At 65.5% G+C, this 55,978-nt stretch carries 56 protein-coding genes and 1 tRNA gene (1 of these 57 cut by a window edge); 37 read left to right on the top strand and 20 right to left on the bottom strand.

Annotation, left to right across the window (positions count from 1 at the left end):
- The 4 genes from QRN11_RS17475 to lplAB form a co-directional block, all read left to right on the top strand.
- Positions 1-316, top strand: the 3' portion of a protein-coding gene (locus QRN11_RS17475) for a sulfite exporter TauE/SafE family protein (protein WP_091418823.1). Its footprint begins 470 nt before the window's first position; only the last 316 of its 786 coding nucleotides appear in the window; its start codon lies off the left edge, out of view; its stop codon occupies positions 314-316.
- 7 nt (positions 317-323) lie between these two features.
- Positions 324-1,145: a TrmH family RNA methyltransferase gene (locus QRN11_RS17470; RefSeq protein WP_285313810.1), complete on the top strand. Its 822-nt coding sequence runs from the start codon at positions 324-326 to the stop codon at positions 1,143-1,145.
- 152 nt (positions 1,146-1,297) lie between these two features.
- The gene (locus tag QRN11_RS17465; RefSeq protein ID WP_009358283.1) at positions 1,298-1,555 is read left to right on the top strand and encodes a type B 50S ribosomal protein L31; all 258 of its coding nucleotides are present in this window, start codon (positions 1,298-1,300) and stop codon (positions 1,553-1,555) included.
- 124 nt (positions 1,556-1,679) lie between these two features.
- The gene (lplAB, locus tag QRN11_RS17460) at positions 1,680-2,771 is read left to right on the top strand and encodes a lipoate-protein ligase LplAB (RefSeq protein ID WP_285313809.1); all 1,092 of its coding nucleotides are present in this window, start codon (positions 1,680-1,682) and stop codon (positions 2,769-2,771) included.
- A 2-nt stretch (positions 2,772-2,773) separates the two neighbouring features.
- Here the strand turns inward: lplAB and pepN are convergent, their stop codons facing one another.
- Together pepN and QRN11_RS17450 are read right to left on the bottom strand one after the other, a co-directional pair.
- The gene (pepN, locus tag QRN11_RS17455) at positions 2,774-5,407 is read right to left on the bottom strand and encodes an aminopeptidase N (protein WP_285313808.1); all 2,634 of its coding nucleotides are present in this window, start codon (positions 5,405-5,407) and stop codon (positions 2,774-2,776) included.
- A 33-nt stretch (positions 5,408-5,440) separates the two neighbouring features.
- Complete coding sequence (locus tag QRN11_RS17450; RefSeq protein WP_285313807.1) at positions 5,441-6,493, bottom strand: YeiH family protein; 1,053 nt, start codon at positions 6,491-6,493, stop codon at positions 5,441-5,443.
- A 113-nt stretch (positions 6,494-6,606) separates the two neighbouring features.
- Between QRN11_RS17450 and QRN11_RS17445 the strand changes: the two genes are divergently transcribed.
- From QRN11_RS17445 to QRN11_RS17435, 3 genes are read left to right on the top strand one after another with little or no spacing between them, the layout of a single operon-like run.
- Complete coding sequence (locus QRN11_RS17445; RefSeq protein WP_091418945.1) at positions 6,607-8,163, top strand: circularly permuted type 2 ATP-grasp protein; 1,557 nt, start codon at positions 6,607-6,609, stop codon at positions 8,161-8,163.
- Between the two features lie 60 nt (positions 8,164-8,223).
- Positions 8,224-9,150: an alpha-E domain-containing protein gene (locus QRN11_RS17440; RefSeq protein WP_013600945.1), complete on the top strand. Its 927-nt coding sequence runs from the start codon at positions 8,224-8,226 to the stop codon at positions 9,148-9,150.
- Complete coding sequence (locus tag QRN11_RS17435; RefSeq protein WP_285313806.1) at positions 9,147-9,998, top strand: transglutaminase family protein; 852 nt, start codon at positions 9,147-9,149, stop codon at positions 9,996-9,998. Before QRN11_RS17440 ends, QRN11_RS17435 begins: the two co-directional genes overlap by 4 nt.
- Before the next feature lie 22 nt (positions 9,999-10,020).
- Here QRN11_RS17435 and QRN11_RS17430 read toward each other — a convergent pair whose 3' ends face one another.
- The 3 genes from QRN11_RS17430 to glgC all read right to left on the bottom strand — a co-directional run bounded on the left by QRN11_RS17430 (position 10,021) and on the right by glgC (position 13,446).
- The gene (locus tag QRN11_RS17430) at positions 10,021-10,488 is read right to left on the bottom strand and encodes a pyridoxamine 5'-phosphate oxidase family protein (RefSeq protein WP_091418946.1); all 468 of its coding nucleotides are present in this window, start codon (positions 10,486-10,488) and stop codon (positions 10,021-10,023) included.
- Between the two features lie 16 nt (positions 10,489-10,504).
- Positions 10,505-11,956, bottom strand: a complete 1,452-nt coding sequence (locus QRN11_RS17425; RefSeq protein WP_142058858.1) for an SDR family NAD(P)-dependent oxidoreductase — start codon at positions 11,954-11,956, stop codon at positions 10,505-10,507.
- 80 nt (positions 11,957-12,036) lie between these two features.
- Positions 12,037-13,446, bottom strand: coding sequence for a glucose-1-phosphate adenylyltransferase (glgC, locus tag QRN11_RS17420; protein WP_285313805.1), 1,410 nt, complete (start codon positions 13,444-13,446; stop codon positions 12,037-12,039).
- A gap of 102 nt (positions 13,447-13,548) precedes the next feature.
- Here glgC and glgA point away from each other — a divergent pair, with 102 nt between their 5' ends.
- Entirely contained in the window at positions 13,549-14,754 is a 1,206-nt protein-coding gene (gene glgA / locus QRN11_RS17415) for a glycogen synthase (RefSeq protein WP_285313804.1), read from the top strand.
- An 84-nt stretch (positions 14,755-14,838) separates the two neighbouring features.
- On the opposite strand, the gene QRN11_RS17410 is transcribed toward glgA, so the two are convergent.
- Together QRN11_RS17410 and QRN11_RS17405 are read right to left on the bottom strand one after the other, a co-directional pair.
- Complete coding sequence (locus QRN11_RS17410; RefSeq protein ID WP_285313803.1) at positions 14,839-16,950, bottom strand: acyl-CoA dehydrogenase family protein; 2,112 nt, start codon at positions 16,948-16,950, stop codon at positions 14,839-14,841.
- Positions 16,951-17,022: 72 nt separating this feature from the next.
- Complete coding sequence (locus tag QRN11_RS17405; protein ID WP_285313802.1) at positions 17,023-17,775, bottom strand: TetR/AcrR family transcriptional regulator; 753 nt, start codon at positions 17,773-17,775, stop codon at positions 17,023-17,025.
- On the opposite strand from QRN11_RS17405, the gene QRN11_RS17400 reads away from it, so the two are divergent.
- Genes QRN11_RS17400 through QRN11_RS17390 form a run of 3 tightly spaced genes read left to right on the top strand, consistent with a single transcriptional unit; the run spans position 17,774 to position 21,392 of the window.
- Positions 17,774-19,135 carry an acetyl-CoA C-acetyltransferase gene (locus tag QRN11_RS17400; RefSeq protein WP_285313801.1) on the top strand — a complete coding sequence of 454 codons (1,362 nt, stop codon included), beginning with the start codon at positions 17,774-17,776 and terminating at the stop codon, positions 19,133-19,135. The two genes, QRN11_RS17405 and QRN11_RS17400, sit on opposite strands and share 2 nt — an antisense overlap.
- Positions 19,136-19,143: 8 nt before the next feature.
- Positions 19,144-20,484, top strand: a complete 1,341-nt coding sequence (locus QRN11_RS17395) for a 3-oxoacyl-ACP reductase (protein ID WP_285313800.1) — start codon at positions 19,144-19,146, stop codon at positions 20,482-20,484.
- Positions 20,481-21,392: a MaoC family dehydratase gene (locus QRN11_RS17390; RefSeq protein ID WP_285313799.1), complete on the top strand. Its 912-nt coding sequence runs from the start codon at positions 20,481-20,483 to the stop codon at positions 21,390-21,392. The genes QRN11_RS17395 and QRN11_RS17390 overlap by 4 nt, the downstream gene beginning before the upstream one ends.
- Positions 21,393-21,401: 9 nt before the next feature.
- On the opposite strand, the gene QRN11_RS17385 is transcribed toward QRN11_RS17390, so the two are convergent.
- The 4 genes from QRN11_RS17385 to QRN11_RS17370 form a co-directional block, all read right to left on the bottom strand.
- Positions 21,402-22,469, bottom strand: a complete 1,068-nt coding sequence (locus tag QRN11_RS17385) for an FUSC family protein (protein WP_285313798.1) — start codon at positions 22,467-22,469, stop codon at positions 21,402-21,404.
- Positions 22,470-22,614: 145 nt separating this feature from the next.
- On the bottom strand, positions 22,615-23,724 hold the full coding sequence (locus QRN11_RS17380) for a serine hydrolase domain-containing protein (RefSeq protein WP_285313797.1): 1,110 nt from the start codon (positions 23,722-23,724) through the stop codon (positions 22,615-22,617).
- Positions 23,725-23,755: 31 nt separating this feature from the next.
- Positions 23,756-24,847: a glutathione S-transferase family protein gene (locus QRN11_RS17375; RefSeq protein WP_285313796.1), complete on the bottom strand. Its 1,092-nt coding sequence runs from the start codon at positions 24,845-24,847 to the stop codon at positions 23,756-23,758.
- Between the two features lie 9 nt (positions 24,848-24,856).
- On the bottom strand, positions 24,857-25,597 hold the full coding sequence (locus tag QRN11_RS17370; protein WP_285313795.1) for a M50 family metallopeptidase: 741 nt from the start codon (positions 25,595-25,597) through the stop codon (positions 24,857-24,859).
- Positions 25,598-25,730: 133 nt separating this feature from the next.
- Between QRN11_RS17370 and QRN11_RS17365 the strand changes: the two genes are divergently transcribed.
- Entirely contained in the window at positions 25,731-26,195 is a 465-nt protein-coding gene (locus QRN11_RS17365; RefSeq protein WP_142058836.1) for a GatB/YqeY domain-containing protein, read from the top strand.
- An 85-nt stretch (positions 26,196-26,280) separates the two neighbouring features.
- Here QRN11_RS17365 and QRN11_RS17360 read toward each other — a convergent pair whose 3' ends face one another.
- Positions 26,281-26,583, bottom strand: coding sequence for a DUF4193 domain-containing protein (locus tag QRN11_RS17360; protein ID WP_009358564.1), 303 nt, complete (start codon positions 26,581-26,583; stop codon positions 26,281-26,283).
- Between the two features lie 208 nt (positions 26,584-26,791).
- Between QRN11_RS17360 and QRN11_RS17355 the strand changes: the two genes are divergently transcribed.
- From QRN11_RS17355 to QRN11_RS17345, 3 genes are all read left to right on the top strand, one after another.
- Positions 26,792-27,934 carry a glycosyltransferase family 9 protein gene (locus QRN11_RS17355; RefSeq protein WP_285313794.1) on the top strand — a complete coding sequence of 381 codons (1,143 nt, stop codon included), beginning with the start codon at positions 26,792-26,794 and terminating at the stop codon, positions 27,932-27,934.
- On the top strand, positions 27,931-28,902 hold the full coding sequence (locus QRN11_RS17350; protein WP_285313793.1) for a glycosyltransferase family 9 protein: 972 nt from the start codon (positions 27,931-27,933) through the stop codon (positions 28,900-28,902). Before QRN11_RS17355 ends, QRN11_RS17350 begins: the two co-directional genes overlap by 4 nt.
- Before the next feature lie 74 nt (positions 28,903-28,976).
- On the top strand, positions 28,977-29,201 hold the full coding sequence (locus QRN11_RS17345) for a hypothetical protein (protein WP_142058832.1): 225 nt from the start codon (positions 28,977-28,979) through the stop codon (positions 29,199-29,201).
- 12 nt (positions 29,202-29,213) lie between these two features.
- On the opposite strand, the gene QRN11_RS17340 is transcribed toward QRN11_RS17345, so the two are convergent.
- The gene (locus tag QRN11_RS17340) at positions 29,214-29,879 is read right to left on the bottom strand and encodes an SGNH/GDSL hydrolase family protein (protein WP_285313792.1); all 666 of its coding nucleotides are present in this window, start codon (positions 29,877-29,879) and stop codon (positions 29,214-29,216) included.
- On the bottom strand, positions 29,863-31,725 hold the full coding sequence (locus QRN11_RS17335) for an AfsR/SARP family transcriptional regulator (RefSeq protein ID WP_285313791.1): 1,863 nt from the start codon (positions 31,723-31,725) through the stop codon (positions 29,863-29,865). Before QRN11_RS17335 ends, QRN11_RS17340 begins: the two co-directional genes overlap by 17 nt.
- Positions 31,726-31,838: 113 nt before the next feature.
- Here QRN11_RS17335 and QRN11_RS17330 point away from each other — a divergent pair, with 113 nt between their 5' ends.
- Positions 31,839-32,000, top strand: a complete 162-nt coding sequence (locus QRN11_RS17330; RefSeq protein ID WP_181762562.1) for a hypothetical protein — start codon at positions 31,839-31,841, stop codon at positions 31,998-32,000.
- A gap of 164 nt (positions 32,001-32,164) precedes the next feature.
- The gene (locus QRN11_RS17325) at positions 32,165-32,437 is read left to right on the top strand and encodes a hypothetical protein (RefSeq protein WP_142058826.1); all 273 of its coding nucleotides are present in this window, start codon (positions 32,165-32,167) and stop codon (positions 32,435-32,437) included.
- A 64-nt stretch (positions 32,438-32,501) separates the two neighbouring features.
- Here the strand turns inward: QRN11_RS17325 and QRN11_RS17320 are convergent, their stop codons facing one another.
- The 3 genes from QRN11_RS17320 to QRN11_RS17310 all read right to left on the bottom strand — a co-directional run bounded on the left by QRN11_RS17320 (position 32,502) and on the right by QRN11_RS17310 (position 33,390).
- Complete coding sequence (locus QRN11_RS17320; RefSeq protein ID WP_161799570.1) at positions 32,502-32,672, bottom strand: hypothetical protein; 171 nt, start codon at positions 32,670-32,672, stop codon at positions 32,502-32,504.
- Complete coding sequence (locus tag QRN11_RS17315) at positions 32,669-33,115, bottom strand: hypothetical protein (RefSeq protein WP_285313790.1); 447 nt, start codon at positions 33,113-33,115, stop codon at positions 32,669-32,671. Before QRN11_RS17315 ends, QRN11_RS17320 begins: the two co-directional genes overlap by 4 nt.
- 192 nt (positions 33,116-33,307) lie before the next feature.
- Positions 33,308-33,390: transfer RNA gene (locus QRN11_RS17310), tRNA-Leu, on the bottom strand.
- A gap of 169 nt (positions 33,391-33,559) precedes the next feature.
- Between QRN11_RS17310 and QRN11_RS17305 the strand changes: the two genes are divergently transcribed.
- Together QRN11_RS17305 and QRN11_RS17300 are read left to right on the top strand one after the other, a co-directional pair.
- Complete coding sequence (locus tag QRN11_RS17305) at positions 33,560-34,864, top strand: M20/M25/M40 family metallo-hydrolase (protein WP_285313789.1); 1,305 nt, start codon at positions 33,560-33,562, stop codon at positions 34,862-34,864.
- Between the two features lie 10 nt (positions 34,865-34,874).
- On the top strand, positions 34,875-36,035 hold the full coding sequence (locus tag QRN11_RS17300) for an acyl-CoA dehydrogenase family protein (protein ID WP_285313788.1): 1,161 nt from the start codon (positions 34,875-34,877) through the stop codon (positions 36,033-36,035).
- Between the two features lie 24 nt (positions 36,036-36,059).
- Here QRN11_RS17300 and QRN11_RS17295 read toward each other — a convergent pair whose 3' ends face one another.
- Positions 36,060-36,293, bottom strand: a complete 234-nt coding sequence (locus QRN11_RS17295; protein WP_091418875.1) for a DUF5703 family protein — start codon at positions 36,291-36,293, stop codon at positions 36,060-36,062.
- A 40-nt stretch (positions 36,294-36,333) separates the two neighbouring features.
- On the opposite strand from QRN11_RS17295, the gene QRN11_RS17290 reads away from it, so the two are divergent.
- A complete protein-coding gene (locus tag QRN11_RS17290; RefSeq protein WP_285313787.1) occupies positions 36,334-36,606 on the top strand; it encodes a hypothetical protein in 273 nt (90 codons plus the stop codon).
- A gap of 32 nt (positions 36,607-36,638) precedes the next feature.
- Here QRN11_RS17290 and QRN11_RS17285 read toward each other — a convergent pair whose 3' ends face one another.
- The gene (locus tag QRN11_RS17285) at positions 36,639-37,574 is read right to left on the bottom strand and encodes an aldo/keto reductase (RefSeq protein ID WP_285313786.1); all 936 of its coding nucleotides are present in this window, start codon (positions 37,572-37,574) and stop codon (positions 36,639-36,641) included.
- A gap of 51 nt (positions 37,575-37,625) precedes the next feature.
- Here QRN11_RS17285 and QRN11_RS17280 point away from each other — a divergent pair, with 51 nt between their 5' ends.
- Positions 37,626-38,459, top strand: a complete 834-nt coding sequence (locus QRN11_RS17280; RefSeq protein WP_142058818.1) for an undecaprenyl-diphosphate phosphatase — start codon at positions 37,626-37,628, stop codon at positions 38,457-38,459.
- 15 nt (positions 38,460-38,474) lie between these two features.
- Positions 38,475-39,752 carry a cysteine--1-D-myo-inosityl 2-amino-2-deoxy-alpha-D-glucopyranoside ligase gene (gene mshC / locus QRN11_RS17275; RefSeq protein WP_285313785.1) on the top strand — a complete coding sequence of 426 codons (1,278 nt, stop codon included), beginning with the start codon at positions 38,475-38,477 and terminating at the stop codon, positions 39,750-39,752.
- A gap of 72 nt (positions 39,753-39,824) precedes the next feature.
- Here the strand turns inward: mshC and QRN11_RS17270 are convergent, their stop codons facing one another.
- Entirely contained in the window at positions 39,825-40,730 is a 906-nt protein-coding gene (locus QRN11_RS17270) for a PAC2 family protein (protein ID WP_285313784.1), read from the bottom strand.
- A 150-nt stretch (positions 40,731-40,880) separates the two neighbouring features.
- On the opposite strand from QRN11_RS17270, the gene QRN11_RS17265 reads away from it, so the two are divergent.
- The 15 genes from QRN11_RS17265 to tatC all read left to right on the top strand — a co-directional run bounded on the left by QRN11_RS17265 (position 40,881) and on the right by tatC (position 55,927).
- Positions 40,881-41,657 (top strand): HAD family hydrolase, encoded by a 777-nt coding sequence (locus QRN11_RS17265; protein ID WP_285313783.1) that lies wholly within the window; start codon positions 40,881-40,883, stop codon positions 41,655-41,657.
- Positions 41,650-42,816 (top strand): site-2 protease family protein, encoded by a 1,167-nt coding sequence (locus QRN11_RS17260; protein WP_285313782.1) that lies wholly within the window; start codon positions 41,650-41,652, stop codon positions 42,814-42,816. Before QRN11_RS17265 ends, QRN11_RS17260 begins: the two co-directional genes overlap by 8 nt.
- A gap of 96 nt (positions 42,817-42,912) precedes the next feature.
- Entirely contained in the window at positions 42,913-43,965 is a 1,053-nt protein-coding gene (locus QRN11_RS17255; RefSeq protein ID WP_285313781.1) for a tRNA (adenine-N1)-methyltransferase, read from the top strand.
- Between the two features lie 94 nt (positions 43,966-44,059).
- On the top strand, positions 44,060-45,811 hold the full coding sequence (gene arc, locus QRN11_RS17250) for a proteasome ATPase (protein WP_091418888.1): 1,752 nt from the start codon (positions 44,060-44,062) through the stop codon (positions 45,809-45,811).
- Positions 45,808-47,481: a depupylase/deamidase Dop gene (dop, locus tag QRN11_RS17245; protein WP_285313780.1), complete on the top strand. Its 1,674-nt coding sequence runs from the start codon at positions 45,808-45,810 to the stop codon at positions 47,479-47,481. Before arc ends, dop begins: the two co-directional genes overlap by 4 nt.
- Before the next feature lie 84 nt (positions 47,482-47,565).
- Positions 47,566-47,769, top strand: a complete 204-nt coding sequence (locus QRN11_RS17240) for a ubiquitin-like protein Pup (RefSeq protein WP_091418892.1) — start codon at positions 47,566-47,568, stop codon at positions 47,767-47,769.
- Between the two features lie 80 nt (positions 47,770-47,849).
- Positions 47,850-48,671, top strand: coding sequence for a proteasome subunit beta (gene prcB, locus QRN11_RS17235; protein ID WP_285313779.1), 822 nt, complete (start codon positions 47,850-47,852; stop codon positions 48,669-48,671).
- A 2-nt stretch (positions 48,672-48,673) separates the two neighbouring features.
- On the top strand, positions 48,674-49,384 hold the full coding sequence (gene prcA, locus QRN11_RS17230) for a proteasome subunit alpha (RefSeq protein ID WP_091418895.1): 711 nt from the start codon (positions 48,674-48,676) through the stop codon (positions 49,382-49,384).
- An 8-nt stretch (positions 49,385-49,392) separates the two neighbouring features.
- The gene (pafA, locus tag QRN11_RS17225) at positions 49,393-50,757 is read left to right on the top strand and encodes a Pup--protein ligase (protein ID WP_091418897.1); all 1,365 of its coding nucleotides are present in this window, start codon (positions 49,393-49,395) and stop codon (positions 50,755-50,757) included.
- Between the two features lie 113 nt (positions 50,758-50,870).
- Complete coding sequence (locus QRN11_RS17220; protein ID WP_091418953.1) at positions 50,871-51,833, top strand: FKBP-type peptidyl-prolyl cis-trans isomerase; 963 nt, start codon at positions 50,871-50,873, stop codon at positions 51,831-51,833.
- Between the two features lie 77 nt (positions 51,834-51,910).
- Entirely contained in the window at positions 51,911-52,306 is a 396-nt protein-coding gene (locus QRN11_RS17215; protein WP_091418899.1) for an FKBP-type peptidyl-prolyl cis-trans isomerase, read from the top strand.
- Between the two features lie 106 nt (positions 52,307-52,412).
- Positions 52,413-54,422, top strand: a complete 2,010-nt coding sequence (locus QRN11_RS17210; protein ID WP_285313778.1) for a helix-turn-helix transcriptional regulator — start codon at positions 52,413-52,415, stop codon at positions 54,420-54,422.
- 10 nt (positions 54,423-54,432) lie between these two features.
- Complete coding sequence (locus QRN11_RS17205; RefSeq protein ID WP_285313777.1) at positions 54,433-54,780, top strand: hypothetical protein; 348 nt, start codon at positions 54,433-54,435, stop codon at positions 54,778-54,780.
- Between the two features lie 32 nt (positions 54,781-54,812).
- Entirely contained in the window at positions 54,813-55,085 is a 273-nt protein-coding gene (tatA, locus tag QRN11_RS17200; protein WP_091420002.1) for a Sec-independent protein translocase subunit TatA, read from the top strand.
- A gap of 47 nt (positions 55,086-55,132) precedes the next feature.
- On the top strand, positions 55,133-55,927 hold the full coding sequence (tatC, locus tag QRN11_RS17195; protein WP_091420000.1) for a twin-arginine translocase subunit TatC: 795 nt from the start codon (positions 55,133-55,135) through the stop codon (positions 55,925-55,927).
- The last annotated feature ends 51 nt before the right edge of the window (positions 55,928-55,978 follow it).

Below are 55,978 nucleotides of genomic sequence, written 5' to 3'. Positions count from 1 at the left end.
CTACTTCGTGGCTGCCCAGGGAATCCTCCTGGTGGGCATTCTTGGCGTCTTCCTCACCGGTACCATCCAGAACGCCAATGCCATGAAGAACATCCTGGTGCTCGGCGTGAACCTGGTGGCCGCCATCTCCTACCTGCTGTTCGCGTTCGACCGGATCAACTGGCTCGTGGTGCTGCTGATTGCCGTCAGCTCCAGCATCGGCGGCCTCCTGGGCGCCAAGGTGGGCCGAAGGCTTTCCCCCACAGTGCTGCGCGGGGTGATCTTCGTCCTGGGGCTGGTGGCCCTCGGATTCATGATCGCCAATCTGCTGAAATAATCTCCCGGTGACAATCCACTATCTCGAGTCCGCCGCGGATCCCCGCGTGACCGACTACACCCAGCTCACGGACGTGCACCTGCGCAAGCTCCGGGAACCCGCCGAGGGCATGTACATTGCAGAATCCTCCCGGGTGCTGCGCCGTGCGCTGGCCGCCGGGCACCAGCCGCGTTCGTTCTTCCTGGCTGAGAAGTGGCTGGACGATCTCCAGGACGTCCTCGGGGCCCACCCGGATGTACCCGCCTTTATCGGCAGCGCCGCCCTGCTGGAGGAGATCACGGGCTTCCATCTCCACCGCGGTGCCATGGCGGCCATGCAGCGGCCTGCGCCGGTGCCCCTGCCCGAACTGCTCGCCGGCGCCCGCCGGGTGGCCGTTCTGGAGGACATCGTGGACCACACCAACGTGGGGGCCATCTTCCGGTCCGCCGCCGCCCTGGACATCGACGCAGTCCTGGTCTCACCCCGCTGCGGAGACCCGCTCTACCGCAGAAGTGTCCGCGTGAGCATGGGCACCGTCTTCCAGGTGCCGTGGGCACGGCTCAACAGCTGGCCGCAGGACCTGCGCCTGCTCAAGGATCACGGCTTCACCGTCGCCGCCCTGGAACTGACTGACGATGCGCAGGACGTGGACAAGGTCGCCGCGCAGAATCCGGAGAAGCTGGCGCTGGTGCTCGGCACCGAAGGCGCAGGCATGAGCGCAGGGACGCTTGCCGCCGTCGACCTCGCCGTCAAAATTCCCATGCGCAACGGGGTGGATTCGCTCAACGTGGCTGCCGCCTCAGCCGTGGCGTTCTGGGAGCTGCGCCCCCGCGACGGGCTCCGGGACTAAGCAACGGCGCGGGGCCTGGCGCGGTTCGCTGGCACCGTGCTTATCCGCTATTATTGATAGCTGGCCGTCCCGAGTCTTTCGGCGCGGAACGCGGCCATCCCATTCATACCTGACAACTGGCAAAATCCAGTTGTGTGAACAAAGGTCCGATTATGAAGTCTGATATCCACCCGAAGTACGAAGCTGTTGTTTTCAACGACCTGGCTTCCGGCGTCAAGTTCCTGACCAAGTCCACCGTGTCTTCATCGAAGACCATCGAGTGGGAAGACGGCAACACCTACCCGGTCATCGACGTCGAAATCTCCTCCGAGTCCCACCCGTTCTACACGGGCAAGCAGCGCATCATGGACTCCGCAGGCCGCGTCGAGCGCTTCAACGCTCGCTTCAAGGGCTTCGGCGGCAAGAAGTAAATTCACTTCGCCCAAGCTTTCCAGGGAAGCCCGCACCGGCAACGGTGCGGGCTTTTCGCGTTAACGGCCGGCTTGGCTGCAGTGGCTTGGCGCCGGGCCGCCCTTCTGGGGCAGGATGGGAGCCATGACCGCTACGCCATCCCCAGCAGCTGATTCCGCTTCCCGCCGCCACGGTGAGTACAAAGTCCCCGGCGGCAAGCTGGTAGTGGTGGACCTGGACGTCGCGGACGGCCTGCTGGCCAACGTTTCCGTCAGCGGTGATTTTTTCCTGGAGCCGGACGAGGCACTCCTGGACATCAACCGCGGCCTCACGGGACTGCCGGAAGGTACGACGGCGTCCGAGCTTGCCGCCGTCGTCACGGCTTCGCTGCCACCCGACGCAGCCCTGTTCGGCTTCTCTGCCGACGCCGTCGCCATCGCAGTCCGCCGCGCACTGGCCAAGGCCACATCCTGGGCCGACCACCACTGGAACCTCATCGCACCCAGTGTCCTGCCCACCGAAATCAATGTCGCCCTGGACGAAGTGCTCACCGAAGAAGTGGGCGCCGGCCGCCGCAACCCCACCCTCCGTTTCTGGGACTGGCAGGAACCCTCAACGGTGATCGGCAGCTTCCAGTCCTACCGCAACGAGGTGGACCCGGACGGAGTGGCCAGGCACGGCATCAAAGTGGTCCGCCGGATCAGCGGCGGGGGAGCGATGTTTATGGAGGCGGGCAACTGCATCACGTACTCGCTGTACCTGCCGCAGACCCTGGTGGACGGCCTGAGCTTCGCCGACTCCTACCCGTTCCTGGACGCCTGGGTGATGGCCGCGCTGGAGAAACTGGGCATCACCGCGTTCTACGTCCCGTTGAACGACATCGCCACGGACCAGGGCAAGATCGGCGGGGCCGCCCAGAAACGCCTCGCCAACGGCTGCATGCTCCACCACGTGACCATGAGCTACGACATCGACGCCGACAAGATGGTGGAAGTGCTCCGCATCGGCAAGGAAAAGCTCTCGGACAAGGGCACCCGCAGCGCCAAGAAACGGGTGGACCCGCTCCGCCGCCAGACCGGTCTTGCCCGTGCCGACATCATCGCGGCCATGATGGAAGTCTTCGCCGAGCGCTACGGCGCCACGCCCTCGGAGCTGACCGAGGTTGAGCTGTCCACTGCCAGCGAGCGGGTGGCTACGAAGTTCGGTACCGACGAGTGGCTCCACCGGGTGCCGTGAGCTTACCGGGCAGATGAACCGGCCGTCTGCGCCTTCAGTGCCCGCAGCAGGTGGCTGCGCTGCTCGATGATGATCCTGCGCAGAGCACGGGGCGCGTCAGCGTTGGATTCCAGCCACGCGTCCGTCCGCCCGATGACCGGATGCTCCACCGGCTCCGTGCCTTCCGCCAGGTCCTGGGCCAGCGGGAAGAGGCCACGGACAATCCGGCTCGCGATCTCGATGCTCCGCCCGTCCCACACGCTGCGCAGGGACTCAAAGTACGGCTCCACGTAGGGTTCCAGCAGGTTTTCCGGTGCTGTGGTGAAGCCGCTGATGGTGGCGGACAACAGCTGGTTGGAGAGTTCGTTCCCGTGCACGGCTGCATTCCATGCCGCAGCTTTGACCTCCGGATCGGGCCGGGCCGCGAGGGCCGTGGCGTGGCCGGCGCGTCCTGATGCCGTAGTATCCCGGGCCAGTTCGGCGTCCAGCTCAGCCGCAGTTGCCTGGCCGTTTGCCGCCAGGGCATGCCAGATGTGCCAGCGCAGTTCAGCATCCACTGACAGGCCTTCCACGGGCGCTGTCCCATCCAACAGGCCCCTGAGCCGGGGCACCATGGAGCGGTCATGCCGGCTGAAGGTAGCGAGCGTCCGGGCCCAGGCCAGCTGCTGGTCCGAGCCCGGCGTTGCCCGGTCCAGTTCATCCTCCACGGTGGCCAGGAAGGACGCCCGCACGGCATCGCGTTCCTGGACCGGGGTGTAGCGTTCGACGGCGGTGCCTGCGTTCTCGAGGATGTTCAGCAGCACCCCGATTCCCGTTTCCGCCGGGCCGAACGCGGCGACCGCGTCCACATACCCTGTAGCGGGGCTCTCGCCGTCGCGGGCCGAGTTCCACAATGCCGTCCAGCACAGGGCCCGGGCCATGGGATCAGCAATCCGGTCCAGCGCTGCACGCACGGTTGCTTCGGATGCCGGGTCCAGCCGGACCTTGGCGTAGGTGAGGTCGTCATCGTTGACAAGCAGGAGGGCGGGCCGCGGCTGGCGGGCCAGCTGGGGGAGTTCCGTCCGTGCGCCGGCCACGTCCGTTTCGAAACTCCCGGTCCGCACCAGCGCGCCGCCGCCGTCGAAATTGTAGGAGCCCACGCGCAGGCGGTGCGGCCGCAACTCTTCGCGTCCCGTCACCGGATCCGCGGCTTCCTGGACGATGGCCACCCGCCCCAGCACGCCGCCGTCGTCCTTTGCCGTGTCAATGGGCGCGAAGTCCAGGGACAGCGTGGAGATGCCGGAGGTCTGCAGCCACTGCTGTGCCCAGCCCGCGAGGTCCCGCCCGGAAGCCGTGCCCAGTGCGGCCAGCAGATCGGCCAGCGACGTGTTCCCGTAGGCGTGCTTGCGGAAGTATTCACGGGAGCCGGCGATAAAGGCTTCGAAGCCCACGTAGGCCACCAGCTGCTTCAGCACCGAGGCGCCCTTGGCGTAGGTGATGCCGTCGAAGTTCTGCTTGGCGGCCTCAAGGTCCGGGATGTCCGCCACGATGGGATGGGTGGTGGGCAGCTGGTCCTGGACGTAGGCCCAGGCCTTGCGCTTGTTGGCGAAGTTGACCCAGGCGGTGTCCCAGCCGGTGGCACGGTCAACACCCAGCGTGCCCATGTAGTCGGCGAACGATTCCTTGAGCCACAGGTCGTCCCACCACTGCATGGTCACCAGGTCGCCGAACCACATGTGTGCCATCTCGTGCAACAGGGTGTTGGCCCGCCCCTGATACTGGGCGTCCGTGGCGCGGGAGGTGAAGACGTAGCTTTCGGTGAAGGTCACCAGGCCGGGGTTCTCCATGGCGCCGAGGTTGTATTCGGGCACAAAGGCCTGATCGTACTTGCCCCAGGGGTACGGGTAGTCGAAGAGCCGGTTGAAGAAGTCCAGGCCGTTTTTGGTGAGCCGGAACAGCTCGCCGGTGTCGAATGACCCCGCCATGGAGGCGCGGCAGTACAGGGCGAGCGGGACGTCCAGGGAGGTCCCGTCGTCGATCGTTGCCTGCCAATGGTCCTCCGCCTTGAAGTACGGCCCGGCCAGCACGGTGGTGATGTAGGTGGACATGGGCTCTGTGGCGGCGAAGTCCCAGCGGGCCGTGCCGGGATCGTCCGTGAGCAGCGTACGGTTGGCCTCCGCCCCATTGGAGGCGACGTGCCAGCCCGCGGGCGCCATGACATGGAAGGTGTAGGTGGCTTTGAGGTCGGGCTGTTCAAAGTTGGCGAAAACCCGGCGGGCGTCGGCCGGCTCGTACTGGGTGTAGAGGTAGCACTGCCCATCAGCCGGGTCCACGAACCGGTGCATTCCCTCGCCGGAGTGGCTGTAGAGGGCCGTTCCGGTCACGGTGACCTGGTTCTCGGCCTGCAGGTTGTCCAGCCTGATCCTGGCGCCGTCCACCACCTCATCCACGCCAAGGCCCTCGCCGTTCAGGACCACGCTGTGCACCTCGCTGCCAATGAAGTCCAGGAACGTTGAAGCACCGGCCTCGGCGGTAAAGGTGATCACACTGCGGGTGGGATAGCCGGCCACGTCCGGGTCCGGCGCCTGCCGCACGTCCAGCGAAACGTCGTAACTGGTGGTGCTGATCAGCGCTGACCGGGCGGCAGCTTCATCGCGCTGCAGATTCTCATGTGACACCCAGCTATCTAATCACGGGGCGGGTGGCCAATATCACGCGGTGATCAGCAGGGCGGCCGCCAACCCCAGGAGGGCAATCAGGAGCCACGATGCAAGGGCTGCCAGGAGCGCGGGTCCGCCGGTGAGCAGGAGGGTGCGGATCCGCACCGCCGAGCCCAGGCCGAACAACGCGGCACCCAACAGGATGTCCTGCAGCGCGGCTCCTGCCTCCAGCCACCCGGCGCCCAGCCACTCTGTGGAACGCAGGCCCACCATGGCGATGAAGCCCAGGACGAACAGTGGGACCACGGGCGGCAGCTTCGCCTGGGCATCGTTGCCCGGGCCGGAACGCATGGCCTGACGGTGGTGCGCTCCGGCTATGGCGGTCACGGGCGCCAGCAGCAGCACCCGGGTGAGTTTAACCACGACGGCGATGCCCAGTGCCGCCGTTCCCGCAGTTTGCGCCGTGGCCACCACCTGGCCAACGTCGTGAACGGACGCGCCCGTCCAGGCTCCAAACGCGGGCGCGGAAAGCTGCAGGGGATGGACCAGCAAGGGCAGGACGCCGATGGCAAGCGTCCCGCACAGCGTCACCAGCGCCACCGGCAGGACGGTGTCCACGTGTCGGATGCGGCGGACTGCAGCCATGGCTCCGATGGCTGAAGCACCGCAGATTGAAAAACCGGTCGCCACCAGGAGCGCGGTCACGGGCGGAAGGCGGAACAGCCGGGAAATCAGGTAGGTGCCGCCAAAACTGGCGGCGACAACCCCGGCAATCAGGACCAGGGCAAGCCAGCCCAGCCCCAGCACGTCCATGACGCTCACTTTCAGCCCCAGCAGGACGATTCCGCCGCGCATCAGGTGTTTTCCGGCGAAGTCCAGCCCGGGGCGGGCCCTTCCGGCGGTCCAGACCCCGGCCGCGGGCAGGTTGGCTGCGAGGACGCCCAAAACCACGGCCAGCGTCATGGCCGGAAGCGCGGGAACCAGGCGGTGCACGAGGAAGGCAACAGCCAGGGCGAGGGCCGCCGTGGCCAGGCCCGGGAGCAGCCGGTCAGTACGTGCGGGGAGGCCCGGGCCCGGGGCTGGGTGGCTTCTGCTGACTGGCACTCACCTACTGTGCCGGAAATGTTCCGGAATCCACGAACCAGGCGGCTTGCGCCAACACGCCAGAATGGATGGCAGTAATGAATTCGAAACAAAAAGATGGTTGGCTTGTGGACATGTCAGACCTATTCCAGGATTACTCCGTGGCCGCCGGCCGGACCGGAGCCTACGATGAGATGTTCGCCCCCGGGCAGCAGGCACGGGGCTCCTACGGGCAAGTAGCGGATGCCCTTCGCAAGCTCTCCCTCGCCGACGTCAGCGCACGCGCCGACTCAATGGCCCGCACCTTCCTGGACCGTGGTGTCACTTTTGATTTCGCCGGCGAAGAGCGCCCGTTCCCGCTGGACATCGTCCCGCGCGTCATCCCGGCGGCGGAATGGGATGTGCTGGAACGCGGCGTCGCGCAGCGCGTGCGGGCGCTCGAGGCCTTCCTCAACGACGTGTACGACAAGATGACAGTTGTCTCCGACGGCGTGATCCCGCGGCAGCTGGTAACCACCAGTGCGCACTTCCACCGCCAGGTGCACGGCTTCGAGCCCGCCGGCGGCGTCCGCGTGCACATCTCGGGCATTGACGTGGTCCGCGACGCCGCCGGCACGTTCCGGGTCCTTGAGGACAACGTGCGTGTACCTTCCGGCGTGAGCTACGTCCTCGAGAACCGGCGCGCCATGGCCAAGGGCCTGCCCGAAGCCTTCGGCCAGCAGCTCATCCGGCCCGTGGAGGAATACCCCCGCCGCCTGCTCTCGGCCCTGCGAAAAACCGCACCCGCAGGGGTGGACGATCCCACCGTCGTGGTCCTCACTCCCGGCGTGTTCAACAGCGCCTACTTCGAGCACACGCTTCTGGCCGGCCTCATGGGTGTGGAACTGGTGGAGGGCCGTGACCTCATCTGCCGCGGCAACCGCGTGTACATGCGCACCACAGCGGGTGAGCAGCGCGTGGACGTCATCTACAAGCGGATCGACGACGACTTCCTGGACCCGCTGCAGTTCCGGGCCGACTCCATGCTCGGTTGCCCCGGCCTCGTCAACGCTGCCCGGGCAGGCGGGGTGACCATCGCCAACGCCGTGGGCAATGGCGTTGCCGACGACAAACTGGTTTACAGTTACGTCCCTGACCTGATCCGCTACTACCTCAGCGAGGAGCCCATTATCGCCAACGTGGACACCTACCGCCTCGAGGAAAAGGAAGCGCGGGAATACACCCTGGACAACCTCTCCGAACTGGTGGTCAAGCCGGTGGACGGGTCAGGTGGCAAGGGCCTGGTGATCGGACCCGATGCCTCCAAGGACGAACTTGACGCCCTGCGCCAGCGGGTCATCGCCGACCCCCGCGGCTGGATTGCGCAGCCGGTCCTGCAGCTGTCCACCGTGCCCACCCTGAGCGGCGACAAGTTCGGGCCGCGCCACGTGGACCTTCGCCCCTTTGCAGTGAACGACGGCGAGAACGTGTGGGTGCTGCCCGGCGGCTTGACCCGCGTGGCGCTGAAGGAAGGGTCGCTGATTGTGAACTCCAGCCAGGGCGGCGGTTCCAAGGACACCTGGGTCCTGGCGGATTCGCCCCAGGTGCCGGTGGAAACCGTGCCGAGGCCCTCCATTTCCGTCCGCGAACGCGTGTCCGTATGGCCCGTGGAGAGCAACTGGCGCGACCGCCAGTCGGAGCAGCAGCAGTGAGCCCGTCCGCCGTCGGGCCAATTTCTTTGACAGTTTCGGGCCCGCAGGAGGTAGCCGCGAATGCTTAGCCGAATTGCCGAGTCCCTTTTCTGGATCGGCCGGTACGTGGAGCGGGCCGATGGCACCGCCCGTATCCTCGATGTCCACCTGGAGCGCCTCAACCACCTTCCCATGGAGGAGCGCAAGAGCGTGGCCCAGGAGCTTCTGGCGGTGATGGGTGCGCGCCCGCAAAGCGAGGACTTCGGCCTGCCGGAGCTGCTCCATGCCCTGGCCTACGACAAGACCAGCGCCACCTCCATCGCAGGCTCCCTCGGCGCTGCCCGGGAGAACGCCCGCCGGGCCCGCGAGACGGTTTCCTCCGGCCTGTGGGAGAGCCTGAACACCACCTATTACGGGCTGAGCCAGCACCGCAAGGACGTGGTGGGAACCTACCGGTTCTGCAACTGGACCCTGGAACGCACGGCCATGGTGAGCGGTCTCGCCGACACCACAGTGAGCCATGACGAGAGTTGGCTGTTCCTCGTTCTGGGACGCTCGCTGGAGCGGGCCGACATGACCGCCCGCATGCTTTCCACCCGCGATGTCCTGTCCGCCGGTATGTCCTGGGTGAACATGCTCCGGTGCGCCGGCGCGTACGAATCCTTCCTGCGCACGCGGCGGGCGGCCTTCGGCGACCAGCACGCGGCCGAGTTCCTGCTCCTGGACCGGCTCTTCCCGCGGTCCATCGTGTATGCCCTGCGCGACGCCGACGAGTGCCTGGCGAAACTTGATCCCTCTGCCCAGCGGGTGGGCTTCATCAATGACGCCCGCCGCATCGTGGGCCAGGCCCGGACCTTCCTCGAGTTCCACCGCACGGACGACCTCATGTCCGAGCTGCCCGAGCACATGGAGCGGGTGCAGAAGGCAGTGTCCCAGGCCTCAGACGCCATTTCCCGTAAGTACTTCAATCAGGCGGACGAACTGGCCTGGGTGGGAGAAGTTTCATGACCCGGCTGAGCATCGTTCACAAGACGGCCTACAAATACAACAAGCGCGTCACCCTGTCCTATAACGAGGCGCGGATGACGCCGCTCACCGACTCCCAGCAGGTGGTGCTGGAATCAGTGGTCAAGGTGTCCCCGTCCCAGGCGGCCGTGAGCACCTACCGCGACTACTGGGGGACCAGGGTCACATCGTTCGACATGCAGATGCCGCACGAGCACCTCGAGGTGGTCTCCAACATCACCGTGGAAGTGCACCGCGCCGGAAAGATCCCCTCCGAGTCCGACATCGCGGGCTGGGACGTCCTGGCCTCACCCGAGACGCTCAACACCTTCAGCGACTGGCTTCCGCAGTCACGGCTGAGCGGGCCCGGGGACGAAGTCCTGGGCATCATTCCCGGGGTGGTCGCCGGCAAGAACCCGCATGAGGCAGCGATGGCCGTGTTCGAGTGGATGCGCGGCGAGATGACATACATGTCCGGCTCCACCGCAGTCACCACCAACGCGGAGGAGGCCTGGGGCCAGCGCAAGGGCGTCTGCCAGGACCTCGCGCACCTGGCCATCGGCGCGCTTCGCAGTTGCGGCATTCCTGCCCGGTACGTCTCCGGGTACCTCCACCCGCGGTCCAGCGCAGGCATCGGCGAAACAGTGGCCGGGCAGTCGCACGCGTGGCTGGAGTGGTGGGACGGCGACTGGCGGAGCTGGGACCCCACCAATCACAAGCCGGCGGGAGACTTCCACGTCACTGTGGCCCGGGGCAGGGACTACCGGGACGTTCCCCCGCTGAAGGGCATCCTGTCCGGTGGCGGAGGATCGGCGTTGAGCGTCAGCGTGGAGATCACGCAGCTCGCTTGACCGGCGCGCCTGCTGCGGCAGGTTACTCCGGTGATGCCTTGGCGGCGCCGCTGAGCTGGGTCCACCAGGTGACCGGTTCGGTGACCCTGAAACGGCGGCCGGTGACGCTGTCCGGGGTGATCCGGACGAACGCGTCCTTCTTCCCCGCCTGCCAGGGGAACAGGTAGAGCTGCGTGGTCTCCATAAGGTGTTCATTGCCGGTGATCACATCGGCACTGCCCTTCACCACAACACTCCACGCCAGCCCGGTCTCCTGATCCACGCCGTCAGCCTCCAGGGCCACGGCAGCACCTTTTGACGAGCCGGCCAGCTTGGTGCCCTCACCTGTGCGGAAGACGAGCGTGCCGCCATCCACGGTGTAGTTGATGGGGAAGATATCCGGCCGCCCGTCGGCCAGGACCGCCAGCCTGCCCACGGATACCATCCGCAGCATGGCCCAGCACTCGTGGTGTTCCAGATTCTGTACGTCAGGGGATGTCTCGTGGCTCATGCCGCCGAGCTTACGCCTACCAGGGGCTGGGCTTGTAGTCCTTCAGGAACACCCCGTACTGGTCCTCGCCGTTCTCGCCCATCACGATCGGATCGTAGACGCGCGCGGCGCCGTCCACGAGGTCCAGGGGCGCGTGGAAGCCCTCTTCCATGAGCCGGACCTTGGTGAAGTGGGGGCGTTCGTCCGTGATCCAGCCGGTGTCCACGGCGGTCATCAGGATGCCGTCGGTTTCCAGCATCTCCTGGGCGCTGGTCCGGGTCATCATGTTCAGGGCAGCCTTGGCCATGTTCGTGTGCGGGTGGCCGGGTCCCTTGTAGGCGCGGGAGAACTGGCCTTCCATGGCGGAGACATTCACGATGTACTTCCGCCGCGCCGTGGACTGTTTCATCGCCGGCCGCAGCCGGCTGACCAGCAGGAACGGGGCTGTGACGTTGCAGAGCTGGACCTCGAGCATCTCCAGCGGATCCACTTCGTCCACCACCTGGGTCCAGCTGTTGATGGTGGCCAGGTCCGGAACCAGGCCCCCGGCGTCGATCGCTGTTCCCGAAGCGATCCGCTCCAGTGAAGCCGACCCCGTGGACAGCGCCAGCGAGGTGATGGCATCCCCGGCGAGCACCGGATGCTCGGTCACGCTGCTGGCCAGGGCCAGGGGGTGCTTGTCGTGTGCGTGGCCGAACGTCACCAGTTCGGGGCCCCCGTTGGCCTGTTCCAGGGCGGCCGGCAGCGGCTCGTCCTCGGCGTCCACCAGGGGCTTGTAGGCGTTGCCGGACCGGCGCACGGTCTGGGCTGCGTTGTTGATGATGATGTCCAGCGGTCCGGCCTCATTCAGTGAGTCCGTCAGGGCCATGACCTGGGCGGGATCGCGGAGGTCGATGCCCACAATCCGGAGCCGGTGCAGCCACTCGCCGCTGTCCTCCATGGCGGCAAACCGGCGGGCGGCGTCCTTGGGAAAGCGGGTGGTGATGGTGGTGTGGGCGCCGTCCCGGAGCAGCCGGAGCGCGATGTACATCCCGATCTTGGCGCGCCCGCCGGTGAGCAGGGCTCTGCGGCCGGTCAGGTCGGTGCGGGCATCACGCTTGGCGTGGTTGAACGCGGCGCACTCCGGGCAAAGCTGGTGGTAGAACGCGTCCACCTGGGTGTAGTGCTGCTTGCAGATATAGCAGGGGCGGGACCTGATGAGGTGCCCGGCCACCTTGCCGGTAGTCGACGGAGCCAGTTTGTTCCCGCGGGTTTCGTCGTCGATCCGGTCCGGCGCGGCGGTGGCCGTCAGGGCGATGACTGCCCGGTCGGCCTCGGAGATGAGGTCCCGCTTGGTGACCCTGCGGTGCCTTTTGACGGCCTTGAACATCTTGCCGGTGGCGCGGCGCACCGAGACGTAGTCCGGGTGCTCCTCGTCATAGGCGTGGATGGTGTTGAGGACCTTGAGGCATGCCTGGATTTCCTCAGGCGTCAGATCGGGGGAGCTCATTGGACTGATTTTACAGCCTGGAACACCCCGCGGCCCCCACTGCACAGGGGGCCGCCGGGGGAGTACCCCTGCGGAGCGGTTCAGGAAATGCGTGCCCCGGGCGCTGCTTCCGCTGCCGCGGCGGCGTGTGTCTCGGCAACCTTGTCCACCGACTCACGGACATCGGGGTATTGCTCGGCGGCGGCTTTCACGGCATTCGGCACGAGGTGCAGGTTGGCGGCTGCCAGCTTCCGCTCCTGTTCACCGGGTTCGGGAACCTCCTGGGCCTTGGACAGCACCGTGATACCGGATTCGGTGACCTTGAATCCGCGGGCACGGTCCAGTTCGGGGTCCAGGCCGATGGCTGCACCCGCGGGCACCTTGACGTTCTTGTCCAGGATGGCCCGGTGGATAACGGCGCCCTCGCCGACATACACCTTGTCCATCAGGACGGAATCGATGACGCGGGCGCTGGTGCCCACAAAGACGTCGTTGGACAGGACCGAGCCTTCCACCACTGCGCCGGAGATCACCACGCCGCTGGAAACGATCGAGTCCAAGGCGGTGCCAACAGTGTTGTTCTGGCCCCGGACAAACTTGGCCGGCGGGGAAATGCTCTGCCGCGTGTAAATGGGCCACTCGGAGTTGTAGAGGTTAAAGACCGGGAGGGGGGAGATGAGGTCCATGTGGGCGTCGTAGAAGGAGTCGATGGTGCCCACGTCGCGCCAGTAGGTGCGGTCCCGTTCTGTGGAGCCGGGAATGTCGTTCAGCGTGAAGTCGTAGACGCCGGCCTCGCCCTGGTTCACGAAGTAGGGGATGATGTCCCCGCCCATGTCGTGCTTGGTGTCCAGGCGCTCGGCGTCCACGTGGAGAGCCGCCACCAGGGCGTCGGCGTCGAAGACGTAGTTGCCCATGGAGGCCAGGAACTGCGACGGGTCCGCCGCCAGGCCGGGAGTGCTGGACGGTTTCTCCACGAACGCTGCGATCTTCTGGGGATCGTTCTGGTCCACTTCGATCACACCGAACTGGTCGGCCATGTGAAGGGGCTGCCGCACTGCGGCGACCGTTGCCTTGGCCCCGCTGTTCACGTGCTGGGCCACCATCTGGGCGAAGTCCATACGGTAGACGTGGTCCGCGCCCACCACCACAACGATGTCCGGGTTGGCATCGTGGATGAGGTTCAGGGACTGGTAGATGGCGTTGGCGCTGCCCAGGAACCAGCTCTTGCCCACACGCTGCTGGGCCGGCACCGAAGCAACGTAGTTGCCGAGCTGCGTGGACATGCGCCAGGTTTCAGAGATGTGGCGGTCAAGGCTGTGCGACTTGTACTGGGTGAGCACAACGATCTGCAGATAGCGGGAATTCACCAGGTTGGACAGGGCGAAGTCGATCAGGCGGTAACTTCCCGCGAAGGGCACCGCCGGCTTCGCGCGGTCTGCCGTCAGTGGCATCAGCCTGTTTCCCTCGCCGCCGGCGAGGACAATGGCCAGGACTCTTTTGTTCAACGGCATAATGGTCGCTCCTGTACGCCTTCGTAACTCCCCAAGACAGTCCGGCATGCCCGGACTCCTTCACACTAGAACAGTTATGCGTGAAGGACTACCTTGGGTCTTGTGCGAATAGACATTGTGACTAAAGAGTTTCCGCCTGAAATCTATGGTGGCGCCGGGGTCCACGTAGCCGAATTGAGCAGGGTGCTTAGTAAGCACGTTGACCTGCAGGTTCGTGCATTTGGGGCTCCGCGCGACGCCGACTATCATGGGGCGGCGGTGACGTCCTACGCCGTGCCGGAGGACCTTGGCTCAGCCAACGCCGCTGTGCAGACGCTGGGGGTGGACCTGCGGATCGTTCCGGACATTGAAGGCGCGGACCTTGTTCATTCGCACACCTGGTACGCCAACATGGCCGGGCACCTCGCGTCCCTTCTGCACGGGATTCCGCACGTGCTCAGCGCGCACAGCCTGGAGCCGCTGCGCCCCTGGAAGGCGGAGCAGCTGGGCGGCGGGTACGCATTGTCTTCCTGGGTGGAAAAGACCGCCTACGAGGCAGCGGCGGCCATCATCGCCGTGTCGGAGGGCATGCGGCAGGACATCCTGCGCAGCTACCCGAACGTTGATCCGGCCAAGGTCCGTGTGGTCCACAACGGCATCGACGTCGAGCTGTGGCAGCGCGACGGGAATGACGACGCCGTCCGGGCCCTGGGCATTGACCCGGACAAGCCCAGCGTGGTCTTTGTGGGCAGGAACACCCGCCAGAAGGGTGTCCCGTACCTCCTGCGGGCGGCAGCAAAGCTTCCCGCCGACGTCCAGCTGGTCCTGTGCCTGGGCGCAGCGGACACCCCGGAGCTTGCCGCAGAGACGGCCCGTTTGATCGAGGACCTGCAGCGCGAACGCACCGGCGTGGTGCTCATCGAGCGCATGCTTCCCCGCCATGAACTGATCCAGGTGCTCAGCCACGCCACCGCCTTCGCCTGCCCGTCCATCTACGAGCCGCTGGGCATCGTGAACCTGGAGGCCATGGCCTGTGGCGCCGCTGTGGTGGCAAGCGCCACCGGCGGCATCCCCGAGGTGGTGGAGCACGGCCAGACCGGCCTGCTCGTGGACCTGGAGCAGGTAACCGACGGCACGGGCACACCCCTTGATCCGGAAAAGTTCGTCACCGAATTTGCTGCCGCCCTCACGGAGGTTGTCTCCGACCCTGACCGCGCCCGCGCCATGGGACAGGCCGGCCGGAAACGCGCCGAGGAACACTTCTCCTGGGAATCCATCACGGAAACCACCCTCGAGGTGTACCGGTCCGTGCTGCCGGCACAGAGCTGACGTTTCCGAACGCATTGACGACGACGGCGCCGCCCACCTCGCAAGGTGGGCGGCGCCGTCGTCGTCGTTACTGTTGCGGGACGCTTAGTTCCGGTGGCCGGCAGTACGCGCCAGCAGGACCTTCTCGTCCACCGGTGCCTTGCCGCTGGCCCGCTGGCCGCGGAGGTAGGCCCGTGCCTGGTCCTGCCGCTCCTTCTCGGCGCCAGTGGCGATGGCGGCGCGCACATGGTCTTCGCCGTAGCCGAAGGCGTCTACCAGGTCCACTGCGTGCGGGCGGATTTTCACCAGCAGACGGTTGATGTACTCACCCACCGTCCGGCCCCGCTGCATGGAGAGCCGGCCGTTCATGAGGTACCAGGAGAGGTTCTTCTCGATCAGGGACAGGCCGAACAGGTCCCGCAACCAGGTCAGGACCGTCCGGGTGCCCGGGTCCTTTACGTCCCTGAGGGCCTCGGTGAAGGCCTCCCACTGGAGCAGCTCGGCATGGGCCTGCGCGGCGTCGATCAGTTCGTTCTGGTGCCGGTTGAACAGCGCGGCGCCTTTCTCCTGCGACATCCGGCCAGTACCCTTGAGCGCGGTTGCGGCCTCAGCCACCATGGCCTGCACCCGGTCGGTAAGCAGCGCCCGCTGGCCTTCCTCATCGCGGAGGGCGATGGCGGCCTTCTGCACTGATCCGGTGTCAGCGACGAACTGGGCCACCTGCCGCAAGCCGGTCCGGTGAATGGCGGCCCCCGTGGCCTGGCCCACCACGTACCGGGCCAGCACGCCGAAGTCGACGCTGCGGAATTCCTTCGCATAGTCGGCCAGGAGCCGTTTGGCCACGAGTTGCAGCAGCACTGTGTTGTCGCCTTCGAAGGTTGCGTAGACGTCCAGGTCCGCCCGCAGCGATGCGAAGCGGTTCTCGATCAGGAAGCCGGCGCCGCCGCAGGCTTCCCGGCATTCCTGCAGCGTGTCCAGCGCATGCCAGGTGCTGAGCGGCTTCAGTGCGGCGGCAAGGGTTTCCAGGTCCTGGCGGTCTTCGTCGGTATCGTGCGCGCCGGAGAAGACGTCGTCGAACTTCTGCAGCAATTGTTCGTGGGCAAAGCCGGCCGCGTAGGTGGTGGCCAGCCTGGTGAACAGGCGTTTCTGGTGGCGCTGGTAGTCGAGGAGTACTTCCTCTTCCGTGTGGGAGGATGCGTTGAACTGGCGTCGCTCGGTGGCGTACCGGATAGCCGCTTTCAGTGCCACCTTGGAGGCGGCCACCGCGGCACCATCGAGGGACACCCGGCCCTGGACCAGGGTTCCCAGCATGGTGAAGAAGCGGCGGCCCGGGCTGGCGATGGGGGAGCTGTAGGTGCCGTCAACGTCCACGTTTCCATAACGGTTCAGCAGGTTGGTCCGGGGGATACGCACGCCGGTGAAGTGCAGGCGGCCGTTATCTATGCCGTTGAGTCCGCCCTTGATGCCGTCATCCTCGCCGCCGATTCCGGGCAGGAACTCCTTGGTTTCCGGGTCCCGGAGGTCCACATAGAACGCATGGACACCGTGGTTGACGCCCCGGGTGACCAACTGGGCGAACACCACCGCGCCCAGGCCGTCAATGGCAGCGTTGCCGATGTAGTCCTTCCACGCGGCGCGGAACGGCGTGTGGACCACGAACTCCTCGGTGGCGGGATCGTACGTGGCGGTGGTGGCAATGCTGGCCACATCCGAGCCATGCCCTGTTTCGGTCATGGCGAAGCAGCCCGGGATCTCCAGGCTCATAATGCCCGGAAGCCATTTAGCGTGGTGCTCTGCAGTCCCCAGGTGCATCACCGCTGAACCGAAGAGCCCCCATTGGACACCGGCCTTGATCTGCAGCGACGGGTCCGCCACCACCAGTTCCTCGAAGCCGGCGATGTTTCCGCCGTGGTCGTCGGATCCGCCCAACGACTCCGGGAAGGCACGATGCACGGCCTCGTTCTCCACCAGGTACTTCAGTTGCCCGGATACCCGGGCGCGGTGCTCGGTGTGCGTCAACCCCTCGATCTTGTGCAGCTCAGGGCGTGCGGCAAGATCCCTGGCCTGGCGCCGGGTTTCGGCCCACTTGCCCAGGAGCTGTTCTCCCAGGCCGGCGACGTCGACGGCGGGCCGGGCATCGGCTGCCCCGTTGGCTGCAGTTGCCCGTGTGGCGGGGCGCTGCCTTCTTCCGGCGGGACGGTCCACTAATTCAGTCATGTCGAGTCCTTCGTTGGTGCTGACAGAGGGTGGTGGTGCTGATTGTTGCTGTGGTGTAGCCGCAGTGAATGCTTATGTCCGTGTGGATGGAATCAGCTCCGGCGCGATACCGACGCAGAGCCAGTCGGTGATCTGCCGCGCCATCGCTTCCTGCCCGGGCTTGGCAGGGGAAGCAGGGGTGGTGAGCCACTGCTCGCCCGCGTTCCGGACCATACCGATGGCCGCTTTGGGCCAGTAGCCGATGACGGCTTCCTTGCCGTCACCCAGATGCGAGCGCATGGGGGCGGCAATCATTTCGGCCACGGAGTCAAAAAAGTGGCCCAGGGCGGCGGATCCCGCTCCCGGGTCCTGTGCGGTGTCCGCGTCGGCGGCCGGACGGGTCACAAAGGTGTAGACGTTGGGACTGGTGCTGGCCATCTGCAGGTAGGCAGAGACCATGGCCAGCAAACCCTCCCTGGGGGTATCAGCGCTCTGCGCCGCCTCCCGGATCCGGCGCTGCATCTGGCTGAGGACAACCTCACCCACGGCCTGCTGCAGTCCCGCCTTGTCGCCAAAATAGCGGTAAAACACTGACTTGGATGTGCCGGCCGCCGCCGCGATGTCCTCCATCGATGCGTCGCTGCCCAGTGCGTGCACTGCCCGCCGCGCTGATTTGATCAGCTCCCGTCGCCGTTCCTCCCGGTGGCTCTGCCAGCGCGATGAGCGGCCGTCACCGGGAGCGGCGGCAGGCGTGGCGGAAGTCGGGGTTTGGTGCAAGTTCACGATACCCAGCGTATCAGGTACGCTGGGTATCGGTAACCGCACGTGACCCGAGGAGATACCCATGTCCATTGACGGACAGACCACTACCGGACCTGAGTCCGGCACTCCCGCCGAAGCCCCCGCACCCCGGATCCGCAGGGCAATCATCGTAGGCGGCAACAGGATCCCGTTCGCCCGGGCCGGCGGCGCTTATGCCAAATCCTCAAACCAGGACATGCTGACGGCGGCGTTGGACGGGCTGATTGCGCGCTTTGGCCTGCAGGACGAGCGGATCGGGGAAGTGGCCGCGGGGGCCGTGCTGAAGCACTCCCGGGACTTCAACCTCACGCGGGAAGCAGTGCTGGGTTCCGCCTTATCGCCCGAAACACCGGCCTACGACCTCCAGCAGGCGTGCGCAACCGGGCTCGAAACCGTGGTGGGCCTTTCCAACAAGATCAAACTGGGCCAGATCGAGTCGGGAATCGCAGGGGGGGTGGACTCCGCATCGGACGCGCCCGTGGTGGTCAGCGAAGGGCTACGCGAAGTTATCCTCGACCTCAGCCGGGCGAAAAGCGTCCCGCAGCGGTTGCAGATCCTCAGCAGGCTCAGGCCCAAGGACCTCGCCCCGCTGGCCCCCGGCACGTCCGAGCCGCGGACAGGTCTTTCCATGGGGGAGCACCAGGCGCTCACCACCTCGCAGTGGAAGATCTCCCGTGAGGCCCAGGACGAGCTGGCACTCAACAGCCACCGGAACCTCGGGTCGGCCTACGATGCCGGATTCTTCGATGACCTCATCACCCCTTACCGGGGCCTGACCCGCGACGGGAACCTGCGTCCTGACACCTCGCTGGACAAGCTCGCCGGACTGAAGCCGGTCTTCGGGAAGAACCTCGGCGCCGACGCGACCATGACGGCAGGCAACTCCACGCCGCTGACCGATGGCGCCTCCACCGTGCTGCTGGCCTCCGAGGAATGGGCTGACGCCCGGGACCTGCCAAAGCTTGCTGCCGTCGTGGATGCCGAAGCGGCCGCCGTCGACTTTGTCCACGGCAAGGACGGCCTGCTGATGGCACCGGTATTCGCCGTGCCAAGGCTGCTCGCCCGGCAGGGACTCAGCCTGGCGGACATCGACTTTTTCGAGATCCATGAAGCTTTCGCTTCCACAGTCCTCAGCATGCTCGCGGCATGGGAGGACGAGGAATTCGGGCGTACCCGGCTGGGCCTGGACGGCGCTTTCGGCAAGATTGACCGGTCACGGTTGAACGTCAATGGTTCCTCGCTCGCCGCCGGCCACCCGTTCGCCGCGACGGGCGGCAGGATTGTCGCTTCCCTTGCCAAGACGCTCCATGCCAAGGCCAACGCCGAGGGCCGCCCCGTCCGGGGCCTGGTCTCGGTATGCGCTGCCGGTGGACTGGGCGTGGCCGCAATTCTGGAATCACTGTAGGGGCACGGATGACTGACACATATGCGCAACTCGTCAACCAGGGCCTGGGCCGGAACGTTGCCAGGAAGCTGGGGCTGCCCCAGCCCGCCGTCCTGCGCCGGTACGAGCCCGGTCAACCCCTGATCACCGGGCCAGTCCTGGTCCAGGGAGACACCCCCGGCGCCGACAAACTGGCCGCCGAACTGCTGGCATGGGACCTCGACGTCCGGAGGCACGCTGTTCCGCGCGAGAAGCTTGGGGCCATCATCCTGGTCCTGGACGAAGTGGCCCGCCCCGAAGACCTTGGGAAACCCATCCTTACCGTCGCCGCGTCCCTCCGGGACCTTGGCCCCGGTGGCAGGGCCATCACCGTATCCCGGCCCGCGTCCGACGCAGCCACACCAGCCCAGGCCGCCGCACGGCAGGGGGTGGACGGCTTCCTGCGCTCCCTTGCGAAGGAACTGCGCGCCGGTGCCACCGGCAATGGCCTGCTCCTGGCGCCGGAGGTGGAGACAACAAGCCCCGGTACGCTGGCGGCAATAAGGTTCTTCCTCTCGGGCCGGTCCGCTTTTGTGGATGGTCAGTTCCTCACGGTATCCACTACGGCGGGAGAACCGCCCCGCAACGTTGAGAAGCCGCTGGAAGGAAGGATCGCCGTCGTCACCGGAGCAGCCCGGGGCATCGGTGCGGCTATCGCCAGGACCCTGCACCGCGATGGCGCCACGTTGGTCCTGGTGGATATCCCCGCGGCCGGGGACCATCTTGCCGAAGTGGCCAACGAGGTCAAGGGCACCGCCCTCCAGCTGGACATCAGCAGGGACGACGCCGGGCAGCGGATCCTTGAGCATGCCTCGCAGCGGCACGGGCGCCTCGACATCATGGTCCACAATGCGGGCATCACCAGGGACAAGCTCCTCGCCAACATGGACGAGTCCCGCTGGAGGTCAGTGATTGAGGTCAATATCGCAGCGCAGCTCCGGATCAACGAGGCCCTGCTCGCGTCAGGAAACTTCCGCTCGTCACCCCGGATAATCTCCGTCGCGTCCACCAGCGGCATTGCCGGCAACCGCGGCCAGACAAACTACGCGGCCTCCAAGGCAGGCGTGGTGGGAATGGTCCGGGCAACTGCGCCAGTGATCGCCGCCCACGGGGGCACCATCAACGCCGTCGCCCCGGGCTTTATCGAAACGGAGATGACGGCCCGGATTCCCTTCGCCCTGCGGGAGATGGGCCGACGCCTCAACTCGCTGCAGCAGGGTGGACAGCCCACTGACGTTGCGGAGACCATCGCGTTCCTGGCCAGCAACGCCGCCGGAGGCATCAACGGCGAGGTGCTTCGGGTCTGCGGACAAAACCTGGTGGGGGCATGATGCCCCCACAGCCGGTCATCCTCGGGGAGATGCCGTCGCTGTCGAAGCTGTACGTCAACGCCGCAGCCCAGGCGGCACGGCGGCGCCTGCTGGGGACCCACGATGGCTCTGACCTGCCGGCCGAAAGCCATGAGGTGCGCGGAGTGCGGGTGGACGTTGGCAACCTCACTGCCTACCAGCACCTCATTGGCGAATCCGCCAGTGACGTCCTGCCGGCCGGCTTTATCCACGCCCTCTCGTTCCCCCTCGCCATAAGTCTGATGAACAGGGACGACTTTCCGCTTCCGCTGTTGGGCATGATCCACCTCCGGAACAGCGTGGAACAACGTTCGCCGCTGCTTTTCACGGACTTGTTGGACATCACCGCCCACGTGGAGAACCTGCGCGGGCACCGTGCCGGCACCCAGGTGGATGTGGTCAGTGAAGTGCGGCGGGCAGGTTCCGCGGACACTTGCTGGCGGGGCGTCTCAACCTACCTCGCCAAGGGGGTCTTCCTGCCCGGAATCGACAAACCCTCGGCGGCGCCCGCGCGTGCTGACTTCAAGGCACCCGATCCCACGGCGCTGTGGCAGCTGGGGGTCGATACCGGCCGGGCGTACGCGGCTGTGTCCGGCGACTTCAACCCCATCCACCTCAGCGTGCTTTCAGCAAAGGCTTTGGGGATGCGCCGCTCCATCGCCCATGGCATGTACCTGGCGTCCAGGGCCCTCGCCGACGTCGGCGCTGTCCGCGGGGATTCCTTTACGTGGGAGGTGGACTTTGAGGCGCCGGTCTTCCTTCCCTGCCGGGTGGCCCTGGATATCACCTCCGTTCAGGGAAGTGCCGGGACATGGGAGCGTTCCGAATTCACCGCCTGGAACCCCCGGTCGGGCCGCCGTCATTTCAGCGGCTCCGTTGCCCTGCTCTAGACCCTGGTCTTAGGACGCCGGGGCGTCAGTTCCCGGACGGACGGAACGCAGGATCCGGTGCAGGCTGAGGAGGATCGATTCGGACGCAGGCACGGCGCCCTGGTCCAGCTCCCTGGCGGCGGTGGTTGCCATGCACGCTTCCACCGCCGACTTGGCAGCCGTGAAACGCTCCGCCTGCCGGTCCTCATCGTCGGTGCTGAAGGAACACAACAGTTCGCCGGTGGCGGTGATGGCGTCGGCGAGCGGAACGTTGTCCTCCAATGGGACGGTGTACGGCACATCGCTTTCCCAGATCACGTCGGACAGCACGTCCGTCATGTCCTGGACGTGGAACGAGACCCTTTCCAGTTGGCGAAGGTTGCGGTAGTCACGGTCGATGTCACGGGGGTGGAGCTTGCGCCGGGGGTTCGCCCTTCGGCTGGCGTCCGCCTCCTTGACGAGGTGCCGGACCGACCGGGTGGCCGATGCCAGCTCGTCGGAACGGCGGGACCATTCTTCGTGCTCGGGCGGCCACTCTTCCTTGAGCGCGGTGCCCATATCCGTCATCTGCCGGCCCAGCGCGAGGCGGAGGTCGTCCAGGCTGGCCGCTGCGGCTTTGAGGTGGAGCGGGGGAAAGACCAGGAAGTTGACGGCAATGCCCACTGCGACGCCGGCACCCATCTGCACCAGGTAGCCGAAGGAAAAGTCGTCGGCATTGCTTCCGCCCACCAGCAGGACCAGCAGGGCCGCCGTCGGAATCCAATCGCTGCCTGAACCGAGGCCCGGCAAGCCGCCCAGCAGCACGCCTATCCCCATAAAAATGGCCACCGTCAGTGGTGACGGGTCCGCAATGTGCACCAGGACCACGGCGAGCCCGATGCCCACGGCCAGTCCGGTGAGGGCCTGCACGCCCTGCCGGACCGAGCCCGCCACGTTGTGGTACATGGCCACCAAGGCGCCCAGGGGCGCGTAGTAGGCATAGTGGGACGCGCTGCCAGGCATCAGCGGGGCGATGAGGAATGCCAGCCCGGCGGCCAATGCCGCTTTTGCTGCCAGTTGCAGGCGCTGCGCAGCGAACGCGGCGGACAGTCCTTCCACCGCCTGCTTTAAGAAACGGGTCCCCCCGGCCCACCGGATTGCCGGTCGTGCTTGAGTTTTGACCATCCGCCCCACACTAGGGCGCCTTGTCCGCAACCACAAAAGCGCAGGTCAGGGCTGCAGAAAACCGGCTGGAGCGGCCCGTTCAGGAGGAAACAGCAGCCGAACGGCGCACAGCAGCTGCCAGCTGGTGCGCCTTTCCGGGCGTCCGCCCGTCCTCCGCGCGGCGGGGAACGTAACCGAAACCGAGGCCGTAGGCGGGGTCGGCGAACCCGAGGGCGGCGTTGGCGCCCTCATGGCCGAAGGCACGGTGGCTGCCGAAGTCCCGGGACGGATGCGGTTTCATAAACACCACGGCGAAGGCGTTGTCCAGGCCGGATGAGCGGTCCAGGCCCCACACCTGCTCCTGGGACATCAGGTCCAGCGTTTGCGGACTAAGGAAAGCGCCGGTGCCGTCAATCCCGGTGGTGGCCGCGGCGTAGAGCCGGGCCAGCCCCTCCGCCGATCCCACCCCGCCGGCCGCAGACATGCCTTCACTCCGGACGCTGCGGATATTGGGCAGTTCCATGATGGTGCTGACCGGCGCGTTGCTGTTCAGTCCTTCCAGGCTGAGCGGATCCACCCATGGCCCTTCCGCCTCGGCGGTATAGAGGACGTCCCGGTACCGGGGCTCCAGCTCCGCGGGCAGGCCAAGGAAGAAGTCGATGCCCAGCCGTGTCCGGATCCGCCGTTCGTAGATGCTTTGCAGGGATTCTCCGGCCGTCCGGCGGCACAGTTCCTCCATGATGATCCCGATGGTCAGGGCATGATAGCCGAATTGCCGGCCAGGCAGCCAGGAGGGCCGCGCAGCCGCCAGCCGGGCAGCAGCATCGGCAGTGGTGAACTCATCCAGGGCGAACCCACCCTCCACACCCATCAGGCCGGCCTGGTGGGACAACGCCTGCCGCACCAGGAGACGGTCCTTGCCGTGGACGCCAAACTCGGGCCAGTACTTGGTCACGGGGGCGTCGAGGTCAAGCAGGCCGTCCTGGACCAGGAGTGCGATCACCATGGCCGCCACTCCCTTGGAGCAGGAGTAGGCGCCCGTGATGGTTTGCTGGTCCATATCCGGGCCACCGGCCAGCCGCACCACCTGCGACCCGTTCCGGTACGCGGCCAGCTGTGCACTGTAGGTCGGGTCCCCGGCCAGGAACGATTCGAACAGCTCCACGACATTTTCGAAACCGGGTGCTACAAAACCCTGAGAAGTTTGCATCCGGCCAGTCTAAGCGAGCAAGCGCTTTCCCTTACAGTGTCGCGCCGTGGCCCGGCGCAACTTCTTCACCCGGTTTCACCGGGCCAGGCGGTGTTCCGTCGCCAAAGGGCCTGCCGCCCAGGGACTCGCGGCCGTGTGGCTCAAGCCACCCGCCAAGGGCAGGACCGGCGGGAACGATCCCGGTGGGATTGATGTCCTCGTGCACGATGTAGTAGTGCTGCTTGATCTGCACAAAGTCGATGGTGTCCCCAAATCCGGGCGTCTGGAAAAGGTCCCGGGCGTATCCCCACAATGCGGGCATCTCGCTGAGTTTTTGACGGTTGCACTTGAAGTGGCCGTGGTAGACGGCGTCGAACCGGGCCAGGGTGGTGAACAGCCGCACGTCCGCTTCGGTGATCGTGTCGCCCACTAGGTAGCGCTGGCCGGACAGGCGGTCCTCCAGCCAGTCCATCGCGGCCCAGAGCCGTTCATACGCCGACTCGTATGCCTGCTGGGAGCCGGCGAAGCCGCAGCGGTAGACACCGTTGTTGACCTCTGTAAACACCCTCTTATTAACCTGGTCGATCTCGTCCCGGAGGTGCTCGGGGTACAGCACAGGTGCGCCGGGACGGTGGAACCTGGTCCATTCGGTGGAGAAGTCCAGCGTGATCTGCGGGAAGTTGTTGGTCACCACTTCACCAGTGGCCACGTCGACGATCGCGGGGACGGTGATACCCCGCGGGTAGCCCGGGAACCGCTTGAAAAAGGCCTCCTGCAGGCGTTCGATGCCCAATACCGGGTCCACTCCGCCGGGGTCAAGGTCAAACGTCCAGGACCGGGCATCGTGCGTGGGACCGGGCTGGCCGAGGGAGATCGCATCCTCCAGTCCCAGGAGGCGGCGGACAATCACGGTTCTGTTGGCCCAGGGGCAGGCCCTCGCGGCGATGAGGCGGTACCGTCCAGCCTCGACCGGCCAGCCAGGTTCCCCGTTGGGTCCCGGCCTGCCGTCCGCGGTGATGCGGTCCTCGATGTAGTTGGTGTCGCGGTTGAACTCGGCTCCGCCCGTGACGTAGGAGCCTCGCGTGCTGTAATCAGTGGTTCTGCCGCCTGCCCTTTGCTGGGCGTTTTCCGTTTCCTGGCTCATAAAACAAGCCTATGCGCCCCGCGGCAGGATTGTTGAGATCGGCTGCCAGGCCGCCAGCCAGGATGCGGCCACAAGGACCACGAACATGAGGATCCAGATGCCGGAAGGCACTACCGTTGCACGGTACAGCAGGTAGGCATCGGACGTGGCAAGCCTGTCCCTCCGGCGCAGGTGGACGTGCGTGAGTTTGCCGAGGTCCCGCACCGCACCAATCAGGAGTACCAGGCCCACGATGACGGCGACATGGCCCACGTACGCTGCCGGAACGAGGACAATCAGCGCGATGCAGCCAAGGATGGCTCCGGTGGTGATGAGGAAGCCCGCAGCGTTGCGAAGGAAGACCAGTGTGGCGGCCAAGGCAACGGCGCTGGCCGCGACGGCGGCCGGCCCCCAGCCATTGAAACCACACCATACGAAGGCAGCACCAATCATGGCAGGCGTGGGGTAGCCCCAGAAGCAGGACCAAACGGTGGCGAGCTTGCTCCGGCTGTAGGTGGTGGTGGTTCCGGAATGGTCAAGCCTGAGCCGGATTCCGGCGAGCCGCTGTCCGCTCGTTACGGCGGCAAAGGCGTGTCCCAGTTCGTGGGTTGCGGTAGCGAGCAGGCCCACATACCTCCAGGACCGGCGGGGGATGGCCAACGCAGTGGCGATGGATACCACCAGCAGCAACTCAGTGCTGGTAATGGTGGGGATATCCGTCTGGCTGAACGCGGTGAGCACCCGGGCCCAAAAGTCATTGGGGAGGCTCACGGGGTGTGGTCCGGGGAGGTGTGGGCTTTTTCGGGCATAAGCCCCTACGGTACTAGGGATGGCTGGGTGCGGCCGCAGTACCCTGCCGCCCCGCGAACAAGGGCCAACATAAAACAAGGAACAGAGGAAAACCGTGTCATCACTGAAAGAACGGCTGCAGGCCGACGTGGTCATCCACATGAAGGAGCGCAACAAGACGGCGCTCACCACCGTCCGGAACGTCCTGGGCGAAATCGAGACCCGGGAGAAATCGGGTAAGACGCCGGTGCAGCTTGATGACCTGCAGGTGACGTCCCTGCTGCAGAAGGAAGCTGCGAAGCGCCGCGAAACGGCGGGAATCTACACGGAAGCCGGCCAGCCGGACCGTGCCGCGGCGGAGATCGCCGAGGCGGAAGTCATAGAGTCCTACCTGCCGCAACCGCTGTCGCAGGAGGAAGTCGAAGCGATCGTGGATGAGGTCATGGCCGGGCTGCGCGACGCGGGCCGTGAACTGACACCGCGGCAGATGGGCGAAGTCATGAAACCTGTGACGGCGGAGGTGGCGGGGCGCTTCGACGGCAAGGAAGTCAGCCAGATCGTGCGGCGGAAGCTCGCTTAAAGCCGAGAGGCACGTCTCCCAATGGGACGTGCCTCTTGCTCAGTTGAGGGAATGGCTGAATCCGCCGCTCCACATGACCGCCTGGTCAGCCCTCGCACTCGGTGCAGTAGCTGTGGCCGTCCTTCTGGCGCGCAATCTGCGAGCGGTGACGGACCAGGAAGCATGAGTAGCAGGTGAATTCGTCGTCCGCCTGCGGAATGACCTGCACCACGAGCTCCTCGGCGACGAATTCGCCGCCGGGTACGCCCGCACCGTCCAGGCCGTCAGCTTCGTCCAGCTCAAGCACAACGCTGCGTGCGTCGGGAGCATTGGCTGACTGGAGCTGCTCGAGTGAGTTGTCCTGCGATTCCTTGACGTCGGAACGCAGTTCATCATAATCGGTTGCCACTTTGGGTGCTTCTCTTTTCTTTGGTTCGTCTGTCGCGTATGAAACGTACAGCATCATCCGGGTATTCCCCAATAGCCGGAGTATATTGACCGCCGCCTGGGTAGGGTCAGAGGAAGGCCGGCGCAGCATCCGCTGTGCTGTTCCGGCCGCAGGAGCAGGGGAGGCCGCAGGAAAAGAAGCGGCCCCGGCTTGAGTCGAAGGGGTTTATGTGGAGCAGCTGACTGCAGAATTCGGTGGTGCCGGGCGGGCCGGTATGGGTGTGGGCCCCGTCCTTGAGAAGTTCGATGAAGTGTACAGGATTGCGGTCCTGCGCGGCGGTGGACTGGGTGACCTGATTTTTGCCATCCCTGCCATGGCCGCCCTGAAAGCGGCGTATCCGGAGGCTTCCATAACGCTTCTTGGCACTCCGGCGCACGAGGCACTGATTGCGGCGACGAAAAGCCCGGTGGACGAAGTCTGTGTCCTGCCCTTTTCCGAAGGCGTCCGGCCAGGCGAGGAAAACGAGGAAGAACTGGACCGTTTCTTCCAGGAGATGCGTGCGCGCCGCTTCGATCTGGCGGTCCAGCTTCACGGCGGGGGACGGTACTCGAATCCCTTCCTGCTGCGCCTCGGAGCCCGGCATACGGTAGGAACCCGCACGGCCGATGCGGCGAGCCTGGAGCGTACGGTCCCTTACCTCTATTACCAGCATGAACCGCTGCGGGCTTTGGAAGTTGCGGGTTTCGCCGGGGCATTTCCCGTTGACCTTGAGGCCCGGCTCGCTCCGGCGGAGGGGCTGCGCGCCCTTTCCGGAACAGCCGACGACGGCACCCAGCCTTTGGTGGTGATACATCCCGGCGCCACCGATCCCCGCCGTCGCTGGCCCGTAGAGCGGTTCGCCGAACTGGCGGCGGCCTGCGCCGCAGACGGATTCCATGTGGTCGTTGTGGGGGACGGCAGTGAGCAGGAGATAGGCGCGCGCATCGTCGAACTGGCCGATTCGGGACAGGTCCGGTCCGTGGCGGGAAAACTGGACATGGCAGGTCTGGTGGCGCTCCTGGCCAGGGCAGCGGTGGTGGTGGGAAATGACAGCGGCCCGCGGCACCTGGCGCAGGCCCTTGGTGTGCCCACCGTGGGAATCTTCTGGGCTGGCAATGTCATCAACGCCGGGGCGCTGGGCAGGAGCCTCCATCGCCTCCACGCCTCCTGGGTGACTGCCTGCCCGACATGTGGGATTGATGTCACACAGGTGGGCTGGACGGCACCACGCTGCCCGCATGACGATTCCGTGGTGGCCGGAGTGGCCGTCCGCGATGTGCATGAGGACGTCCGCAGCCTGGCGGCAACTGGCGTGGGCGGGCTGGGCGTATGAGCAACGCGGGAACTGGACCGGCCATGGCGCCCAATGGAGTGCAGGATGGCAAGCCTGAGCTCCTGGTCCTCCGGGCCCTCAAACTAGGCGACCTGCTCGTTGCGGTTCCGGCACTCAAGGCCCTCCGGAGGACCTTCCCGGAGCACAGGCTGCGGTATGCGGCCCAAGGATGGTTGTCCGAGGCGCTGGGCCTGGTGGGTGGTTATGAGCTTTTCCCCACCCATGGCCTTGATGAGCCGTTGGCCATGGAGCCCGGCGTAGTGGATGTGGCCGTGAACCTGCACGGCAGCGGGCCGGAGAGCCAGGACCGGATCGAGGCCCTGCAGGCCAGGCAGACGATCGGGCACCGGAGCCAGTACCGGGATGGGCCGCCCTGGCGCGCGGAACTGCACGAAAGGGAGCGCTGGGTCACGCTCCTGGAGTGGCACGGCATCGAAGCTGATCCCCTCGATATCCACCTGAACCGACCCCATGTGCCGAGCCCGGTTCCCGGTTCCACCGTCCTGCACGTGGGAGCGGCCTACGGCAGCCGCCTCTGGCCGGCCGAGCGCTTCGCGGCAGTTGCCTCCACCCTTGCCGCGGCGGGGCACAACGTCGTCTTCACGGGCGGGAGCGGTGAACGGGACCGTGCCCTGGACGTCTGCCGCCGGGCTGGTTTTGCTGAGGACACGGTGCTGGCGGGGCGGCTGGGGCTGGCCGAATTCGCGGCCACCATCGCAGCTGCGCGGCTTGTGATCTCGGCGGATACCGGAGCGGCCCACCTGGCATCCGCGTATGGCACCCCGTCAGTGGTGCTGTTTGGCCCGGCTCCACCCGAGATCTGGGGCCCGCCCCCGGGGCCGCACGTCGTCCTGACCCGGGCTGAGCTGAGGCGTGGCGACACCTTCGCAGACCAACCCGACCCCGCACTTCTGGCTGTCACTGTCCAGGACGTCATGGCGGCGGCGCGCGGGTTGGGCGTGATGTAGGGCAGGAAAGCCCAAGCCAACCTTGGTGTGTACGGGCCCTCTTGTTTGGGGCCGTGGACCCCTAAAATGAAGCTATGGGCATTGAGTTCGGGATTGCCTTGGTGTTGTTCACCGCCCTGCTCTGGGTCGTGGTCACTTTCGCCATCCTGTCCGGCATTGACCGGCCGGAGCGGAAGGCCCGGCGCCAGGAACGGAGAGCGGACCGGGCCGAAAAGCGCAGGATCAGGTACCGTCCGGTGGCCGGCGGGTCCCGGCTTGCGCACCGAGGCAAGCAATCGCGCACCCTGCACCCGCACTGATGCCGGCAGCGGTCATTGCGCTACAACAAGCGAATGCGGGCCCGCGTGGGGAAGCCGGACCAGTCCGGCGATGGCCTGAGCTATCTTTCTTCCGCCCTGGGCCGACGGCTCGATGGGGTTCGCATAGTCCGCGTCCTGGCTGCAGATGAGCCGCAGGTCTATCAGTGCTGCTCCATGCGAGAAGGCGGCCCTGGTGATGGAGTCGTTGAAAAGGGCCAGCGCCGCCTTGATGACCTTCTGGTTCGGCTCCGAGGAAGGTGTGTCGTAGATGGTGCATACCGCTGTCGGCAGCCCCTGCGCCAGGACCGCAGGCAGCATGGCCCGGTAGTCGGCGTCGAACCTGTCCCTCGCCGCCGCCAGCAGCAGCAGCGCCGCGGCAACTGAGTCGGGTTGCTCCTGCAACAGCGGCGCATAGCCCAGCGCGTCGTTTCCACCGACGCTCACCACGACGTGGCTCGCGTCCGCAGGCAGGCGGCTAACCTGGCGGGCGACGCCGGTGATGACGTCCCCGTCGATCGCCAAAAGGGAGCATTTCCAGCCCGGCAGTTCCTGCCGCAGCTGGGTGACCACGTCCGGGCCGCCATCAACGTAGGCGCCGTTGTCGAAGATGGAATCGCCCAGCAGCACCACGTGGCCCGGCTTCCGGCCCTGACCGTCCGCATTATCCATTGCTGCCATGTTCCACCCGTGACTCGATATGGGCCACCTGCGTGGCGGCGGCCTGTCCGCCGTGCCGGGCAGCCAGGAACGCCGCCAGCGCAGGGTTATCGATATCGCGCGCCAGCCAGGGAACTGCCTGCGCCGCCGCTTCGTCGCCGAGCACAGCCCTGTGGGACTGCCCCCGCACCACGAATTCCCGCATCCCGCTCCGGCTCGCCAACTCGGCCAGCCGCTCCACGAACGCGGAGGCGCGCGGTGACCGGCTGGCAATGGAAACCTCTGCTGCTGTATCCAGGAGCCGGGCGGAGTACCAGAGATACCAGGGATTGGGCCCGAGGCCCCGGTCGATCCAGTGTGCGGCAGCAGTCAGGTCGCCGTGCTCCATAAACAGGCGCGCTTCGGCACCGGCTGCCAAAGCCATGTAGCAGTGATCACCGGCCAGCTCGGCCATCACCCACGACCGGTCGATCAGGGCCGCAGCCTCCTCCAGCTGGCCCGATGCCAAGTACGCCTCTCCGCGGAGCCCGGCCACAAACGGCTCGAACGAGGTCCAGTGCTCCTCTGCAATCCAATCCTGTGCACGGTCCAGGGTCACGGCCGCCTGCTTCAGCTCTCCACGAAGCAGGAAGACCCGTCCCAGCAGCGCCGCACTGAACGCCTGCTGCCGCCGGCTTCCCAAAGCCTCAGCCAGCCGCCCGGACTCCACGAGCGCGGTCACGGCGGCGTCGTACCGGGCGGTGTCGGAGGCCAACATGCCTTGGATGGCAAGGACCCGCGCCTGTTCATCCAGGAATCCCTCGGCCGCAATCATCGCCCGGTCCAGCCAGCCGGCGGCACGGTCCGGCACACCCCGCTGCACGGACAAGTAGCCCAGCTCGCGGTAGGCGGCAGCGGCGGTGCGTGAGGCGCCTACGGGGCCTTCCGCCTGCAACGCGCGGTGCAGGAAGTCCGCCACCTCAGCGCCGCGGCCGCCCGCCTGGTGGATCAACGCCCCGGACAATGCCACCAAGGACTCTGCGAGCAGATGATCATTCCCCGTGCCGCGTGCCAGCACCACGGCCAGGCGCAGCTGCTCAAGCCCCCGGTCCACGGCACCCGCCCAGAGCGATGCCCCGCCCGCATCCAGGTAGGAACGCACCGTCGCAGGCGTGGCCGGCATCAAGGGGTCCTTCTGCGGGGCCGCGTCAGACAATGCCTGCCGGACCTCCGCGGGCAGCGGCAGGCCCAGCTCCTGCCGGTAGAGGTCCCCGCACTTGGTGACATGCTGCCGGGCGCGGCGGTGCTCGCCCATGGCCACAAGAGCCTTGACCAGGACGGCGTTGCAATCTGCATGGAAGGGATCCCGCTCAAGGGCGAGGGTTGCGAGGTCCGCAGCCAGCCCGGGAGTGCCCGCAGCCAGGGAAGCCAGTGCTGCCTCATACAGCAGGGACTGGACTACGTTGTCGAAGCGGTAGCGCTGGTCCGCCAGCCAGGAGTCGAAGACAGGGCAGTCAGCGAAGGACAGCCCCTCCAGCAACTGTCCGGTGAAGCCGCGGGGGTCCATGCCGGTGTTGGCGGCCGGGTCCAGTACTTCCAAGGCGTCACACTGCCAAGGAGGCTCGAGTACCAGCCGCAGGGGATCGCCGCCCACCGTCACTCCGTCCAGGGCGCGCCGCAGCTCGGACAGGTTCCAGCGCAGGGCACCCAGGGGATCGGCAGCATCGGGAAAAAGCAGCGATGCCATACGGGGTCTGCTGGTGCCTTCGCCCTGCAGCGCAAGGTATGCCAGCACCGCCCAGGCCTTGCGGCCCCTGGGCTGGAGTGGAGTAGCACCAAGGGACTCGATCACAGGAGGACCGAGGAGCCGAATCCATTTCCCGGCCATAGGGCCCATGCTACTGCCGCCCGACCCGGGCGTCTTTAGGGGTCACACGCTTGCTCACACGCCCGCCGCACACACTGGCATCACCACATCCACCACTCACACGAGGTGTAACCATGGAACTGCTCGGACTGCTGCTCTTTGTACTCTGGGTCCTCATAACCACCGTCTGCACGGTGTTGGCCGACGGCCGGGGCCACACGCCCAACGTCCGCTCCACAGCGCCGTGGACGGCCGGTGACCTACCGAGCGAGCCCTACAGGGCGCTTCTGATGTAGGTTCTCCAGTCCGGCCAACAAGGAGTTCGACGGCGGGAACCGGCTGGCCTGCCGGCTCCCGCCGTCGCTTGCGCGCGTCGGCGAATGCTGTGACGGCGCATGGGTGCTTGCCGGATTGGGAAAACGCGGGAGACTGGAGGTCACCACGACGAAAGCGGACCACCTTGATCAAGCTCCAGCAGGACGCCGACGGCTTCATCCGAATGAACCGGCACTTCCCAGAGAATCTCACTGTCACCGTCATCTTCACCGATGGCGCTACGGAGGAGTTCCCGGGCCGCCGGCTCAACCGTGCTTACGACGACGCTCTGGCTGAATACCGCGCCCAGAACCACCTGGATGCCAAAGGCTTCCAACGGTCAGCCCAGAAGAAAACAGGCTCAGGGAACAAGATCGACTTTGTGCGCGTCCACCCTGGAATGGGCCGGCAGGAATAGCAGAAGCTCAAGAAGGGCAAGGAACACAGCCGGCGGGGTCAGCTCCGCCAGGAGCCTGTTTACGTCACAGCGGGCGCTTGGCGATTTTCTTGACCCAGGCGGGGGACTCGAGGCCCTGCTTCTTATCAGTTGAGAGTCGAAGGCGGGCGGCCCGAACGATGACGCGTTCCTGTGCGGGGGAGACGTAGGGTTTCTGCTCGCCGTCGGACGTTTTCTTTTCCGCTACTGCACTCATCGATCCTCCTTCAGGTCCTCGTCCACTTCATTGTCCGGCAACGGAGGCAACAGGTCCAGTGTGGCCTCACCGTTGGCCAGTGGACGCGTCCAGGCTTCGGCAATGATTTGGGCCTCTTCCGGGCCGGCAAGGTTGCTGGTGCTGAGCAGCTCCAGCACGGCGAGGCCGATGTCTTGTTTCTCGGGCTTGTTGTCCACCGAGGCTTCCAGGGCCCGCTGGGCCCTGCGCCACCATTCGGCACGGCTGTCGGCTTCAGCTTTTTGCCGCAGGGCCCGATCGTCCGCGACGGTCCGCTGCCGAAGGGTATTCCAGCCAATAAAGGCGGCCAGCAGGGCACCGAGCACCACGGCCAGCGGACCCAGGGCGGCAACGATCTGCCACCACTCTGCTGGTCCGCTGTCCAAAGTGACATGGACCGGGCCTGGCGACGGTGTGCTGTTCACACACCCAGCCTAAGTGCCGCCACCGACAGTCCCGTACGGCTCTGCCTGTAAAGGGCGCACTGCCGTCCGATGTCACGTGCGTTAAAAGAGTGGTGGATGTCACTCCAGCCATCAGTGCGGAGCCAAAATACGGGGGTTGTTAAGACACAAAGAAGCCCCGGAAAGTCAGTGATTTTCCGGGGCTTCCGTTTGTGCGCGGAGGGGGACTTGAACCCCCACCCCCTTTCGAGGACTAGCACCTCAAGCTAGCGCGTCTGCCATTCCGCCACCCGCGCAGGTGGTATTTCGGGAACCGTTTCCGCCTTTCAGCGTTTCGCATCTCTCCGAAGCAGCGAGAAAAACTCTAACACGACTTTCCGGGAACAACGAATCGGGCCAAATGGGTAGGCTGAGGGCAGCGAACCGGCGCATGCCCACCCGTCATTCCCAGTGAGGAGCTTTCATATGCCTGATGTCCTGCCCGAGGATGAAGTTGTCCGAATCTGCCAGGAGCTCATCCGGATAGACACCTCAAACTACGGGGACGGGTCCGGGCCGGGGGAGCGGGCCGCAGCCGAGTATGCCGCCGGGCTCATCGAAGAGGTCGGCCTGGAGACCGAGATCTTTGAGTCTGCTCCCGGGCGGGCGAATGTGGTGACCCGGATGGCCGGCGAGGACCCCTCCGCCAGCGCCCTCGTGGTGCACGGCCACCTCGACGTGGTGCCCGCACTCCGGGACCAGTGGTCCGTGGACCCGTTCGGGGCCGAACTGAAGGACGGGCTCATCTGGGGCCGCGGCGCAGTCGATATGAAGGACATGGACGCCATGATCCTTTCGGTTCTGCGGAGCTTTGCCAGGACGGGCAAAAAGCCCAAGCGGGACATCATCTTCGCCTTCTTCGCCGACGAGGAAGCCGGCGGGGCTTTGGGCGCGCGGTACGCAGTGGATAAGCGTCCGGAACTTTTCGAGGGCGCCACGGAGGCCATCTCCGAAGTCGGTGGCTTCTCGGCAACCATCGGCGGCCAGCGCACCTACCTGCTCCAGACCGCGGAAAAGGGAATCTCCTGGCTGCGCCTGGTGGCGCACGGCCGGGCGGGCCACGGCTCCCAGATCAACACGGACAACGCCGTCACCCGCCTGGCGGCAGCGGTAACGCGGATCGGCGAATACAAGTGGCCCATCGAACTGACCCCCACCACCCGGCAGTTCCTGGATGGCGTGACCGAACTCACGGGCGTGGAGTTCGACGCCGACAATCCGGACCTGCTGCTGGACCAGCTGGGAACGGTGGCGCGTTTTGTGGGAGCCACCCTGCAGAACACCACCAACCCCACGCTGCTCAAGGGCGGCTACAAGCACAATGTCATCCCCGAATCGGCTGAGGCGCTCATCGACTGCCGCACCCTGCCGGGTCAGCAGGAGCATGTCCTGGAAATCGTGCGGGAACTGGCGGGAACCGGGGTGGATGTCAGCTACGTCCATAACGACGTGTCCCTTGAGGTCCCGTTCGCCGGCAACCTGGTGGACTCCATGATCGACGCCCTGCATTCGGAAGACCCTGGCGCCAAGGTGCTGCCGTACACGCTCTCCGGCGGCACGGACAACAAATCCCTCAGCAGGCTCGGTATCACCGGCTACGGCTTCGCACCCCTGATGCTGCCGGACGAACTGGATTTCACGGGCATGTTCCACGGTGTGGATGAGCGCGTCCCTGCGGACTCGCTCAAGTTCGGCGCCAGGGTGCTCAACACCCTGCTCACCAACTACTGAGCAGGTGGCCATGACCCCGGAAGACGTCCTGCCGGACGAGCTGCTGGAACGGATCCGCGGCCGCGCCGCCGGATACGACCGGGACAACACGTTCTTCCACGAGGACCTGCAGGAGCTTGTGGAGGCCGGTTACCTGAAGCTATTTGTCCCCGCGGACGACGGCGGAAAGGGACTTGGGCTCGCGGCGGCGGCGCAGTGCCAGCGCAGACTGGCAACGGCTGCGCCCGCCACCGCGCTGGCGGTGAACATGCACCTGGTGTGGACCGGCGTCGCGCAGGTCCTCGCCGCACGCGGGGACTCTTCGCTGGACTTCGTCCTCAAGGAAGCCGCCGCCGGCGAAATCTTCGCTTTCGGCAATTCCGAAGCGGGCAACGATTCCGTCCTCTTCGACTCCCGTACGGCGGCGGAGCCATTGCCCGGCGGCGGCTACGCGTTCACCGGAACCAAGATCTTCACCAGCCTCTCGCCCGCATGGACCAGGCTGGGGATCTTCGGGAAGGACCCGTCCGGCAGGGACGGCGACGGCGAACTCGTCCACGGTTTTATCACCCGGCAGACGCCGGGCTACCGGATCCTTGACGACTGGGACACACTCGGGATGCGCGCCAGCCAGTCCAACACCACGGTCCTGGAAGGCGTTAAAGTCCCGGCAGGCCGGATCTTCCGCAAGCTCCCCGTGGGTCCCAACCGGGATCCCCTGATCTTCGCCATCTTCGCGTGCTTCGAGACGCTGCTGGCCGCCGTCTACACCGGCGTGGGGGAGCGTGCGCTGGCAGTGGGGGTGGAGGCTGCCAAACGGCGTACCTCATTCAAGAACGCCGGCCGTAGCTACGCGCAGGACCCGGACATCCGCTGGAAGGTCGCCGAAGCGGCGATGGCCATGGACAACCTCTACCCGCAGCTGGCAACGGTGACGGCCGACGTAGACAACCTCGCAGACCACGGCCCGCAGTGGTTCCCCAAGCTCGTCGGCCTGAAGGTCAACGCGACGGAAACGGCACGCCGTGTGGTGGACCTGGCCATCCGGGTCAGCGGGGGGTCAAGCTACTTCCGCGGCTCCGAGCTCGACCGCCTGTACCGGGACGTCCTGGCAGGCATGTTCCACCCCTCCGACGACGAATCGGCCCACAACACGGTCGCCACCGCCTGGCTGGGGCCGCTGGAAGAGTAGACGTTCCGCTGGACTCTTTATGTCCTAGACGGTCCGCTGGACCTGCATGACGCGGCGGCGGAGCCAGAAGCGCCTGCCTCCGCCCATATACAGTTTGCTGCGCTCGAGCTCCCACTTGCCGTATTCGGAGTGCTCCACCAGGCGGCGGCGTGCCTCATGCAGTGAATCCACAGGGCTGACCGTCAATACGAGGTACTCGTACTGCTTCGCATAGTCCCGTTCCCGCTGGACCGAGCTGGTGAGAAATTGTTCCTTCATTTGCTCTCCATTTTCGTCCTTTTCCGGCTAACGTGAAGTCATGAGCATCGATCCGCGTGTCGCGCTTCAGTCCTTGACCACCGCTTTGGAAGAACACCTTATAGCAGCATCGAACCGCCGCGGAGATGGAGATCCCTCCGTCGAGGCGGCTTTTTTTGCGGTTGCCGATGCCTTCGAAGTCTATGAGGACGCCCTCTACGAGGCCTACAACGAGGTCACCCCGCTGCAGGTCTTTGATGACGAGGACGAAGAGGATGAAGAGAGCGCCGTCGATGACGAGGACCTGGAAATCGTCGAGGACCGGAACCTCTGACCCAAAAGCCACACCACGGACCGGCCGAAGCCCTAGTTGACTGCTGAAGCGTCCTCCAGGGCGCAAGCAATTTCGGGCGGCAGCGGTGTCAACTGCGCATCCAGAATTTCCTTCAGCTGCGCAGGTGTGCGGGGCCCAACAATCGCGGTGGACACACCGTGCTGCGACAACAGCCAGCTAAGGGAAACATCCTGCGGTGTCCGGCCCAGACCTTTGGCTGCCATGCACACAGCTTCGACCGTCCTGGATGCCTTGCCGTCGAGGTAAGGCTCAACGTAGCCGGCCGCCGCCGCCGACGCTCCGCGGGAACCGGACGGGATGCTGCCGCGGTACTTGCCGGTGAGTACGCCGCGCCCCAGCGGCGCCCACGCCATAAGCCCCAGCCCGGCATCCTCGACGGCGGGAATAAGCTCCGCCTCCGGCTTCCGCTCCAGGAACGAATATTCCGCCTGGACAGCCACCAGCGGAAAGCCCGCAACGGCCGCTGCCTTGGCGGTCTGCCAGCCGTTGAAGTTCGAAACTCCGGCGTAGCGGGCCCGGCCCGTCCGCACCGCGAACTCCAAAGCGGACAGCGTCTCGTCCAGCGGCACATTGCTGTCCCACGCCTGCGCGAACCAAATATCCACGTAGTCGGCGCCGAGCCTTGCCAGACTGGCCTCAAGGCCGCTGAGCATCGCGTTACGTGAGGTGTCCACGCCACGGCGGCCATCCGGCGTCGTCATTCCCGCTTTGGTGGAGATGGAAATCTCGGTGCGGGCCACCACGTCGCCCAGCAGGGAACCAATCATCGCCTCGGAGCGCCCGTCGGCGTAGGACGCCGCAGTATCCACGTGCCGGCCGCCCGCATTCAGGAAGGTACGGAGCAGTTCCGAAGCGTCCTGTTCGTCCGTCTCGCCGGCCCAGGACATGGTGCCTAGGGAAAGGGCGGAAACTCGCAATCCACTGTTGCCGACGAAACGCTGCTGCATAGCAGCAAGCTTACGGGCAGAACCGGCACTGCCATGCCGTAGGGTCTTAGCGTGAACTGGTTTGAGGCGGCCCTGTTGGGCCTTGTGCAGGGACTGACCGAATTTCTACCTATTTCATCGAGTGCGCACCTGAGGATTGTGGGGCAGTTCCTGCCCAATGCCGAGGATCCCGGCGCAGCTTTCACCGCCATCACCCAGCTCGGAACCGAAACCGCGGTGCTCATCTACTTCTGGCGGGACATTGTCCGGATCGTGAAGGCGTGGGCAGGTTCACTGACCGGAAAAGTATCCCGGCAGGACCCGGACGCCCGGATGGGCTGGCTGGTCATCCTGGGCAGCCTCCCCATCATCGTCCTGGGCCTGCTGTTCCAGGACCAGATTGAATCGGTCCTCCGCAGCATGTGGATCGTCGCCACCATGCTGATTGTGTTCGGCCTGATCCTGGCTGTTGCGGACGCCATTGGCAAGCAGAAGCGCGACCTGAACCATCTCACCTACAAGCACGGCATCCTCTTTGGCTTTGCGCAGGCCATGGCCCTGATCCCCGGCGTATCCCGGTCCGGCGGCACCATCACTGCCGGCCTCCTGATGGGCTACACCCGTGAAGCCGCCGCGCGCTACTCCTTCCTGCTGGCCATTCCGGCCGTTTTCGGCAGCGGACTCTTCCAGCTGTACAAAACAATGTCCAAGGAAGGCATCACGGGCCCTTACGGCCTGCCGGAAACAGCCCTCGCCACCGTCATCGCCCTCGTGGTGGGCTACGTCATCATCGGCTGGTTCCTCAAATTCGTTTCCACCCGCAGCTACCGCCTGTTTGTCTGGTACCGGATCCTCCTGGGCCTCGCCCTGTACCTGCTTCTCGGTTTCGGTGTCATCAGCGCCTAGCACTAGGCTTGGTCTGTGAAATCCTGGACTTCCCGCCCTGTCCCTGACGTGCCCGGCAACATGCCTGCCATCCGGTTGTTCGACACTGCCTTAGGGCGCGAGGCAGCCCTGGAACCGGACGGGCAGCCGTCCATGTATGTCTGCGGCATCACCCCTTATGACGCAACGCACATGGGGCATGCGGCCAGCTACGTCGCCTTCGATCTCCTGAACCGGGCCTGGCGGGACGCCGGCCATCCCGTGTCGTACGTCCAGAACGTCACGGACGTGGATGATCCGCTGCTGGAACGCGCCACGGCAACCGGCGTGGATTGGCGGGACCTTGCGGCCAGCCAGATCGAACTCTTCCAAACGGACATGGAGGCACTGAACGTCCTCGCTCCGGACCACTACGTCGGCGCCGTCGAATCCATCTCCCTGATCGTTCCGGAAGTAGAGCGCCTGGTCAGCTTCGGGCTGGCTTACAAGGTGGAGGGCACCAACGGCGAGCCTGACGGCGATGTCTATTACGACGTCGAAGCAGCCGGCAAGCAATCCGTGTCGCCGGACGCCTGGACGCTGGGTTCCATCTCCGGGCTGGCCGAAAGCGAAATGCTGGAGCTTTTCGCCGAACGCGGCGGAGATCCCGGCCGGTCCGGCAAGCGGCAGGCGCTGGATCCTCTGCTGTGGCGTGTGGCGCGGGACGGCGAGCCGAGCTGGCCCGGCGGCAGCCTCGGAGCCGGGCGGCCCGGCTGGCACATCGAATGCACGGTGATCGCGCAGAAGTACCTGCCCTCGCCCTTCACTGTCCAGGGCGGCGGCTCCGACCTCATTTTCCCGCACCACGAAATGGGAGCCGGCCACGCCTATTCCCTGGCCGGGGTTCCGCTCGCAAAGCACTACGCCCACGCCGGCATGGTGGGCCTGGACGGCGAGAAGATGAGCAAGTCCAAGGGCAACCTGGTGCTGGTCTCGAAGCTGCGGGCCGCAGGGGAGGACCCGGCCGCCATCCGCCTGGCCATCCTTGCCCACCACTACCGTTCGGACTGGTCCTGGACTGAAGAAGGATTCGCGGCCGCGAAAGCAGACCTGGCCGCGTGGCGCCAGGCGCTGGCCTTCGCTCCCGCCGGCTCGGCATCCGACCTGATCGCGGAAATGCGCGCAGCCCTGGCTGCCGACCTCAACGCTCCAGCGGCTCTTGCGGCTGTCTCCCGTTGGGCTGAACAAGCGAACGCCGGCGAAACCCCGGCCAGCGGCGAGGACCAGGCATTGGTGCGGGACGCCGTCGACGCCCTCCTCGGCATCCGGCTCTAAAAGAGCTGCCTCCGGACCTGCCCGAATGGCAGGTCCGGAGGCAGTCTCAGGGCTCCGGCGGGCCTGTACCGGCTAGGGCCGGTCCTGCCCCCGGCGTTTGAGGTAGCGTTCAAACTCGCGGGCTATGGACTCACCCGTTGCTTCCGGAAGATCGGCCGTGTCCTTCGCCTCTTCAAGCTGCCGGACATAGGCGGCGATTTCGGGATCTTCGGTGGCCAGTTCGTCCACGCCCCGCTCCCACGCGTCGGCTTCCTCCGCCAGTTCATGCGTGTCCAGCGGCACCTGGAGCAGCTCCTCGATGCGGTGCAGGAGTGCCAGCTGCGCCTTCGGCGAAGGAGCCTGCGCAACGTAGTGCGGAACCGCCGCCCAGAGCGAGACCGTGGGGATGCCGGCCAGCAGCGAAACCTCGGAGAGGACTCCCACGATTCCCACCGGCCCCTCATACTGTGACGCTTCCAGGTTCATACGTTCGCGCAGCGGCCCGTCGTCGGAGGAGGTACTCACGGGAATGGGCCGGCTGTGGGGAACGTCCGCCAGCAGGGCGCCCACCAGGATGACGTAGTCAACGTTCAGCGCTTCGGCATGGACCAGGAGTTCGGCCGTGTACGCGCGCCATTTATAGGACGGCTCGGTGCCCTGGACAAAGATGACGTCCACATTGGAATTGGGGGCGCTGGCTTTGTAGATGCGCGTGGAGGGCCACTTGATCTTGCGTTCGCCGGCAGCGTTCCTGCGGATGGTCGGGCGCGTGAACTGGAAATCGTAGTACTCGTCGGCGTCGATGGACGCTACCTTCTTGCCGCCCCACAGCTTGTTCAGGTACCGCAGCGAGTCGCTTGCGGCCTCGCCGGCATCATTCCAGCCTTCAAAGGCGGCAAGCATCACTGTCACGCGCTGTCCCTCAGGCACAGGCTGCAGGAACCGTTCGCGGGCGGGTCCTGCCCCCGGGTCGGTGGTGTCTCCCTCGAAGCTATTCATTTCTTCACCCTACGTCCAAGGAGCAGCGTGTTGCATTGAATGAAGCGCCGAAAAATGCACTGTCCGCGCCGTATACGGCAGCAACGGGTCCCGTATTCGCCCAAGGCGTAGCCCCAGCTCCCGTTCAGGCTGTCCCCGTAGACTGGGTGGATGCGACAGCCAGCTACACCTTCCCCGCTGAGAGCCGTCCTGTGGGACATGGACGGCACCATAGTGGACACCGAGCCCTACTGGATCGCAGCCGAGCACGCACTGGTTGAAGCCCACGGCGGAACCTGGTCCCATGAACAGGCCATGCAGCTGGTGGGCCAGTCGCTGACATTCTCGGCCGGTCTCCTCCAGCAGGCCGGAGTGGATCTGGGCATACGGCAGATTATCGACACGCTGACCGCCGAAGTGGTGGCGAGCGTCCGGCAGCAGGTGCCCTGGCGGCCGGGCGCCCGGGAACTGTTGGAAAACCTGCACCAGGCGGGCGTGAGGTGCGCGCTTGTCACCATGTCTGAGGGACCCCTGGCCCGTGAAGTGGTGGCCAGCCTTCCCCGCCCGTACTTCGAAGTGGTGGTCACCGGGGACTCGGTTGCGCAGGGCAAACCACACCCCGAGGCCTACCTGAAGGCAGTGGAACAGCTCCAGGAATCCGATCCGGACCTTTCCCTTAAGCACTGCGTTGCACTTGAAGACTCAACTCCGGGCGTGGCGGCCGCGGTGGCCTCCGGCGTGGCCACAGTTGCCATTCCACACATAGTCCCGCTGCCTGAAAGCGAACGCTACATTCTTTGGGATTCCCTGGCCGGCCGGTCCCTGGCCGATCTGGAGGACCTGCTCCTGGCCCGCTCCCGTCCGAAGGAATCCGCTGGGTACGGGCCTGCCCTGCATGAACCCGCAACACTGGAAGGGGCCGGAGCTCCGGGGGCCGTCCATGACTGAGACGGCCACTCCGGTCCGCCGTGAAGGCATCCCGCTGGGCCGGATTGCCGGCGTTCCGGTTGTCCTGGCCTATTCCTGGTTCATCATCGCAGCGTTCACGGTAGTTGTTTTCGGGCCGGTCCTTGATCGGAGCAACCCGGCGCTCGGAGTCAGTGCGTACGTCATCGCGTTCGCCTATGCGGTGCTTCTGCTGATCTCAGTGCTGGTCCACGAACTCGCCCATGCCCTGACGGCCAGAATCTACGGCTGGCCCACACAAAAGATTGTGCTCAACCTGTGGGGCGGGCACACCCAGTTCGACAGCTTCACGGCCACTCCGGGACGCTCCGTCCTGGTGGCATTGGCCGGTCCTGCCGCCAATTTTGTCCTGGCCGCCGGCGCCTGGCTGGTTCATGACTCCGACAGCCTGGGCAGTGTCGCTGAAATGCTCATCAACATCTTTATGTGGTCCAACTTCGTCCTCGGCGTCTTCAACGTCCTTCCCGGACTGCCCCTGGACGGCGGCCGGCTGGTGGAGTCGGCGGTGTGGAAGGCCACCGGCAGCCAGGCCAAGGGCACCGTGGCGGCAGGCTGGGGTGGCCGCGTGATCGTGATCCTGCTCGGCTACTGGTTCATCCTCCGCCCTCTGTTGGCCGGCGGTTCACCTGACTTCGGCAACCTGATGATTACCATCCTGGTGGCCGGATTCCTGTGGATGGGTGCCTCCGCAGCCATCCAGCAGGGAACCCTGCGGGGACGGCTGCACCTGGTCAGTGCGGCAGGATTGTCGACGCCGGCCGTCGGACTGCCAGCCACCGCGTCAGTCCAGGAAGCACTCCGGATGGGAGCGTCGTCGTCTATCTCCGTAGTGGTCTGCGCCGCGGACGGGCGGCCGCAAGGCGTTGTGGATCCGGCCGCCCTGCAATCCGTTCCGCCCGCCGCTGCCGGAACCACGCCCCTGAGTGCGGTGTCCTACGCCCTCGCCGCCGGAGCCTACGTGCCCGAATGGTCGAAAGGGCAGGAACTCCTGCACTTCCTGTCGCAGCTCGAAGGCCGGCACTACGCCGTCGTTGACCACAACGGCAAGGTGACCGGGCTGCTCTCGCAGGAAGCGGTACTGGCCGCCATTACCGGCAGGCGTCCGCGGCCGGATGGGCGCCCGCAGGGCAGGAACCGGTAGAGTTACCTGCCGGCAGTGCATTGCCGCCGCCACAGCCTGACGTCTTCAGCGACGTTCGCGCGGGGGCGCAACAGTTTTACAGGAGCGAGGAAAATCATGAGCAGCGAAACTGCCGTCAACGAAGCCGCCGCGACAGCCCAACCCGGTGTTGGCCCCGGAGCCTCGCAGCCGGTGGGAGCTGCCCGCCGCCGCGGACCCTTCCGCGAAGGCGAACGCGTCCAGCTGACGGACGAGCGCGGCCGGATGAACACCGTCACGCTCGAACGGGGCGGCGCCTTCCATACCCACCGCGGCTTCCTGAACCACGATGACATCATCGGCAAGGTGGACGGCTCCGTTGTGGTGAACAACGTTGGCCAGCAGTACCAGACGCTGCGCCCGCTGCTCTCGGACTTCGTCCTCTCCATGCCCCGCGGCGCTGCCGTTGTCTATCCCAAGGATGCCGGCCAGATCATCACCATGGCGGACATCTTCCCCGGCGCACGGGTAGTGGAGGCGGGCGTGGGCTCCGGCGCCCTGTCCATCTCCCTTCTTCGCGCGGTGGGGGACAGCGGTTACTTGCACTCCTTCGAACGGCGTGAAGAATTCGCGGACATCGCCCGCGGGAACGTCGAGACCATCTTCGGCGGCCCGCACCCGGCGTGGCAGATCACCCTAGGCGACTTCCAGGAGGAAGTTGTCCGGACAGAGGAGCCCGGCTCCGTGGACCGGGTGGTCCTGGATATGCTCGCTCCCTGGGAATGCCTTGACGCCGTGGCAACGGTCCTCGCGCCGGGCGGCGTATGGATCAACTACGTGGCCACCGTCACCCAATTGTCGCGGACAGCCGAAGCCATCCGCGCCGATGGCCGGTTCACCGAACCCGATGCCTGGGAGTCCATGGTTCGCGGCTGGCACCTCGAGGGCCTCGCCGTCCGCCCCGATCACCGGATGGTGGCGCACACCGGATTCCTGCTGGTCACACGCCGGCTGGCCGACGGCGTCACGGGCATCTCCGTCAAGCGCCGCCCTTCGAAGACGGACTTCAACGAAGAGGATGTCAACGCCTGGACACCCGGAGCGGTAGGGGAGCGGCTGGTCTCGGACAAGAAGCTCCGGCGGGCTGCCAGGGACGCGATTGCGGGGACGAACGTCGTGGACACGCCTTAGATCAAGATCTAGTCCATATTTCGGGAGTCTCCATCCCTACCTGCCATCTTGGGGCTAAGGTCTTAATAGAAGCGCAGGAAGGGGCTGATACATCATGGAGACGCCAAACCAGGACTCCGGACGTACACCGGCAGAGCAGTCTGCCGCCAACGACCTCTCGGTTGCCGACCGCCAGGTCAACATCCTCCGGGACAAGCTCAGGCACATCGACCGGCAGTTGGCCGCGGCAACGCAGAACAACACCAAGCTGGTCACCATGCTTGAAGCCGCGAAGGCCGAGATTCTCCGGCTGAAGAACGCGTTGGACCAGGAAGGACAACCTCCTTACAGCTTTGGCACCATTCTCCAGCTGAATCCGCGGCGCCAGCCCTCTCCGGGCAACAGCGGGCAGGCAGCCACCGAAGAATCGGTGGACATCTTTAATGCGGGCCGGAAGATGCGGGTGGGCATCAGCCCGCTGGTGAACATCAACCAACTGGCGGTGGGCCAGGAAGTCCTCCTTAACGAGGCACTGCTCGTTGTGGCCGGGCTTGGCTATGAGCGCGCAGGTGAACTGGCCACCCTGAAGGAAATGCTCGGCGCGGACCGCGTCCTCGTGGTGGGACGGGCCGACGAAGAGCGGGTGGTCCGGCTGTCCGGAGCGCTCCTGGCCGAAAAGCTCCGCGTGGGCGATGCCCTCTCGATCGACTCCAGGACCGGGTACGCGCTGGAGAAAGTGCCCCGGTCCGAGGTGGAGAACCTCGTCCTCGAAGAGGTCCCGGACATCACCTATGAGGATATCGGCGGGCTCGGGCCGCAGATCGAGCAGATCCGCGACGCCGTTGAACTGCCGTTCCTGCACCCCGACCTTTACCGGGAACACGGGCTGAAGGCGCCCAAGGGCATCCTGCTCTACGGCCCTCCCGGCTGCGGCAAGACCCTCATCGCCAAGGCGGTGGCCAATTCGCTGGCCGCCCGCGCGGCAGAGCGCTCAGGAAACGTGGACCTCAAGAGCTACTTCCTGAACATCAAGGGCCCCGAGCTCCTGGACAAGTACGTGGGTGAAACCGAACGGCACATCCGCCTCATCTTTTCCCGCGCACGGGAGAAGGCGTCCGACGGCAGCCCCGTCGTGGTGTTTTTCGACGAGATGGATTCACTGTTCCGCACGCGCGGCACGGGGATTTCCTCCGACGTCGAAACAACCATCGTGCCCCAGTTGCTCAGCGAGATCGACGGCGTTGAGCGGCTGGACAACGTCATCGTCATTGGTGCGTCCAACCGCGAGGACATGATCGACCCCGCCATCCTCCGGCCCGGCCGGCTGGACGTCAAGGTCAAGATCCACCGCCCGGATGCCGAGGCGGCCGCGGACATCTTCAACAAGTACATCACCACGGACCTGCCGTTCCACGAGTCCGACCTCGCCGAGCACAACGGCGACGTCCAGGCCACGGTGGACGCCATGGTCCAGCGCACCGTGGAAGCGATGTACTCCACGGACAAGTCCAATGAATTCCTGGAAGTCACCTACGCCAACGGTGATACCGAAATGCTGTACTTCAAGGACTTCAACTCCGGCGCCGTGGTCCAGAACGTGGTGGACCGGGCCAAGAAGTACGCCATCAAGGACCTCCTCACCACGCACCAGAAGGGCCTTCGGATCGAGCACCTGCTCCGTGCCGTGGTGGACGAATTCCGCGAGCACGAAGACATGCCCAACACCACTAATCCGGACGACTGGGCACGTATCTCGGGCAAAAAGGGCGAACGGATCACATACATCCGCACCATCGTCCAGGGCAAGGCGGGCCAGGAGCCAGGAAAGTCGATCGAAACAATGCCGACCACAGGGCAGTATCTATGACGGCAGCGCAGGAACCCGCCGCCGGGGGTGCACTCCCCGTGGGCGGGGCCATGCGTGTCATGGGAGCAGAAACCGAATACGGCATCCATGCCCCGTCCGCCCCGTCCGCCAACGCCACCATGATGAGCGCCCGCGTGGTGCAGGCGTATGCCCAGGTAACACGCCAGCGTGCCGCCGGCGGCGCGGAAACCCGGTGGGACTATACGGATGAAGAACCCCTGCACGACGCCCGCGGCTGGACCGTGGACAGGGGCTCGGCGCACCCCAGCCAACTCACCGACCAGCCGCCGGTGCTGGATGCCGAAGCGGTGGCACTGGCCTACGGCCGGGAGGAGCTGGAGCTCGACGGGCAGGACGAGTCCGGCACCCTCCTCATGAATATGGTCCTCGGCAACGGGGCCAGGCTGTACGTGGACCACGCACACCCCGAATACTCAAGCCCCGAGGTGACCAACCCGCGGGACGCCGTCACCTGGGACGCGGCGGGGGACCTCGTTGCCCTGGCCACGGTAAGGCGGCTGGCGGCCGACCCCGACCTGCCGCCCGTGAACCTGTACAAAAACAACACGGACAACAAGTCCGTGTCCTACGGCTCGCACGAGAACTACCTCATGCCACGGTCGGTACCTTTTGGAGACATCGTCCGGGGCCTGACGCCCTTTTTCGTCAGCCGGCAGGTCCTTTGCGGATCCGGCCGGGTAGGGATTGGCCAGGACGCATCCGCCCCGGGTTACCAGATCAGCCAGCGGGCCGACTTCTTCGAAGCCGAAGTGGGCCTGGAAACCACCATCCGGCGTCCCATCATCAACACCAGGGACGAGCCGCACGCGACCGCGGACAAGTACCGGCGCCTGCACGTGATCATTGGCGACGCCAACCTCAGCCAGGTCTCCAACTACCTGAAATTCGGGACCACCTCCCTGGTCCTCAGCCTGATCGAGGCAGGTCTTGCACCGAAGGTCGAGGTCCACGAACCCGTCTCCGCCCTGCAGGCAATCAGCCACGATACCTCCCTGACCGCCACCGTCCGGCTCACGGACGGCAGGCGGGTTACGGCCCTGGACCTGCAATGGATGTACCACGAGGCAGCGGCCAAGCTGGCGCAGGACACCGGCGTGGGCGACGCCCTAGACGGTGACGGGCACACGCATGACGTCTTGGACCGCTGGGCCACGGTGCTCACCCAGCTGGACAACGACCGGGCAGCTGCCGCCAGCTCCGTGGAATGGGTTGCCAAGCTCTCGCTCCTGGAGGGTTACCGCGACCGCGACGGACTTCAGTGGAACGATGCCCGGCTTGGGCTGATCGACCTCCAATGGGCGGACATCAGGCCCGAGAAAGGCCTCTACTACCGTCTCCTGGCCAGGAACCGCATGGACAGGGTCGTCGACGACGCCGCCATAGCAGCGGCGGTGGCCGAGCCGCCGTCGGACACCCGCGCGTTCTTCCGGGGGAAGTGCGTCAGCAGCTTCGGCAAGGACGTGGTGGGGGCCAGCTGGGACTCCGTGATCTTCGATGTCCCAGGCTACGGAAGGCTCCAGCGCGTGCCCACCCGGGAACCCTTGAAAGGAACCAAAGCGTTGACCGGCGCGTTGTTCGCACGCTACCGGGAAGCAGGCCCGTTCCTTGGAGAGCTGCTGGGACACAGCACCGCTCCGCCTGCGGCATAAACCGCGCCGGACGGACCGCTTCGTGGCAGGATGGGCATATCGGAAGATCCGCCGGATCTGACGACAGGAAAGGGAGAGGTAACAATGGCAGGCCAGGAGCAGCAGCAGCCACAATCGCGCGACGACCAGGTCGACGAGGACATCCCCGAGGCACCCCCGGCGCCGCCCGAAGCACAGGCATCAGCAGCCACCGAAGGGGTCGATGACCTTCTCGACGAAATCGATGGAGTGCTGGAATCCAACGCCGAGGAGTTCGTGCGCGCCTTCGTCCAAAAAGGCGGCCAGTAACCCGGACCGGAGGGTGGCGGAAGCCGCGGCCGGCCGGAATCTGTACCGACGTTGAAGAACTACGTTCAAGGAGTGCATGAGTGCAGGAATCAACCGCCAACCGGGTAGCCGCCAACGCCACCTCGTCCTTCACGGAACATCTGCAACGGGACCGGCCCGAGCTCTTGCCCTATAACAGGGGACTCCAGCCGGCTGCGGCCGGCGCCGCTCCGTTGCAGGTGCCGCATGCCACCACCATCGTCGCGTTGAGCTATGCCGGCGGTGTGCTGATGGCGGGGGACCGGCGGGCCACCATGGGCAACGTGATTGCCAGCAGGCACATTGAAAAAGTTTTTCCGGCGGACCGTTACTCCGTCCTGGGGATCGCCGGTACCGCCGGCATCGCCATAGACCTCACCCGCCTGTTCCAGGTGGAACTCGAACACTACGAGAAGATCGAAGGCACGCTGCTCAGCCTGGAAGGCAAGGCCAACCGGCTGGGGGCAATGATCCGCGGCAACCTTCCCCTGGCACTGCAAGGGCTCGCCGTAGTGCCGCTCTTTGCCGGCTTCGACACCAGTGCCGGCGTCGGGAGGCTTTTCTCCTACGACGTCACCGGCGGCCGGTACGAAGAACACGAGCACCATACGGTGGGCTCGGGTTCGGTCTTTGCCCGGGGGGCCCTGAAGAAGCTGTGGCGGCCCAACCTGAAGGAGGCCGAAGCCGTCTCCGTCGCCGTCGAAGCCCTCTACGACGCCGCCGACGACGATTCGGCGACCGGCGGCCCGGACACCGTCCGGAAGTTGTGGCCAGTGATTTACACCGTGGACAGGACTGGTGCCCGGCGGGTGGCTGAAAACGAACTCGCTGCCGCCGCGACCAACGTCATCGAATCCCGTACCAACGCTGGACGGGAGGCCTGACAATGACACAGCAATTTTATGTATCACCTGAGCAGCTGATGAAGGACCGTGCGGATTTCGCACGGAAGGGCATTGCCCGCGGCCGGTCTGTCGCCGTGATCAGCTGCGCGGACGGCATCGCGCTGGTAGCCGAGAACCCCTCGCCGTCCCTGCACAAGATCGGCGAGATTTACGACAAGATCGCGTTCGCCGCCGTGGGAAAATACAACGAATTCGAAAGCCTCCGGCAGGCCGGAGTGCGGTACGCCGATGTCCGTGGCTACTCCTACGACCGCGAGGACGTCACCGCCCGCGGGCTCGCCAGTGTTTACGCACAAAGCCTGGGCGCCGTGTTCACCGCAGAACAGAAGCCCTTCGAGGTGGAACTGGCAGTAGCGGAGGTAGGCCCCACACAGGCTGAGGACCATCTCTACCGGCTGACTTTCGATGGTTCCATCGCCGACGAACACCAGTTCGTAGTCATGGGCGGACAGGCGGACAAGGTATCCTCGGCCATCGATGAGGGGTGGCGCAGTTCGCTCAGCTTCGCTGATGCCCTCCGGCTGGCCATGGCCGCGCTCGTCCCGGCCACCGAGTCTGATGCCCAGCCGAAGGCATTGCCGGCCACGGCGGTGGAAGTTGCCGTCCTGGACAGGCAGTCGGAGAGTTCACGCGGTTCACGGCGCGCTTTCCGCCGGCTTGACGACGCGGATATCACTGCACTGCTGGCCTAGGAGGAAACATGGACAAGAGAATCTTCGGTATCGAAACGGAATTCGGGATTTCGTATTCCAGCCCCGACTCGAGGCCTCTTGCCCCGGAGGAGGTGGCCCGGTACCTCTTCCGCAAGGTGGTCAGCTGGGGCCGGTCATCCAACGTCTTCCTCACCAACGGTTCACGGCTGTACCTGGATGTAGGGTCGCACCCCGAATATGCCACAGCCGAGTGTGACGACCTCGCGCAGTTGATCGCCCATGACCGTGCCGGAGAACTGATCCTCGATGACCTGGTGGACGAGGCCCAGGCCCGGCTCGCGGCGGAGGGCTTCAACGGCACGGTCTACCTTTTCAAGAACAACACGGACTCGGCCGGGAACTCCTACGGCAGCCACGAGAACTACCTGATTCCCCGCCGCGGGGAATTCTCCCGGCTCGCCGAGATCCTGATTCCTTTCCTGGTGACCCGTCAGCTTATTGCCGGGGCGGGGAAGATCCTCAAGACCCCGCACGGGGCCACCTTCGCCTTCTCCCAGCGGGCAGACCACATCTGGGAAGGGGTGTCCTCCGCCACCACCCGGTCACGGCCCATCATCAACACCAGGGACGAGCCGCACGCGGACGCCGAGTTCTACCGGCGGCTGCACGTTATTGTGGGTGACTCGAACATGTCCGAAGCCACGGCCCTGATGAAAGTGGGCACGGTGGACCTGGTCCTGCGCATGATCGAGGCCGGGGTGATCATGCGGGACATGCGGATGGAAAACCCCATCCGCAGCATCCGTGAAATCTCCCACGACCTCAGCGGCCGGGCATTGGTCCGGCTTGCCAACGGGCGCCAACTGACGGCATTGGAGATCCAGCAGGAATACCTGACCAAGGTGACGGCGTTCGTCAAAGAGCACGGCGCGCACAACCCGCATGTTCCCTTGATCCTTGACCTGTGGGAGCGGACCCTGAAGGCCATCGAAAGCGGTGACACCCGCGGTATTGACACGGAGATCGACTGGGCCATCAAGAAGAAGTTGATGGACAACTACCGCGAACGCCACGGGCTGGGCCTGGACGCCCCGCGCATAGCCCAGCTGGACCTCACCTACCATGACATTTCCCGCAGCCGGGGCCTGTATTACCTTCTGCAGTCCCGCGGGGCAGTGCGGCGGATCGTGGACGATACCGTCATCAAGGACGCCGTGGACGCACCCCCCCAAACAACGCGGGCGAAACTTCGGGGTGATTTCGTCCGGCGGGCCCAGGAGCTGGGCCGGGACTACACCGTGGACTGGGTGCACCTGAAACTGAATGACAGGGCCCACCAGACCATCCTGTGCAAGGATCCCTTCCGCAGCGTTGATGACCGGGTGGACGCTCTTCTGGACTCTATGGGCTGACACTCAGGTTCGGAGGCTATTCTGGATAAGGCCTTTAATTGGGCCCTTCCGCGGTGTTGCCCGCCCAGGCGTGGATCGCCGCCTCCATCCTGCCCCGACGAAAGTTCTCTTACGTGCGCCGACTACTAGCAATCCTTCTTCCCGCTCTGCTGCTGTTGACCGCCTGCGGCGGTTCTTCGGCAGGGCCGGAACCCACCAGCAAGCCTGCTGGCGAGACTGCGAAGTTCGACTCCCTCAAACTGACTGACAACGGGGACAAAAAGGCCCCTGGCGTGGAATTCGACAAGCCTTTGGAAGTGGCTGACCCCACTATCAAGGTGGTCACCGAGGGCAGCGGCGAACCAGTGAAGGCCAACCAGATCGCCAACATCTCAATCCTGGCCCTGAACGGCAGCGACGGGTCCACGCTGGAGGATACGTTCGCCGGCGAGCCGGAACCGCTCGAACTGGACGAGAAACTGAAGACCGGCAGCGAGGTCATCTACAACGCGTTCGTTGGCGCGAAGGTAGGCTCCAGCCTTGCACTGGCTGTGCCCGGCCAGCAGGGTGCAGCTGCCCCCAGCCCCTCCGACGGCGCCAGCCCCGCCCCGTCTCCTGCAGCCCAGCCCACCCAGCTGCTGATTATCAAAATCCTTTCTGCAACAGACGTGACCCCTGCGCTGGAGAAGCCCGAAGGTGAAACAGTCACCCCGCCCGCAGGCCTGCCCACCGTCACTGAAAAGGACGGCGTCCCCGAGATCTCGGTCGAAGGCGTTGCTGCTCCCACTGCCCTCGTCTCCCAGGACCTGATCAAGGGCACCGGGGCCACGGTTAAGGAAACCGACACCCTGACCGTGAACTACGTCGGCGTCACCCTGGCAGGCGGAACCAAGTTCGACTCAAGCTTCGACCGTGGCGAGCCGGCAACTTTCCCGCTCACCGGCGTGATCAAGGGCTGGACCCAGGGCTTGGCCGGCAAGACAGTGGGCTCCCGGGTCCTGCTGGTCATCCCCAAGGACCTGGCATACGGCGAAGCGGGCCAGGGCGAGGCCAAGGGCGACCTTGTCTTCGTAGTGGACATCCTCGGAGCCAAGTAGCAACAATGGCAACAGGCCCGGCCATCGCCGCGGCATCCAACAGCAGCACACCATCTGCCAGACACCTAGGAGCAACCATGTCATTTGGACAGCGGGACTTTGACCGCCAGAAGCCCGAGATCGATTTTCCCGAGGGCGATGTCCCCACGGAACTCGTTATCACCGACCTTATTGAGGGGGACGGCCGTGAAGCCCAGGCCGGGGACACCGTCTCCACGCACTATGTGGGCGTCGCCTGGTCCACCGGCGAGGAATTCGACGCTTCCTGGGGCCGCGGCGCGCCGCTGGACTTCCGGGTAGGCGTTGGCCAGGTCATCCAGGGCTGGGACCAGGGCCTGCTGGGCATGAAGGTGGGCGGCCGCCGCCGCCTTGAAATCCCCTCCGAGCTTGCCTACGGTTCCCGTGGTGCCGGTGGAGCCATCAAGCCCAATGAAGCCCTGATCTTCGTGGTTGACCTGGTGGCAGTGCGCTGACCCAGGTTCCCCCGAACTTCTCGAAGCGCGGCGGCGACAGGACCCAGGTGTCCTGTTGCTGCCGCGCTTCCTGCGTTCCGGCGCGGAGTTTAGTAACGTAACCAGAGTGTCCGCATCCCGTACTGAACGCCTCCTCAACCTGCTGATCGCGCTGCTCAATACCAAGTACGGCCTGCGCCGCAGCGAACTACGGGACACGGTCTACCGCACCATTCCCGGCAATGAAGCGTCCTTTGGCCGGATGTTCGAGCGGGACAAGGCCGATCTTCGCAAGTTCGGCTTTGACGTGGAGACCCTGACGGACCTGGGCTGGAGCGAGGATGATCCCGCAACCACCCGCTACCGGATCGGCAAGGAGTCCAACCGCCTGCCGGACGTGGAACTGGGCCCGGAAGAGTGGACCGTCCTGCTCCTTGCTTCCCAGCTCTGGGAACGTGCGGCGCTTGGCACCGCAGCCCAGAGCGCGTTGCGGAAGCTGCAGGCGTCCGGTGCAGCCGCCGACGTCCAACTGCCCCCTGGGGTCCAGCCGAGGATCAAGCCCGCAGGCCAGGCTTTTGACGACCTCCTTGCAGCCATGCACGCCAGGCATACCGTCGCGTTCACCTACCTCGCGGGCAGTACGGGCAGCGAAGAACAACGGACTGTGGAGCCCTGGGGCCTGGGAAGCCGCTTCGGCCACTGGTACCTCATGGGTTATGACCGCGCCAGGAAAGCGCCCCGCCAATTCCGCCTCTCCCGTTTCACCAGCGCGGTGGCAACCCTCGAACGCGAGCAGTTCAGCCCTCCGCGCGACTTCAATATCCGCCAGGAACTGGAACGCCTGCCCGAACTGCCGCTCCGCACCGCCGTCGTGGACGTCCGCGCAGGACGCCTCCTGGCACTGCGCCGCCGCGGTGTGGCTATGGAGGATGCGGCACAGGCAGCACCCCAGGAATACGGACCCTTGCCCAGGCCTGAGCCAGGCTATGAGCGGCTCAGCCTGCACTACAGGGATCCGGAGGGCCTGGCCGAAGAGCTTGCCTCCTACGGGCCCGATGCCCTTGCGGTGGCTCCAGCCGAACTCGCCGACGCCGTCCGGCGCCGGCTTCGGGCAGCTGCTGACTTCAGCAACGCGCCGGTTCCCGCCTTCCGGTTTGCTGCCGCACCGTCCCGGCCTGTGCGTGTACGCACCTCCGAGGACCAGCTCAAGCGCATGCTGGAGCTGGTGCCCTTCCTGGTGCACCACCAGGGCCTGCACATCCAGGACGTTGCGGAGCATTTCGGCATCAGCCGCAAAGAGCTGGAGGATGACCTGCAAATCCTCATCTGTTCAGGGCTCCCGGAGGGTTACCCCGACGATCTGCTCGACATCCAGTGGGAAAACGACCACGTCTACATCACCCAGGATCTGGACCTGAAGAAACCGGTCCGCTTCACGGTGGAGGAAGCCTGTGCCCTCCTGACCGGGCTGGAATCACTGAACGGGCTGCCGGGGGCGGCCGAGGGCGGCGCCCTGGAATCGGTGACCCTCAAACTGCTGGCGGCCGCGGGCGAGGAAGGGCTTCGGGCGGCTTCAGTGGCAGGCCCGGAAGTAGCACCTGCGGAGGCAGCGACGCATGCCATGGTCAGGCAGGCCATCGAGTCCCGGGCCCAGCTGCGCCTGACGTACCTGTCCCCGCAGCGGGACACGATGTCTGAGCGGGACGTTGATCCGCTGCGACTGTACTCGCTGGACAACATCTGGTACTTCGAGGCCTACTGCCATTCAGTGGAGGACGTGCGGAATTTCAGGCTGGACCGGGTCCAGGACCTCCACCCCAACGGCCTGCCCATCCCGGCCGCAACCAAGCCTTCAGAGGGCGTCCCGGCAAAGCTCTTCACGCCCAGTGACGACGATACCGTGGTGACCGTCCAGCTCACCCGGCAGGGGAGGGGGCTCGCGGACGACTACTATGCGGAGCGCACAGCCGAGCTCGACGACGGCGGGCTGGTGGCCGAAATCCGCTTCGGCAACACCGACTGGTTGCCGATGTTCGTGGCCCAGCACGGTGGCTCCGCCCGCATCCTGGCTCCGGCCGGCCTGGCGGACGCGGCCCGAAACTGGCTGGCGGCATCCCTGGCAACGTACGGCGGCTAGACTTCTCAGCATGCCTTGGTGGTCCTGGATCCTGATATGGGTGGCGCTTGTTGCGCTGTCGCTGCTTTTTTATGTCCTGCTGGGCATCCGGCTGTTCCGCCAGTTCATGGCGACCGTCAAGGACCTCAGTGCGGCAGGGGAAAAGTTGGTGCACATCGCCCCCAGCGGGCAACCCCCCGCCGGTCCCGACCCTGCCGGGCCGCAGCCGGGCTCCGCCGTTTTTGCCTCGCCCGCCGTCATGCGACATGATTACGAGGCATCCAAGTCGTCCCGCCGGGAACAGCGCCGCCTTCGGCGGGTGCAGCGCAAGACGGACCGGGGCCAGCCGCAGGCCCTCGGCGATCTCGACTTCACATAGAAGTAGGATGTATTTAGAGGAAAGGATTTCCCGTGGGAAGACTCTTTGATGGCCCCTGGCCCATCGTTATTATCATCATCGTCGCTTTGCTTCTCTTCGCCGCCCCCAAGCTTCCGGCCATGGCGCGCAGCCTTGGCCAGTCCATGCGGATCATCAAATCCGAGGTCAAGGAAATGAAGAACGACGGCAAGACGGACACCACCGATGCATCAGGCCCGGTGGAAGGCACCATCGTCAACCACCCCAAGGCGAAGCCCGGCGAGCCGACAGACGGCACTGACGTTCCGCCGTCGAACCGCGCCTGACCCCAGTGGCACTGTCGCGGTCCCGTAAAGCCAACCCCGAAGGGCGCATGGCGCTTTGGGACCACCTCAAAGAGCTGAAGAACCGGCTGATCAAGTCGGCTATTGGCGTCGTCATTGGCGGCATCGGAGGCTGGATACTTTACGATCCGCTGCTGAAGGCACTGGCCGAGCCGGTCAACCGGATCTCGGAACAGACCGGCGGGCTTGCTGCCATCAACTTCGGCAGCATTGCGTCCCCGTTTGATTTCAAGCTCCAAATGTCACTGCTTATCGGCGTGGTCATTTCCAGCCCGATCTGGATCTACCAGCTCTGGGCTTTCATCACCCCGGGCCTGACATCGAAGGAGCGCCGCTACACGCTGGGCTACATGGCGGCTGCGGTCCCATTGTTCCTGGCAGGCATCTACGCCGGCTGGCTTGTGGTGCCCCAGGTGGTCCATGCCCTGACCCAGTTCACGCCCGAAGGCTCCTCCAGTGTCATCGACGCCCGGACGTACATCGAGTTCGTGACCCGGATGGTGCTGGTGCTGGGTGTCGCCTTCCTGGTGCCCGTGGTACTGGTGGGCATCAACATGGCCGGCATTATCTCCGGCCGCACCATCCTGAAGGCCTGGCGCATCACCGTGTTCCTGGTGTTTGTCCTTGCCGCTATCGCCGCCCCGGGGGCGGATGCCATTTCGATGTTTATGTTGGCCGGCCCCCTTCTGGTGCTCTTTTTCGCCGCGATCGGCATCTGCCTGATGAATGACAAGCGCCGTGAACGCCGCCAGGCGAAGCGGATGGCCGAGACCGACGCGACAGCTGACATCGCCACCCCGGGCAGTGAGCTGAAGAACCTCTAGATGATTAAGTCCTATTGGATTTAGTGGTCGTAGGCGATTAGGGAGCGTTTG

This window comes from Pseudarthrobacter sp. fls2-241-R2A-168 (genome assembly GCF_030209335.1).
In the GTDB taxonomy this organism is placed as follows: Bacteria; Actinomycetota; Actinomycetes; order Actinomycetales; family Micrococcaceae; genus Arthrobacter.
This window is presented reverse-complemented; position numbering and strand designations above follow the sequence as displayed.

Excerpts from the sequence above, each read along its gene's own strand:
- QRN11_RS17345 (WP_142058832.1), top strand. The coding sequence starts at position 28,977 with ATGGGCATTGAGTTCGGGATTGCCTTGGTGTTGTTCACCGCCCTGCTC.
- QRN11_RS17390 (WP_285313799.1), top strand. The coding sequence starts at position 20,481 with ATGATGCCCCCACAGCCGGTCATCCTCGGGGAGATGCCGTCGCTGTCG.
- QRN11_RS17425 (WP_142058858.1), bottom strand. The coding sequence starts at position 11,956 with ATGAGCTCCCCCGATCTGACGCCTGAGGAAATCCAGGCATGCCTCAAG.
- QRN11_RS17410 (WP_285313803.1), bottom strand. The coding sequence starts at position 16,950 with ATGACTGAATTAGTGGACCGTCCCGCCGGAAGAAGGCAGCGCCCCGCC.
- dop (WP_285313780.1), top strand. The coding sequence starts at position 45,808 with ATGACGGCAGCGCAGGAACCCGCCGCCGGGGGTGCACTCCCCGTGGGC.
- QRN11_RS17290 (WP_285313787.1), top strand. The coding sequence starts at position 36,334 with ATGAGCATCGATCCGCGTGTCGCGCTTCAGTCCTTGACCACCGCTTTG.
- pafA (WP_091418897.1), top strand. The coding sequence starts at position 49,393 with ATGGACAAGAGAATCTTCGGTATCGAAACGGAATTCGGGATTTCGTAT.
- QRN11_RS17435 (WP_285313806.1), top strand. The coding sequence starts at position 9,147 with ATGACCCGGCTGAGCATCGTTCACAAGACGGCCTACAAATACAACAAG.
- QRN11_RS17260 (WP_285313782.1), top strand. The coding sequence starts at position 41,650 with ATGACTGAGACGGCCACTCCGGTCCGCCGTGAAGGCATCCCGCTGGGC.
- QRN11_RS17330 (WP_181762562.1), top strand. The coding sequence starts at position 31,839 with ATGGAACTGCTCGGACTGCTGCTCTTTGTACTCTGGGTCCTCATAACC.
- QRN11_RS17205 (WP_285313777.1), top strand. The coding sequence starts at position 54,433 with ATGCCTTGGTGGTCCTGGATCCTGATATGGGTGGCGCTTGTTGCGCTG.
- lplAB (WP_285313809.1), top strand. The coding sequence starts at position 1,680 with ATGACCGCTACGCCATCCCCAGCAGCTGATTCCGCTTCCCGCCGCCAC.
- QRN11_RS17375 (WP_285313796.1), bottom strand. The coding sequence starts at position 24,847 with ATGAGCCAGGAAACGGAAAACGCCCAGCAAAGGGCAGGCGGCAGAACC.
- QRN11_RS17350 (WP_285313793.1), top strand. The coding sequence starts at position 27,931 with ATGAGCAACGCGGGAACTGGACCGGCCATGGCGCCCAATGGAGTGCAG.
- glgC (WP_285313805.1), bottom strand. The coding sequence starts at position 13,446 with ATGCCGTTGAACAAAAGAGTCCTGGCCATTGTCCTCGCCGGCGGCGAG.
- QRN11_RS17295 (WP_091418875.1), bottom strand. The coding sequence starts at position 36,293 with ATGAAGGAACAATTTCTCACCAGCTCGGTCCAGCGGGAACGGGACTAT.
- QRN11_RS17430 (WP_091418946.1), bottom strand. The coding sequence starts at position 10,488 with ATGAGCCACGAGACATCCCCTGACGTACAGAATCTGGAACACCACGAG.
- QRN11_RS17300 (WP_285313788.1), top strand. The coding sequence starts at position 34,875 with ATGACCCCGGAAGACGTCCTGCCGGACGAGCTGCTGGAACGGATCCGC.
- QRN11_RS17380 (WP_285313797.1), bottom strand. The coding sequence starts at position 23,724 with ATGCAAACTTCTCAGGGTTTTGTAGCACCCGGTTTCGAAAATGTCGTG.
- QRN11_RS17270 (WP_285313784.1), bottom strand. The coding sequence starts at position 40,730 with ATGAATAGCTTCGAGGGAGACACCACCGACCCGGGGGCAGGACCCGCC.
- QRN11_RS17305 (WP_285313789.1), top strand. The coding sequence starts at position 33,560 with ATGCCTGATGTCCTGCCCGAGGATGAAGTTGTCCGAATCTGCCAGGAG.
- QRN11_RS17465 (WP_009358283.1), top strand. The coding sequence starts at position 1,298 with ATGAAGTCTGATATCCACCCGAAGTACGAAGCTGTTGTTTTCAACGAC.
- QRN11_RS17340 (WP_285313792.1), bottom strand. The coding sequence starts at position 29,879 with ATGGCAGCAATGGATAATGCGGACGGTCAGGGCCGGAAGCCGGGCCAC.
- QRN11_RS17215 (WP_091418899.1), top strand. The coding sequence starts at position 51,911 with ATGTCATTTGGACAGCGGGACTTTGACCGCCAGAAGCCCGAGATCGAT.
- QRN11_RS17255 (WP_285313781.1), top strand. The coding sequence starts at position 42,913 with ATGAGCAGCGAAACTGCCGTCAACGAAGCCGCCGCGACAGCCCAACCC.
- QRN11_RS17405 (WP_285313802.1), bottom strand. The coding sequence starts at position 17,775 with ATGGGTATCTCCTCGGGTCACGTGCGGTTACCGATACCCAGCGTACCT.
- QRN11_RS17445 (WP_091418945.1), top strand. The coding sequence starts at position 6,607 with ATGTCAGACCTATTCCAGGATTACTCCGTGGCCGCCGGCCGGACCGGA.
- prcA (WP_091418895.1), top strand. The coding sequence starts at position 48,674 with ATGACACAGCAATTTTATGTATCACCTGAGCAGCTGATGAAGGACCGT.
- QRN11_RS17320 (WP_161799570.1), bottom strand. The coding sequence starts at position 32,672 with ATGAGTGCAGTAGCGGAAAAGAAAACGTCCGACGGCGAGCAGAAACCC.
- QRN11_RS17240 (WP_091418892.1), top strand. The coding sequence starts at position 47,566 with ATGGCAGGCCAGGAGCAGCAGCAGCCACAATCGCGCGACGACCAGGTC.
- QRN11_RS17400 (WP_285313801.1), top strand. The coding sequence starts at position 17,774 with ATGTCCATTGACGGACAGACCACTACCGGACCTGAGTCCGGCACTCCC.
- QRN11_RS17285 (WP_285313786.1), bottom strand. The coding sequence starts at position 37,574 with ATGCAGCAGCGTTTCGTCGGCAACAGTGGATTGCGAGTTTCCGCCCTT.
- arc (WP_091418888.1), top strand. The coding sequence starts at position 44,060 with ATGGAGACGCCAAACCAGGACTCCGGACGTACACCGGCAGAGCAGTCT.
- tatC (WP_091420000.1), top strand. The coding sequence starts at position 55,133 with ATGGCGCTTTGGGACCACCTCAAAGAGCTGAAGAACCGGCTGATCAAG.
- QRN11_RS17265 (WP_285313783.1), top strand. The coding sequence starts at position 40,881 with ATGCGACAGCCAGCTACACCTTCCCCGCTGAGAGCCGTCCTGTGGGAC.
- QRN11_RS17440 (WP_013600945.1), top strand. The coding sequence starts at position 8,224 with ATGCTTAGCCGAATTGCCGAGTCCCTTTTCTGGATCGGCCGGTACGTG.
- QRN11_RS17335 (WP_285313791.1), bottom strand. The coding sequence starts at position 31,725 with ATGGCCGGGAAATGGATTCGGCTCCTCGGTCCTCCTGTGATCGAGTCC.
- QRN11_RS17395 (WP_285313800.1), top strand. The coding sequence starts at position 19,144 with ATGACTGACACATATGCGCAACTCGTCAACCAGGGCCTGGGCCGGAAC.